Genomic DNA, 41,743 nt, shown 5'->3' on the forward strand with positions numbered 1-41,743 from the left:
TTTTTTCTAACTTATTTTTAATTCTTTGTTCTTTCCTTCCCATAAGCCCTCCTGTGAGACAAAGTTTTTCTTTTATTTTACTTCATCACACGGGAAATGCGTAGATTTCTACACAATTTAATGAGAATTTTTTTACCTTTCAGTTCTGACACTTGAGTTTTCGTAAATTGCAGTCAAAAAACAAGTATGTCTGTACAAAGTACCAATCTTCCGTTTTTTTGAAGAACTGAGAATGGAAGTTCTGTAAATAGAGGCACTTTAATAAGCCCCGCCGGAACCGGATTTTGAGAGACATATTCTTTTATCTATTTAAACGACTAGCTTAAGGCAGAGTTGACGGTACCCAGGACGTTTCCTCCTGAAATACAGAGCCTGACGCCCTCTTTTGCATACGACAGTATGCCTGCGATGCCTTGATGTTAGCAGACAGACTTGGACACGAAAAAGTATCCACAACACTTAACACATACTCCCATCTGTTTCCACATAAACAGCAGGAACTTGTGCATAGTCTGGAATCATTGCAGGCAATAGATATTTGCCAACACCTGAACCACCATCTGATAACCCTCTGCTTGAATCAGCTGGTATCACCTGTGAAGCCACACAGAACCATGTTTAAGATGTAACAGCACTAACTCATTTCGGTCCTTCGTTAGTACCACAAAATACTGCACCAGGAAAAATCATCCATGTGTCACAAAGAAAGATCATATAAAAGAAATCCAGCAGTCATCAGGATTTCTCGCTATTAAAGTTAATGACAATCACACGAAAACTATAGAAAAAAAGTAGTTGCTATTAGTATCAGAGTAAGTCATGTACCACCGGCTAAGCCGGAGGCTTGATTAAGCCCTAGAATGGCATGGTGCTGGCGGCGCCACTCGCGCTCTGAATTAGACTGCCAATTGTGCATACCTTTCCTAACGCCACCCCTGGTGGTTTTTTTATTTGCTTCCTTTTACTGGCTCACCCGTAAACGGGTCTATATATTCTTTCATACTTATCTGCACTGCTAGCATATGTATATGATCTGGACATGCATTTGCTTCTATTATTTCAACTCCACTTCTTTCACAAATTACCCTTAATATCTTACCAATTTCAACTTTATATTTTCCATATATTATTTGTCTTCTATACTTTGGAGCAAATACAATATGATATTGACATCTCCATTTAGTATGTGTTAAGTTATCTATATCGTTCACTACAACGACACCTCCTATGTTATTATTTGCGATTGTCAGTCGCTAACATTTTAGCATAGGAGGTTTTTTCTTTATAGTCTTTCTATTTCCTGGGCAGAGCTAAAGCCATATTCTCCACTAGCAGAGCTTAGTGGTTTTATAGACAAAAAAAATCTCGTAAAGTCTTGATAAATCAAGCTTTACGAGATTTTATTATTTATTCAAACTCTACAATCACATCTGTATCTTGTATCTTTTATCCTTCTATTTTTCTATATATAGTGTAGTTTTTCTAACTATTCTTCATATTATTTTTCTTTTTAAACTTTTTTGCAACCATTATGCACCCAACATCTATTTTTTATTTTATATGTTCTATTACTCCCTAATTATAATTATTCACTATAATACAATTGTTTTGAACTTTTAGGTTTTTCCGGATTACTCATCTTAATTTTTCCACTCTCAACTAAAGGCATTATATATTTCTGTATTGCATAGGTTGTAGAAGATAACTCTAAATATTCACATATTTCTTTTCTTGTTCTTGGTGTTTTACAAAATATTAATAGATTTTTTTCATCATCCTTAATTGAACTTTGATCTTTTACTTCTTTATTACTTTTATAAAAAATCACTGTAAAACTCCCTCTTTCATCCAAAAATTCAGGTTCTATAAGATTATACTTTGCCATTTCCCTACGAATTGTTGGAATTCCTGAATATCTATTTTCAGTAACCTTTAGTAATTCTAATTCTAATGCCAACACTGGATTTCTAGTATCCGGCTGCATTTTTCCTAACTGATCCACTCTAATTCTACCATAAATACCACCTGGATTTTTTATTTCCATTCGATCTTCATACATAATTATCTGTATAGGCATCCCCTCAGTATGAACACTATAATCTCTATGAACTAAAGCATTTATTATAGCTTCTCTAACTGCAGTAATAGGATATTCTGTTTTATCCTCTCTTCTGCCATCGTATGGATTTACTATCGTCATCGTCTTCATATTCTTTTTTACAAACTGAATTGCTTGTTCCAACATTTCTGGAATATTTCCTTCAATACGCTGGTTATCCAAAAATCGTTCTCCTGCTTCACCTAATTCTCCAATTTCAGTACCAGGTACTGAAATTGCAATAATGCATAACTGTGGAAAATATGCTTGTGGATATGGGCAAAAAACCATGGCAGTACTTAAAGTTATTTCTGAATTTCTAGTAATACTCATTAATTCATAAATACTATTATCATTCATATTAGCTAAATTAGGCTTGCCATTTTTTAATAATTTAACATATTCATTAAGATTTTCCTGATTTAATGCTGATAATGTTGCTCTTGGCACCTCACGAATATCATCTTGATATTTTCTTCTATATGCCTCATAACTATATATTTCATATTCAGTCATAGGTTCATCACTATCACCAACTCTTATATATGAACCTTTAAGCCTTCCTCTTCCTTTATAAAATACTGGTCTGTCAACTAAATCAGCTCCAGGAATTTCTGCAGCAACAAAATACTTTCCATCCTTCTCAGCTACAGTTAATAAAGGTCTAACTATAGGTTCCATCTGTAAACATTGTTCATTCACTTTTTTTTGTAAATCTTGAGGATCATATACTCCATCCTCTCTATAATCTTGTTTTTCATCTATTCCAAAGATAATGATTCCACCTTCATCTTGATTAGAAAAACTAGATAAAGAATCATATAATCTTTGAGGACACCCATTCCTTGCACTTTTTATTTCAAGTGTATTTGATTCTGATTTTACTTTTTGAATCCATTCTAATTTTTCAATGAGTTCTTCTACTGTCATATGAATCCCTCCATTTCTGTATTTTATTTTAACATCATTTTAGATTCTATGCAATAATCTCAAATTTTATTCAAAAAACTCAAAAAAACTTAAATATTATTTTTAATTTTCACTTTATTTCTCTAATAATTAATAAATATAAATAAAATTTAAAAAAGAAACTAAAATTTTTATTTTAGATTTTAGTTTCTTTTTTAAATTTTTAAACAAATTAATAAGAGCAGCTTCACTAACTAGAATAGATATTTTAGATCTTCCAATTGATATCTTTATTTCTGATAGCTAATTTTTCTATAAATTGCAATAACAAAGATAATCCACTATAAATTTTTTATTAATTCAATTTCATTATACAATTACTCTTTGTAAATTTTTAAGAGATTTATAATATCTTCTTTCTACATCAGCATCAGGTATTCCATGACCACCCTTGCTTACTCTTATTTTAATTCTTTCTTTAGCAATTTCAGGACTTTCTACTCCTATATAGTTCATTACAACATAAAAGCCTTTTTTCTTTGCATTATTTATATTTTTAACTATACTATTACCACTTAAAGTAGTTTCTTGGTTAAATGATATATTGTTATTAATGTATTGTCTAATTAACTTAACAGCCTCTCTTGCACATTTCATTTGAAGATTACTGTCACGCCAAGATCCTATACGTGCTACCATTTCATCAGTATTAATTCTTTTTTCATCTTTGTTCTCATCATAATAAATAGACTTATATATTGATGTTTTGCCTGCTCCATTAACGCCAGCAAAAATAGTATATGTTGGCATATTACTCACCTATAACCTTTGCTTGTTTTTCTTGTAATAGAAAATTAGAAAGTGTCATATAAAAATCTTGTTCATCTTTTGTTTTAGCATTTCTAAATAAATCCTTTAATTGACTGTAAGAATATTGTTTAAACATATCATATAAATCATTGCTTTTTTCACCCATAATTTCTTACCTCCAAAATTTACTTATTATAATTATAAACTTAATATTATACTAATACAATCTCATAATTTATAACTTTTTTATATTAATGCCAAATTAATGCCACAAGTGCAAAAAAATCTCGTAAAGTCTTGATAAATCAAGCTTTACGAGATTTTATTATTTATTCAAACTCCCTAACCATTAACTTTTTTGTTAATGTTCTAGACGTATTTTCTACTATTTTATACCATTTCTTTTGCATATTCTTTATAATATTTTGTGTTTCAGACCAAACAGGTATCATACAGGTATCACGTGGTATCATTTATTTTCCAGCATCCATAAGTGTCCTTCTTGTTTTGGAAATTAGCCTTTTAGCCGTCTCTCTATATCCGAAGCACTATACAGCACATCTGTTACAACAACCTTGTCGTCTTGTATGACAAAAAACACCGAATAATTATCAACCAACATTCGCCTAATTTCTTTTGAATGTTCTGGTTCCGAATCCATAATGCGAAAACGATCTGGAAATGTATCAAGCATTAATATCGCATCCGCAATCCGATTATACTGTCCCATTGCATTTTCTGGTGAAAGTAATACATAAGCAATATAATTGTAAAGTTGTTCCATGTCTGACAGTGCCTCATCTGTAATCTGAACGTTATATTGCCTCATATTAATGACTCTCCCTGAACTTTGCAAATGCAGTTGCTGCATCCTGAACGTTTCCTGCTTCTATATCATCATAACCTCTTTGTAATTTTTCATGAAGTTCTTCTGCTGTCATGAAATCTGCGTTGATTGTATTCGGTGCTTTTGGCAAAGTCACCGCAAAAGGAATTCCACCTGTAAGAGAAATCTGATTCAAATACATATCTATTGCTGTAGACATAGGAATACCAAGTCTTGATAAAACTTCCTCTGCTCGTTCTTTCACAGCCGGATTTACTCTTAAATTTAATGTCGCTGTCTTTTCCATAATACAACACCTCCTGTTAGTTATATTGTAACGCTTATGTCGTTACATTACAAGTAGTTTTGTAAAAGTTGTAATACAATATTTTACCAATTTCATTTTCTTATCATAAAATCAACTATAAAGCAGAAAATCCGCTATACCATTTTGATATAACGGATATTTCCTATACTTTTATCATTCACGTTTTAACAATTTGCTCATCTCTTCAACCATATCATTAATCACACTGGCCTGAGTAGCCACCTGGGTTGTATCATTTGTGTTACTTTCTGCCATAGAATTGATAGAAGCAAACTGTGCATTTTCATTTCGAATACTTTGTGCAATTTCCTGATTAATGGATACGGTCTTTTTAATAACCTCTGACTGCTTGTTATGAGCCTCTCCCATTGTATTGATTGCATCAACAGAAACATGAAGCAATTCTGTCATTCCCTGCATACTCTGGAATACATTTTCAAAATACTCATTCTGCGTATCCAGTTTCGACGAATTTTCTTCTATTTGTTTTGTGATTTCCCTCACATTACTTTGTACCCGTTCAATAACCGTTTCTACTTCCTGCAAAGTGTCCTGTGTATTATTGGCAAGATTACCAACCTCTGTCGCAACCACTGCAAAGCCTTTTCCTGCTTCCCCTGCTCTTGCAGCCTCGATAGAAGCATTCAAAGCCAGCAGATTGGTGGAGGTAGAAATCTCACTGACCAGATTTAAGGTAGCACCAATTTCCAGTACTGCTTCGGACAATTTCTTAGCCATATCTGTTGTTGCTGTCATAGATTGGGATACTTGTCCGTTGATGGTATGCAAATTGTTGAGCAATTTTTCATTTTCCACAGATTTTTGAAGTAACTCTTTTGATGTGGTTTCTACTTTTTCTACATTATTGGCAACCACACCTTCCCATTCACTCAATTCGCTAAGATTATCCATACTCTCGTCAGTTCTTGTACTAAGTATATTGCTGCTTTCTGTCAATTGCTCACTGGTTGCGGCAAGTTCTTCGGCTGACGCACTTTCGTTTTCAGAAATCTTTGAGAGAGAACTTCCTGCTTCCTGTAACTGCTGGGATAATTGCTGTACAGAATTCAGAACACTCATCACATGTTCATTATTCTTTTCCAATTCGTCCTTTTTGGCATTAACGAGGAAATGTGCTACAAAGTAAACAAAAATGCTTAACCCTGCCAATGATAAGACAAGTCCGATCAAACACATAAGAACATCTGTGATAAACAGCTCATCTTTTACCGGTAAAAGAGCAGTTCCTCTCACTCCCCAAGCAACAAATAGTGAACCCATACAAGCCAATCCACTAATTAGCAATAACTTAATATCCAAATAAAATGCCATAAGAATTAAAAAGAAGAACAAAAATCCCCAAAAAGTTCTTGACGGAATCATATACAATATGTAATTCCATTGTATAACAAGCACACAGGCTGAAAATATTTTTCCAATTTTCAATCTTCCTTCTTTTATATATCCATCTTTATCGAACGATGTTTTCACAATAAACATTGCAGAAATAAAAAATAGAATATCCATAGTTGCAAATAAAATTGTAGCAACCCATGGAACATTGGGATAAAATCCTAATAACTTTTCTGTATTGAAAGTAGCTGTGGCACACATACATGCACTCACCAAAATAATAAGTCCCCATTTAAATACATTAGATAAATACACCTCAACCGCAGTTTTTTTCTTTTCCATAGCCTTTTGCCCCCTTAAACTTTATTATTGTATTTATTTCGTAGCCGTTCATATTTCTGAACAGATACAAATTTTTACCATTTGTAAATATTCTTCTTATCTTTTGCGTGAACCTCACTTATACACAAAAAATACCTTTCAATACATAGAAAAAACTATGCATTAAAAGGCAACCTTAATACAACTACTAAAACCATATTCACTTAAAAAAGGCATACTTCTGTTCTGTTCTGTTCTGTTCTGTTCTGTTCTGTTCTGTAGAATTATATTACTCAACATCATACACATCAAGCCCCTTTAACAATTTTACCCCTAAAATATATATTACTATTATATCGTATTTGTTTATTTTTTTCAATCGGCTATATATAGTTTTTTCTATTTTCGTCAAAACTTACAAATTGCAGAACCATTGTTTACCATATTGTCTTGTATTTTAAAAGATTTACATCTACTTTCATATATTATATCAATCCCCTTTTCTTCCATCACATTCTCTACTCCTTCACTCATAACCTACCTCCAATTTCTGAATACGGATAAAAGAAAAAAAGAATTTATTTTCTCTCTTATCCGTCCACTCTCTATCTTCTCAAATGTTCCGAAAAATTCTGCGCCCTCTCGCCCACAGACTCCAGAAACCGCTCCAGCAGATTGATCCCACTTATGGTAAACTGTTTCATAAAATCATACGCTTTCTGCAGTTTCTCCCGAAGTGTCTGGTTCTCTGCCTTTAACTGTTCATTTTCCTGTTTCAGCTGCACTACATCCTCGAACAGTTCATACTGTCTGTCCGAAACTGCCACCCTGCTGTATCTGTCATAGGATTGCCTTGCATACTCCACAAGACTCTCCATTTCTTTCTGCAACTCATGAAGTTCCGTTGTAGCCCGATCCAGTTTGGCTTCTACAAGTTCCAGCTTTCTCTTTGCCATTTCCAGTGCCTGTTCTGCTTTCCGTTGCAGTTCCTCTGTTTCCGCCTTCTTCTCTCTCCCTTCCCGGATATTTTTCCGCTGGAATGCCAGGGTTTGCTCATTTACCTTCATTTCCGTCTGCTGACCGGCTATTCTGTCCCCCTGTTGTGAAATCTGTTGTTCCAGTTCTTCCACTTCCGCTTTCCGCATCTTCTTTTCAAAATCATAAACGGACAGGTGTTTTTCATGGGTTCCTTTCTGTTTCCATCCCATATCACGCTTCTTCATGATCTCTGCCAGACACTGTTTCTCGCTTTCCACCCACCGTTTCCACTCTGTATCATGTCTGCCGGTTCCCACAAATCCCTGTGCTTTCAATGCTCCTTTTAGGGATACCTTTGTTTCCAGTCCCCTTTTATTTCCTGTGGAAAACGGCACAAAATCAATATGCAGATGCGGCGTTTCCTCATCCAGGTGCAGCACCGCTGTTGGTGTCAATATAAATTCCCCAAAAAAGGGAAAGAAAATTCCCCACCTTTAGGTATAATTTAAATAGGATTATTTTTTAATCCATTTAATTTTTCTTGTCTTTGTTTCATTCTATAACTTTCACCATCAATCACGACAAAATTGCAGTGATGAATAAATCTATCAAGTATTGCTGTCGCTAAAACGGGATCAAAAAATATTTTTCCCCATTCATCAAATTTCTTATTTGAAGTTACAATAATTGAACCATTTTCGTATCTTTTTGATATAATTTCATAAAAATCATCAATATTATTTTGTGAAAGTTTTTTTAATCCTAGTTCATCTAAAATTAGTAAATCCGGATTAACATATTTGTTGATTTTCTTCATGTATGAATTGTCTGCTCTAGACATATATAATTCTTCTAACATTTGATTTACAGTGGTAAATAATACACTATATCCTTGTGAAATTGCATTAATACCAATGGCTATTGATAAATGAGTTTTACCGGTACCCGAAGGTCCGATAAAAGCAATATTTTCTTTGTTTCTAATAAATTCACATGTAGCTAAATTATAAATTTCTTTTTTATTTAAATTAGGTTGATAATTAAAATTATATTCCTCAATTGTTTTATGATTAGGAAATTTAGCATTATGCATCTTTTTAGCTCTAGCATTCGCTATGCGGTTACTTGTTTCATCATTGAGTAATAACTCAAAGAATTCTACGTAACTTAAATTTTCTTTGATTGCCTCATCATTTCTAATATCAAATGTTTTAGAAATTCCAGATAATTTTAGTGCTTTTAATTTTGTAGCAATTAAATCATTCATTAGTTTTATTTCCTCCTTCTAAAAATTTATTATATTTACTTAAATCCCGCTTAAAAGAGTTTTCTTCATTACTAACATAGCTAGAAGAAGGAATTATTGAAGTATCAATATTTTTTTGTAATATATTCTTTACAGTCTTATAAGTTATTGAATTAAATAGAATAGCCCTTGAACAAGCAGCATTTATTAACTCATCTGAATACTTTTTTTGTAATGACAATAAACCTGAAATAGCTCTATAGTCATATTTTCGATTAGAAACATCTGCATTTATGTACAATTCAAAAAATCTTAATGCATCTGGACCTATTTCTTTCATTTTATCTCTTTGCCTTGACAATATCTCAGATATTGTTATATTCTTGCTATGAGGATAGTGATTAATATCCGTTAAGAATTTGCCCTTTTCACAATTTGCTACGCTATGAAGGGCTATTTCTTTATCATCAGAATAAATCCTAAGTAAACCATTCATTTCAATTGCTCTTACATCTTTACCAACATATCCATACGGAACTGAATAGTAATTAGCTTTATAGCAAATATGGCAGTTAGTAGAAACGTGGCAAATTTGACTACTTGATAATATATAATCTTCCTTCGGCAAAGCGGTTAAGCAAGCTTGCTCTATTTCGGTAAACACTTTAAATGGTACCTCTTTTGTAGTTCCATGAACTCTTTTATTAGCTACATCTTTTAACCAGACTATTAGAAAGTGTTTTGCTTCTTCAACATCTTTAAAATTTCTTCCTTTAAAACAGCTATTTTTGACATATTTTACATTTGATTCGACTTTACCTTTGTCAGTTGGAGTATATACTCTGCACGGCTGTGCTAAGAATCCATAGTAGGCGGCAAAGGCTGCATAGTCTTTTTGAATTGTTGGCTCATAGAAATCTGCTTCTAATATAGCAGCTTTAAGATTATCAATTTTAACTGTTTCAGGGACTCCACAGAAATATTTGAAGGCATTTTTATGACAGTTAATAAATGTTTGTACTTTTTGATCGAAAACAATTTGTACATACATATATCTCGAATAACTTAGTGTCATTACAAATATCCAAGCCTTTTTTCTTTTACCATTTATATTTAGAAATCCAATATAACCAAAATCAACTTGAGCTTCTTCGCCAGGTTGAGTATTAAGAACCATATAAACTTTAGAATTATTTTCTTTTATACTATGAATATATTTCTTTACAGTATCGTAACTACCTTTGTAGTCATAATCTCTTATAAGATCATGATATATTCTTTTGGCTTGAATTCCTTTATTAGCTTCTATTTTTATATATTCTTTATACGGATCAAGTATAGTAGGTCTTATTTTCTTTTTAGGTAGTCCTTCATCCGATTCTTTGAGCTTTGCTCTAACGGTCTTTCTGTCAATTTGGAGCATTCTTGAAATTTGTGACTTATTATATCCCTTTTCGTAAAGTGTTCTAATTGTTGTTTTCATCTCTTCACTTATCATCCTTTCCCCTCCTATAATGTTTATTAATAACATTATAAAAGGAACATATAATAAGTGGGGAATTTTTCTTCCCTTAAGTGGGTAATTTTATTTTACCACTAACAGATCACTCAGGACGAATACCTGGAATGGAAACTGAACTGGCCAGACACCTGTACCGAACAGGGTACCTCCTGCAAACCATGTGAACCCAAATATAAATGGAAAAAAAATGACTCCGAAACGGAATCATGAAATAATAGAAAATACATGTTTAGAACTTAATTACTCAGTGAATACCTCCATATAGGTATCAAAAAGGTATCACAGAGAAAAGAAAAGCCCCACAAACAGCGTATTTACGCCATTTGTGGGGTTTTGTACATTACTCAAACTCTATAGTAGCTGGTGGTTTTCCTGTGCAATCATACATTACACGGTTAACTCCATTTACTTCATTTACTATTCTTGTTGTTACTTTTCCAAGTACTTCCCATGGAAGTTCAGCAGATTCTGCTGTCATGAAATCGCTTGTTGTTACTGCACGAAGAGCTATTGCATAATCATAAGTTCTTTCATCTCCCATAACTCCAACTGACCTCATATTTGTAAGAGCTGCAAAGTATTGACCTAAGTTTTTATCTACTCCTGCCTTTGCAATTTCTTCTCTATAAATTGCGTCTGCATCTTGAACTATTCTTACTTTCTCAGCTGTTACTTCACCTATTATTCTAATTCCAAGTCCTGGTCCTGGGAATGGCTGTCTGTATACTAAATATTCAGGTATTCCAAGTTCAAGACCTGCTTTTCTAACTTCATCTTTAAATAAAAGTCTAAGTGGTTCTATTATTTCTTTAAAATCAACACAATCAGGAAGACCACCTACATTGTGGTGTGATTTAATAACTGCTGATTTTCCAAGACCACTTTCTATAACATCTGGATATATAGTTCCTTGTACTAGGAAATCTACAGCACCTATTTTCTTAGCTTCTTCTTCAAATACTCTTATGAATTCTTCACCAATTATTTTTCTCTTTCTTTCAGGTTCTTCTACACCTTTAAGCTTTTCATAGAATCTTTCTTGAGCATTTACTCTTATGAAGTTTAATTTATATGGTCCCTTTGGGCCAAATACAGCTTCTACTTCATCACCTTCATTTTTACGAAGCAAACCATGATCTACAAATACACAAGTAAGTTGTTCACCTACTGCTTTTGATAAAAGTACTGCTGCAACTGATGAATCAACACCACCTGATAATGCACATAATACTTTACCATTTCCTACTTTTTCACGTATTTGCTTAATTGTGCTTTCTACAAATGAATCCATTTTCCAATCTCCAGCACAATTACATACATTATAAACAAAGTTTGATAACATTTCTTTACCTTGTTCTGTATGCATAACTTCTGGATGGAATTGAACTGCATATAAGTTTCTAGATTCATTTTCCATAGCAGCAACAGGGCAAACTGGTGTATGAGCTGTCACCTTAAATCCTTCTGGAGCTTTTTCTATGTAATCAGTATGACTCATCCAACAAATTGTAGATTTCTTTACACCCTTAAATAATTTTGTATTAGTATCTACATTAACTTCTGTTTTTCCATATTCACTTACAGGAGCTGTATTAACTTTTCCTCCAAGTAAATGTGCCATAAGTTGTGAACCATAACATATTCCAAGTACAGGAATACCTAAATCAAATATTTCCTTGTCACAAAGTGGTGAATCAGCTGCATAAACACTATTTGGACCACCAGTGAATATTAACCCCTTTGGATTTCTTTCTTTAATTTTTTCTAAACTATAAGTATATGGTACTATTTCACAATAAACACCACATTCTCTAACTCTTCTTGCTATTAATTGATTGTATTGTCCTCCAAAGTCAACAACTAGAATTAGTTCCTTATTCATTCTTTCCTCCAATAATTAAAATAATATTTTTAAAAATGCATAATAACTTATTTATAAAAATTATAGCTTTGCTACATATTTTTTATTAGCATTTTAAAATTGTAGCAAAGCTTATAAAATTAAATATCTACTATTGGTTTACACTATAGTTTGGTGCTTCTTTTGTAATATTAATATCATGTGGATGACTTTCTCTAAGTCCAGCAGATGTTTGAACTACAAATCTAGCTGTATTATATAAAGTTTCTAAATCCTTAGAGCCTAAATATCCCATACCAGATCTAATACCACCAACTAATTGGAATATAGTATCAGAAACAAATCCTTTATAAGCAATTCTTCCTTCAACACCTTCTGGAACAAGCTTTTTATTTCCTTCTTGGAAATATCTATCCTTAGATCCACATGCCATTGCTGCAAGTGATCCCATGCCTCTGTATACTTTATAGCTTCTACCTTGATATATTTCTCTTTCTCCTGGTGCTTCATCACAACCTGCAAGAAGTGATCCCATCATACATACTTTAGCTCCTGCAGCTAATGCTTTAACCATATCCCCAGAATATTTAATACCACCATCAGCAATTACTGGTATCCCATATTTTCTAGCAGCTTCAACACAATCCATAACAGCTGTTAATTGAGGTACTCCTACACCAGCAACAACTCTTGTTGTACAAATTGAACCAGGTCCTATACCAACCTTAACACAATCAGCACCAGCCTTAATTAAATCTTCTGTAGCTTCAGCTGTGGCAACATTACCAGCTATAACTTGAAGATCAGGATAAGCTTTTTTAACTTGAGTTACAGCATCTAAAACGCCCTTTGAATGACCATGAGCAGTATCAAGAACAATTACATCAACTTTAGCTTTAACTAAAGCTTCTACTCTCATCATCATATCTTTTGTTACTCCAACAGCTGCACCACAAAGTAATCTTCCTTTAGAATCCTTTGCAGCATTTGGATATGCTTTAGTCTTTTCGATATCTTTAATAGTAATTAATCCTTTAAGATTTCCTTCATTATCTACTAAAGGTAACTTTTCAATCTTATGTTTCTTTAAAATTTCTTTTGCTTCTTCAATTGTAGTATTTTCTGGAGCAGTAACTAAATTTTCTTTAGTCATAACATCTCCAATTTTTTTAGAAAAATCTGTTTCAAAAGTCGTATCTCTGTTTGTAAGAATTCCAACTAGTTTTCCGTTAACTGTTATAGGAACTCCTGATATTCTATATTGAGCCATTAAATCTTCAGCATCTTGAAGTGTTTGTTCTGGTGTTAAGAATATAGGATCTGTAATTACTCCATTTTCTTGTCTTTTTACCTTATCAACTTCTTTTGCCTGCTCTTCTATTGTCATATTTTTATGTATAACGCCTATGCCACCTTCTCTAGCCATTGCAATTGCCATCTTAGATTCAGTAACTGTATCCATTCCTGCACTTATCATTGGTATGTTTAAAGCAATTGTCTTTGTAAGATTAGTTTTTAAGGAAACCTCTCTTGGTAGTATTTCTGATTTGTTAGGCATTAACAAAACATCATCGAAAGTATAACCTTGTTTTAAAATTGTTGCCATAAAAAATATCCTCCCTTTTGAAACTTATTTATTTTTTGTTTACTTTTTTAATAAAGCATACCAAAAAAATCCTATTTTTGCATATAAAAAAAACGACATAGTCGATTAATGTATAGTATGCCATTGATTAATTAATAAAAAAATAAAATTTTAGCATGCTAAATCAAAATACAGATTATCTGTATTTTGAGTTTTCAAATTAAATTTATTATAATGTATCAATTTGTCAAAGTCAATAGAATACAAATGTAAAATTGAATTTTGACATATAAAAATCAATTAAAAAACAATAAATATCAGAAAAACATTGTAATTTATCATTATTTTTTATGGCATGCAAACTTTATCATTTTCAACTTTAAAATCTTGTTTACCTTCTACAATTTTTTGAAGTTCTCCATATGTTAATGTATCATCTACATTATCAATATAATTATCATCATTATCCTTATCAAGTTTTAAATAGTTACTATCAATAATTTTGTTTTTAAATGTCTTATAAGTATCATCCTCTTTTATTTGTTCTGCTTTATTGAAGTTATATGTTTGAGCAGCCATAACAACTTCCCTAGCCCCTACTAAAGCTTTTGTTTTTTTAGCCTCTTCAATATAACCTGCTATCTTAGGAATAGATACTGCAGATAAAATAGCTACTATTGCCATTACAGCTATAAGTTCAACTAATGTAAATCCTCTTTTTACGACTTTATTATTATTTAGTGGAAATATTTCTTTTTTCATATCAATTACTCCTTAATAATTATATTTTCCTTACGGATATTATAATTATTACCACTTATTCAATTTTTATAATATTGTCCACTAATTTTTTTATAAAAAGCTATAGCAAAAAGGCTATGCACTTTTTATGCATAGCCTATATAATTATTTTTCTTATTTAATTTTAGTACATTCCTTCCATTCCTGGAGCACCTGCTGGCATTTGAGGTTCCTTTGATGGAATTTCTGCTACTGCTGCTTCTGTTGTTAAGAATGTAGCTGCAACTGATGCTGCATTTTGAAGTGCTGATCTTGTAACCTTAGTTGGATCAACAATTCCACCCTTAACCATATCTATATATTGATCGTGAAGGGCATCATATCCCATTCCAGCTTCACTATTCTTTATCTTATCTATTATTACTGATCCTTCAAGACCTGCATTAAATGCAATTTGTCTCATTGGTTCTTCTAATGCTCTTACTATAATGTTTATACCAACTTGAGTATCAGGTACATCAGATTTTAATTTAGCTACTTCATTTATTATATTAACATATGCAGTACCACCACCTGCTACTATACCTTCTTCAACTGCTGCTTTAGTTGCATTTAAAGCATCTTCTATTCTTAATTTTCTTTCTTTAAGTTCTGTTTCTGTAGCTGCTCCTACTTTAACAACAGCAACTCCACCTGCAAGTTTTGCAAGTCTTTCTTGTAATTTTTCTCTATCAAATTCTGAAGTAGTTTCTTCTATTTGATTCTTAATTTGGCTAACTCTTTCTTTTATTTCTACAGAGTTTCCTTTACCATTAACTATAGTAGTATGTTCTTTAGTTACTTTTACACTATCTGCCTGTCCTAACATATCTAAAGTTACATCTTTAAGTTCTCTTCCAAGTTCTTCTGAAATAACTTCACCACCAGTTAAAATAGCTATATCTTGAAGCATTTCTTTTCTTCTATCACCAAAACCTGGAGCTTTTACAGCAACACATGTAAATGTTCCTCTTAATTTATTAACTACTAATGTTTGAAGAGCTTCACCTTCAACATCTTCAGCTATTATTAGAAGCTTCTTGCCACCTTGAACTATTTGTTCTAATAATGGTAATATTTCTTGAATATTTGAAATCTTCTTGTCAACTATTAATATATATGGGTTATCAAGATTTGCTTCCATCTTTTCAAGATCTGTTGACATGTAAGCTGATACATATCCTCTATCAAATTCCATACCTTCAACTACATCAAGTTCAGTTCCCATTGATTTAGATTCTTCTATAGTAATAACACCTTCGTTACCTACTTTTTCCATAGCATCTGATATTAATTTACCTATATTTTCATCTGCAGCTGAAACTGATGCAACTCTTGCTATATCTTCTTTTCCATCAACTTTTTTAGAAATCTTTTTAATTTCTTCTACTGCCTTTTCTACAGCCATGTTAATACCATTTCTAAGAAGCATTGGATTAGCTCCTGCAGTTACATTTTTAAGTCCTTCTCTTATAATTGCTTGTGCTAAAAGTGTTGCTGTAGTAGTACCATCACCTGCTACATCATTTGTCTTTGTTGCAACTTCTTTTACAAGTTGTGCTCCCATGTTTTCGTATGGATCTTCAAGTTCAATTTCTCTTGCTATAGAAACACCATCATTTGTTATAAGTGGAGCTCCAAACTTCTTATCTAAAACAACGTTTCTTCCTTTAGGACCTAAAGTTACCTTTACAGTATCTGCTAATTTATCAACACCAACTTGCATTGCTCTTCTTGCATCTTCACTAAATTTAATCATTTTTGCCATAATATAATTACCTCCTAATTATTCAACTATTGCTAATATATCTTCTTGTTTAAGTATAGTATATTCTTCTCCAGCTACCTTAACTTCATTTCCTGCATATTTAGAATATAAAACTTTATCGCCAACTTTAACTTCCATTTCAACTCTTTTACCATCAACTATTGCACCAGGACCTACTGCAACTACTTCAGCTTCTTGTGGTCTTTCTTTTGCAGCTCCAGTTAAAACTATACCGCTTTTAGTTTTTTCCTCTGCCTCTAACTTTTTAATTACTACTCTTTCTCCAAGTGGTTTAATATTCATTAAAATTCCCTCCTTAAATTTTATATATATTATTAATTTATTATTTTTCATTTGTTAGCACTCACTCCATTAGAGTGCTAATACAATTATTATAATATATCTTCATGATATTTTATTCAAATAATACAATATATATTATACCCTCAATTTAGCCGATTATATGCTATTTCCTAAAAATATTGCAATATTACTCACTTTTTCTAAATAATTCTTTATTATAAATAATTAATTGTTACTTCAATAGTATATTTAATCAAAATACCAACCCACTTAATCTTAAGAATTAATTTTATAAAAAAAGTGCTACCAATTACATAAATAATTGATAACACTAAAATTTATATATAAGGCTTGTTTACTTTTCTAAGTTTATACCAGTAAATTCTTCAATTTTTTCATCAGCTAAAACTGATTTTCTTGATGCCTGCATATTTTCTTTCATGAATTTTCCCTTTGCTTTCATTGTAGGTGTTATTTTAGATGCACCATTTATGCAACCACCTTCACACATCATACCTTCAATAAAGTTTCCTGGCATTTTTCCTACTTTGGCCATAGTCATTGTTCTTTTAATTTCATCAGGTCCAGATGCCTTAACAGGTTTAAATTCTATATCTATGTTCTTATCCTTAACATAGTTTTGTATAGCTGCAGTAAGACCACCTAAGGCTCCAAAACCTCTACCAAATGTTGATGCTTCATCTACTACTTCATCTTCACATTCTGCCGGATTTATGTCAAAAGCTTCAAATAACGCAGCTAATTCTTCAAATGTTATTACATAATCAGTTGAATCTTTTAAATTTTTCTTAGCAGCTTCACTCTTTTTAGCTGTACAAGGTCCTATAAACACAACCTTAGCATCCTTGTCTTTCATCTTTATATATCTTCCTGCTGCAACCATAGGTGATACAGTTCCTGATATTCTATCTACCTGATCTGGGAATACCTTTTCTATATATGAATGGAATCCAGGGCAACATGAATTTGTCATGTACTTATCTCCTCTTTCCATTCTTTCTACAAATTCATTACTTTCATGAACAGTTACTGCATCTGCTCCACATGCAGCTTCAACCATATCTACAAAGCCTAATTTTTTAATTGCATTTTTTATTTGTCCATATTTTACCTTCATTCCAAATTGACCAGCTATTGCAGGTGCAACTGTTGCATATATCTTTTCCTTATTTGATAATGCCTTTGCAACAGGAACAATTAAACTCTTATCTGAAATAGCACCGAATGGACATGCAGCCATACATGCACCACAATTAATACATTTACTTTCATCTATTTTAGATCTTCTAGTTTCTTTATCTATTTCTAATGCTCCAGTTGGACAGACAACCTTACATGGTCTCATAACTTCTGCTATAGCATTGTATGGACAAGCTTTTTTACACATACCACATTCTTTACATATTTCATAATTTATAAACGCTCTTCCATTAATATAGCTTATAGCACCAAAGTTACAAGCTTCTTGACATTTATGGGCCACACAATTTCTACAAGAATCTGTAACAGAATACTTATTTATTGGACATTTATCACAAGCTGATTCTATTACATACATTATCTGTTCATTTTCTTTTATATCTATTAAATTCTTATTTTCACTATCTCCATTTGCTAAAAATCCTGCTGCAAGTTTTGCTCTTTCTAAAACTATTGCTCTTTCCTTATATACGCAACATCTATAGTGGGCTACATCGCCTTTTATTACTTCGTAAGGAATCTTTTCTATATTTTCTTCTGTAACTAAATCCTTCATTGCTAATTTTGCAACTTCTGTCAAAACTTCATGTTTTAATTTACTCAAACGATTTTCAAACTCAAACATTATTTTCCTCCATATTATTTTTTCACCACACATTATATAGATTGTTATAAAAATAACAATCTATACATATTATAACATACTTTAAAAGTAAAATAATGCATATATGGAGTTTTTAATTTATTTTTAGCTTTTTCTTCCAAACAATATACTTTTTATACTGTATACTTTACTTTATTAATAAATTAATAATTATATTTAAATAAAAATGTTAATCTATATTTATCCTATTTTCCCTTGCATTATAAAATAGGTATTGCTGAGCAAATCCAGATAATTCTTTAAATTTATTTCTAGCAAAAATTCTTATTTTATTTAGGGATACATCTTCTATACCATAAAAATGTATCATAGCTCTTTTTACCCATACATCAACAGGAAACGCAGATGTTTTTTTCATAGAAAAAAGCATTATGCAATCAGCAACTTTACTACCTACTCCCTTAAATTTTTGAAGTTCTGTGTGGCATAAATCATCATTTAATTCTTTAATGTAATCAAGATTATATGATTCATCTTCATTATTTAATAGATTATTTATAGTATCTACTATATATTTACTCCTAAAAGATGCTCCTGTTTCTCTTATTTCATCCTCCGTAGCACCTGAAATCTCTTGTATAGTTGGAAATGCATAATATGTTTCTCCATTATATGTTATTTTTTTGCCATATTTTTTTGAGATTCTCTCAATTGTCCTTGAAATAACAGGAATACTATTTCTTGCAGAAATAATAAAACTAATAAGCATTTCAAACGGTTCTTGATTTAATATTCTAATACCGTATCCATACTTTACACTCTCTTTTAATATAGGATCTTTACTTAGTTCCTTTTTTATACTTGTATAATCTCTATGTAAATCAAAATATTCCAGCCATATATTATAAAAATCATCTTTTGTTGAATTTAATATTGTTACAGTATCATCTTTTTGAATAACTTCAATAACTCTTTCATAAGCAACACCTACATAATCTAATTCCTTTATCTTTTTCCACCTAAAACATTGACCACATTCTGCAATTTGCTTTATGTTGAAATTTTCTACATTTTTTAAAACTATACTATTGTCATTACAAATTATCTTTTTAAAATCCACTTTATCACCTCATTATTTCTTATTATACACTAAAAAAGTACTATTAATTCCAAATATAAAGCAACCTATTTTATGTACTATTTGTAAAATTTCAAAGAAAATTATAAATTCTAAAAATTATATGACGAAAATTATTTATGATATGAAATATAATAGGGAGATGATTAAAAATGATTAATACTAAAAATAAACTCATAAATAAGATTTACAATCTTGATGAATTAGGTAAATACAATTGTACGGTATTATGCTTTTTAACATTTGAAGAAATTATTTTAACAATTGTTTATTTAATAAATGCAATACAAGGAACCTTTAATGTAATTTTAGATTCTGCATTAACACTGCTGTTTCTTGCCACAATTATACTAGGTTGGACAAAATTTATTAAAAAGCCTAATAATAATTTTAACAAGCACCTTGTTTCTTATGGCTTTGCATTGTTTTATACAATTATTTTAATTGGTTCAAATAATACTTCTTCTGTAACTTATGTTATACCAATGGTAATAGCTATTACTGTATATAGGGATATTAAATATTCTGCAGAAATATGTATATGTATTGTAATTGAAAATATAATTTTTTCTTTTTTATATTACAATGGAACTCTTAATGCTCAATCTAATTTAGAACAAATATTATTGCAATTGTTAATTATTACATTAACATGTATATGTGGTGTGTATGTTTCATTTATAAATCTTCATATTAGTAATGAAAAACTAAAAAACATAAATAACCAAAAAAATACTTTAACTGATATGATAAAAAAAATAACAACAAAATCTCATAATATATCTGATAAAGTTACTGAAATAGAAGGAAAAATGAACATACTAGAAACTTCATCAATAGATACAAAAAATTCAATGGCAGAAGTAAAAACAGGTTCTACAAATACTGCAGATGCAGTGCAAAATCAATTAATAAAAACAGATGAAATTCAAGAACACATAAAAACTGTAAAATCTGCTTCTGAAACAATCGATTCAAATGTAATGGAGTCACAAAACTTAATTGGAGATGGTCAAAATTCAATTGATAATTTAATTAATTACGGAAAGATATCTAGCCAATCAAGCACTAAAGTAAAAGTTGAACTGGAAAAATTAAATGAATATACATCTAAAATGAATTCCATTGTTGAAGTTATAGACAATGTTGCAGATGAAACTAGCCTTTTATCATTAAATGCATCAATTGAAGCAGCAAGAGCTGGTGAAGCTGGTAAAGGTTTTGCTGTAGTTGCTAGTGAAATTTCAGACCTAGCAAGTCAAACCCAAAGCGCAACTGGAAACATAGGATCACTTATTGAAAATATTACAAAAGAACTTTCAATAGTTGTAGAATTAATTAATACATTAATTGAAAATAATGAGACACAAAATAATTACGCCATAAATACTGCTGAAAACTTTAATAAAATTTCAAAAAATTCTTCAAACATAAAAATACTTTGCAGCGAACTAAACAACAATATAAATATACTTGATGCTGCTAATATTTCAATAACTGACGATATACAAACTATAAGTGCAATTACAGAAGAGGTTTCTGCTCATTCTGAAAATACCTTTGAAATAAGTAACAAAAATGTTGAAATAGTAAAGGCTGTAAAATCACTTGTAAATTTACTAAATGAAGAATCTAACGAATTGAAAAAATTAGGGAACAAATAGTAAAAAGCGTAACTAAGTATATAATTACATACTTAGTTACGTTTTTTTATTTTACACTGCCTTCTGTAATAGATCTTATTATTTGTTTTTGGGCTATCATATAGAATATAATAACTGGAATAATTGTTATAACAAGCCCAGCCAATGCTAAATTCCACTGCTTAGTAAATTGTCCAAAGAAATAAAATGTTTTTAGTGGTATAGTCTGAGTACCACTTTTATTAATAACAAGTGATGGAAGTAAATAGTCATTCCATATCCAAACAAGATTTAAAATAACTACAGTAATAGTTGTAGGTTTCAAAAGTGGAAAAATTATATACCAAAATGTTTGAAATTTGCTACATCCATCAATCATAGCAGAATCATCTAAATCTCTTGGAATGCTCTTTACAAATCCATGATATAAAAATATTGAAAGTGATGATCCAAAGCCAAAATACATAAATATAAGACCTGGCACATTAAGCATATTAAGTTTACCCATAATATTTACAAGTGGAAGCATTACAGCTTGAAATGGTACTAGCATTGATACAACAAACATCATAAAAATTATATTACTCTTTTTGCCTCTGGTTCTTTGTAAATTCCATGCTGCCATGGAGGTAAATATTACTATAATGGCAATACTTACTACTGAAACAAGTACAGACATTCCAAAGGCTCTTAAAAAATCTAGTTTTTCAAAGGCATCTACGTAATTGTCAAATACCCACTCTATGGGCATTTAAAATGACTGCTTTAGCTTGAGCTTGACCCATTAAGTTCTTTTGAAATGCAGTATTATATATATTCATAGCCATCATTTGAGTAGCATTTCCAGGACCACCAGAAGTTAATGAAAGATTTTGATCATAAAGCTTAAATGAATTAGATAATGTTAAAAATACACTTACAGTAAATGCAGGTCTTACAAGTGGGAAAATAATGTGCCTAAGCCTATGCCATTCCAATCTGTAAATGAATAGTATATCCCCATAATAAGTGGAATCAAAACAACTAATATAAATGCCACAAGTACAGGCGCTAAAAACAGCCAAAAAGATATTTTCTTCTTCACAAAAGCTCTCCCCTTTACATCTTTAAGTTTATTTCTTTGTTTATTGATTTCTAGCATTGCTCCAAGTTTCTTTTTGAGTTTTTACAAATTGTTCCCATGTATAGTCACCACTAAAGTATTTTTGCATGTCAGCTCCTATATTGTTTTCTCCCCATCCTGTAGGATATCCCATAAATACCCAAGGCATTGTTTTTCCTTCATTACAATATTTAATAACAGATTTTGATAAAGGATCCTTAGGCTGCAATTCATCAGAATCATAACCTTTAATTGCTGGAATAAAATTAAAATCATTTATAATTCTTTTTTTACCTTCATCAGAAGTATAAAGCCAATTTAAAAAGTCTTTAGCTGCTTCCTTTTCCTCATCAGTTTTAGTAGAATTTACAGCCCAATAATATGGAACTCCCACAGGAATTTTCCCTTCTGAAACACCTTCAAGAGGCATTGGTAATATTCCTACGTTATCTGCTATTTTTTCATCAATTCCTTTTAATGTCCCATAAATCCAATTTCCCTGTTGAATAATTGCTGCTTTTCCTAGTGCAAATTGCTTTTCAACTTGTGTAGAATAGTCAACTCCATTAACTGATGAATCTTTTCCATCTGGTTTATATGCATATTTTAATTCTAAATCCACTAATTTTTTTAATTGGTCTGCATATTTAAATTCTATACTTTTTGATTCATATGCTTCCTTAGAACTTTTAAATTCATTAGAAAAAGCTACATTAGTTAAATGAAGTCCCTGTACCCACTTTTCGTTTCCAGGAAGTACAAATACACTATCTATTCCAAGTTCAGCCTTTTTAGAATCTAATGTTTCAAATGCCTTTTGCAACTCATCAAAAGTAGCTATTTTCTCTGCATCAATTCCTGCCTTGCTTAACAATTCCTTATTATATACAAGGCCATACCCTTCTTGTGCTAATGGCATTCCATAAACTTTGCCATTTAATGTTACTGCATCTAATGTTCCATCATATGCTTTTTGAACCCAACTTTCAGCACTTAGATCTTCCAATTTATCCTTCCAATCATTTGCATCTTGAGTGCCTCCAATATTATATATAACTGGTTCTTCTCCAGAACTAAATTTTGTCTTAAGTGCTGCATTATAATCACTTCCGCCACCAACAGTTTCAACATTTATCTCTACATTAGGATTTTCTTTTTCATATTCTTTTGCCGCATCCTCTAATGCCTCCTTTGCTTCTACTTTGTATTGAAAAATATCCACGCTAACCTTTTTGCTATTGCTACTTGAATTACATCCTTCAATACTAAATACTGACAAAACTGTTGCTGTTAATGTTAATAAAGCTACCAATTTCCTTACCTTTTTCATAAAGTCTCCCCCACTTTTTATAGATTTTGTAAAAAACAAATTGAAATATAAATAATTTAACTTCCATATTATATATTATGTATTATGTTCTAAAAAAATTACCATATTATGTATTTTTTTTATTGAAATAAGGTAAAAAAAACTAGCTTGGCTAAAAGCCAAACTAGTTTTTTTAATGAAATTACATTATTTATTTTGTAAATATTCGTGTATTCCCTTTGCAGCTTTCTTTCCAGCTCCCATAGCAAGTATAACTGTAGCAGCACCTGTTACTGCATCTCCACCTGCAAATACTCCTTCTCTAGTAGTAGCACCAGTTTCTTCTGAAGCAACAATACACTTTCTATTATTAATTTCAAGTCCCTTAGTTGTAGATGAAATTAATGGATTTGGTGATGTACCAAGTGACATTATTACTGTATCTACATCAATTTCAAATTCTGAACCTTTAATTTCTACTGGTTTTCTTCTTCCAGATGCATCTGGTTCTCCAAGTTCCATTTTAATACATTTTATAGATTTAACCCATCCATTTTCGTCTTCAACAATTTCTACTGGATTAGTTAATAAATCAAATATTATTCCTTCTTCTTTAGCATGATGTACTTCTTCAGCTCTTGCTGGAAGTTCTTCTTCACCTCTTCTATATACTATGTGAACCTCTGCTCCTAGTCTTAAAGCTGTTCTTGCTGCATCCATTGCAACATTTCCTCCACCAACTACGGCAACCTTTTTACCAGCTCTAATTGGAGTAGCATAATCATCCTTAAATGCTTTCATTAAGTTGTTTCTTGTTAAGAATTCATTAGCAGAACATACTCCATTAGCATCTTCACCTTTAATTCCCATAAATCTTGGAAGACCAGCACCTGATCCTATAAATGCTGCTTGGAATCCTTCTTTGTCAAATAACTCATCAATTGTAACAGTTTTACCTATAATAACATTTGTTTCAATTTTTACACCAAGTTTTTTAAGGTTTTCTATTTCACCCTTAACAACTGTAGATTTAGGTAATCTAAATTCTGGTATACCATAAACTAAAACTCCGCCTGCTTCATGTAATGCTTCAAATATAGTTACATCATAGCCTAGCTTTGCTAAATCACCAGCACAAGTTATACCTGCAGGACCACATCCTATTACTGCAACTTTTTTACCATTTTTAGGAGCAGTTTGTGAAAGATCTACATTATGTTCTCTTGCCCAATCAGCAACAAATCTTTCAAGTTTACCTATTGATATAGCTTCACCCTTAATTCCAAGTACACATTGGCTTTCACATTGCTTTTCTTGTGGACATACTCTACCACAAACAGCAGGAAGTGCAGAAGCTTCAGCAATAATTTTAGCAGCTTCAGCAAAATTACCAAGCTTAACTTGTTCTATAAATCTTGGAATTGGAACACTAACTGGGCATTTTCCAACACATCTTGGATTTTTACAATTTAAACATCTTGAAGCTTCAGCCATTGCTTCTTCTTCATTATATCCTAAACATACTTCTTCAAAATTAGTTGCTCTAACTTTTGGATCTTGTTCTCTAACTGGTATCTTTTTCATTCTATCTACTACTTCCATTACTTGTCACCTCCACAATGACCACATCCACCGTGATGCGTATCTCCTTCTTCTTCTTTAAGTTTAGCTCTTCCTTCTTCAGTTTTATACATAGCTTGTCTTCTCATTGCTTGGTCAAAATTAATTAAATGGCCATCAAATTCTGGTCCATCAACACATGCGAATTTAACTTCATCTCCAACAGTAACTCTGCATGCACCACACATTCCAGTACCATCAACCATAATAGGATTCATACTTACAATAGTTTTAATATTTAATTCTTTAGTAAGTAAGCAAACAAATTTCATCATTATCATTGGTCCTATTGCTACTACTAAATCATACTTTTTGCCTTCATTTTGAACTAAATCTTTTAATTTATCTGTAACCATTCCCTTAAAGCCTGATGAACCATCATCAGTTGCTAAATAATAGTTACCTGCTACTTCTTTCATTTCATCTTCAAGAATTACTATATTAGTATTTCTAGCACCAACTATTACATCTGCCTTAACACCTTTTGAAGCAAGCCATTTTACTTGAGGATAAACTGGTGCAGTACCAACTCCTCCTGCAATAAATAATATGTTCTTTTTCTTTAATTCATCTATGTCTTCATGAATTAATTCAGAAGGTTGTCCAAGTGGTCCAACAAAATCTCTAAAAGAATCTCCTTCTTCGTATTTTGCCATTTCAATAGTTGAAGCTCCAATAGTTTGGAAAACTATTGTAACTATTCCAGCTTCTCTGTCATAATCACAGACAGTTAAAGGAATTCTTTCTCCTTTTTCATCTGTTTTAACAATAACAAATTGTCCTGGTTCAGCTGATTTTGCAACTCTAGGTGCATATACATCCATTAAGTATATATTCTCGTTAAGTTGCCTTTTTTTCATTATTTTGTACATGGTTTTCTAACCCCCATCTTACTGCTATAAAGCATTTTTTTATATACACTTATTAATTATACAATATTATCAAAAAAATTAACATATTATTTTACTTTTTAATTGTGGTAATTATACCAAACAAACATTTATTACCCAATATTTGATAGGCCTCTTAAGAAATCACCAATAACCCCTGGGAGTACTGTTGTAACAGTTCTAATTACAAATATAAAGAAAATTATAAAAAAGGCATAAAAACAAAGTGCTTAGAAAAATATTTTCTAAGCACTTTGCCATTTACATAGCAGTAAAGAATTACTTATTGTAATCGTAGAATCCCTTTCCTGACTTTCTTCCAAGCCATCCAGCTCTAACATACTTTCTAAGTAATGTACAACATCTATACTTACTATCACCAGTTTCATTGTATAATACATCCATTATAGCAACTACTATATCAAGACCAACTAAATCACCTAATGCTAAAGGTCCCATTGGATGGTTAGCACCAAGCATCATAGCAGCATCAATATCTTCAGCAGTAGCAACGCCTTCTTGAAGAATGAAAGCAGCTTCATTAATCATTGGGATTAATATTCTATTTACAACAAATCCTGGAGCTTCCTTAACTTCTACTGGAGTCTTTCCTATTTTTTCAGCAACAGCTTTAACTGCATCAAAAGTTTCTTGAGATGTAGCAGCACCTCTTATAACTTCAACAAGCTTCATAACTGGAGCTGGATTAAAGAAATGCATTCCTATAACCTTATCTGGTCTCTTTGTAGCTGAAGCTACTTCAGTTATTGAAAGAGAAGATGTATTTGAAGCTAAGATTGTTTCTGGCTTACAAATTTCATCAAGTTCAGCAAATATTGATTGCTTTATTTTCATATTTTCAACAGCTGCTTCAACAACTAAGTCACAATCAGCTGCAAGTTTCATATCAGTAGTTCCTGATATTCTTGAAAGTATAGCATCCTTATCTTCTTCGCTCATTTTTCCTTTAGCAACTCTCTTTTCTAATCCTTTTTGGATTCCTGCTATTCCTCTTTGAACGAATTCTTCTTTAATATCTCTAACTATAACTTCGCATCCTTTTTGAGCGAAAGCTTGAACGATACCAGAACCCATAGTTCCTGCACCAAGTACAAATACTTTTTTCATTATTGTTCCCTCCAAATAATATTATTCAGCTTCTTTAATTGCCTTTGCTTGTGCAATTAATTCAGGTAAAACTTTCTTAACATCTCCAACTATTCCATAGTCAGCAACTTGGAATATTGGTGCACTTTCATCTTTGTTAATTGCAATAATCATATCAGAATCTTGCATACCAGCAACGTGTTGAATAGCTCCTGAAATACCACAAGCTATATAAATTGATGGTTTAACAGTTTTACCAGTTTGACCAACTTGATATGCATTTTCTATCCATCCTTTTTCTACAGCAGCTCTAGATCCAGCAACAACTCCACCTAAAACATCTGCAAGTTCCTTAAGTAATTGGAAGTTTTCTTTAGATCCAACTCCTCTACCACCAGAAACTATTACTTTTGCTTCTGAAATATCAATTATATCTTTTGCAGTTTTAACTGTTTCTATAACCTTTGTTCTAACATCGCTATCAGCTAATTCTACTTTAACTTCTTCTATTTGACACTTGCTTGGATCAGTAGTAACTTTTTCGAATACTCCTGGTCTTACTGTAGCCATTTGAGGTCTGTGATCTGGGCAAGCTATTGTTGCCATTAAGTTACCACCAAATGCTGGTCTTGTAGCAAGTAATCCACCATTTTCAACTTCAACATCAATTGATGTACAGTCAGCTGTAAGTCCTGTAGATAATCTAGCAGCTATTCTTGGACCTAAATCTCTTCCAATAAATGTAGCTCCTACAAATAAGATTCCTGGTTTTCTTTCATTTGCTAAATCACAAATTACTTTTGTGTAAGCATCAGTTGTATAATGCTCTAAATTTTTATCTTCAGCAACTAATACTTTATCAGCACCATGTTCAGCTAATGTATTTGCTAATGCTTTTACATTGTTACCTAAAAGTACAGCTGTAAGCTCAACTCCTAATTTATCTGCAACTCTTCTACCTTCTCCAAGTAGTTCTAAAGATACTTTTTGTAATTCGCCTTCTCTTTGTTCAGCGAAGACCCAAACGCCTTTATAATCTGCTATGTTCATAATAAACTTTCCTCCTATATATTAGATGTAGTGTTTTTCTTTTAATTTTCCTAAAACGTAAGCTACTGCTTCCTTAGGTGCTTCTTTAACTAATTCGCCAGCTCCCTTAACTTCTTTAGTCATTGACTTCTTAACTTTTGTAGGTGAACCTTTTAATCCTAATTCGCTTGCATCTACATCTATATCAGCTGCAGTCATAACTTTTATTTCATCATCAGATGTTTCAAAGATTCTTGAAACATTCATGTATCTAGCTTCGTTTAATTCTTCAATTGCAGTTAATAGACAAGGAGTCTTAACTTCAACAATTTGATGTCCATCTTCTAATGCTCTGTTAACTACTAATGTATCACCTTTAACTTCAACATTTTGAACATATGTTACTTGAGGAATTCCTAAATGTTCAGCTATTTCTGGTCCAACTTGTGCAGTATCACCATCAATTGCTTGTCTTCCAGCAAATATTAAATCATAATCGAATTTCTTTATAAGACCAGCTAAAGCTTTTGAAGTTGCTAAAGTATCAGCTCCTCCAAGTACTCTATCAGTTAAAAGTACAGCTTCATCTGCACCCATACATAATGCTTCTCTAAGTGCTGCTTTAGCATTAGGAATACCCATGCTAAGAACTGTAACCTTTCCTCCAACTTGTTCCTTTAATTGAAGAGCTCCTTCTAATGCATGCTTATCTTCTGGGTTTATTATAGCTGGAACTCCATCTCTAATTAATGTTCCAGTTTTAGGATCTATCTTAACAGCTGTAGTATCTGGAACTTGCTTTAAACAAACTACTATATTCATTATTTAGTGCCTCCTATCTTAAAATGTTTCCTGAGATAACCATCTTTTGAACTTCTGAAGTTCCTTCGTAGATTTCTGTTATCTTAGCATCTCTCATCATTCTTTCAACTGGATATTCCTTAGTAAATCCGTATCCACCAAAGATTTGAACTGCCTTAGTTGTTACTTCCATAGCAACTTCTGCTGCAAAAAGTTTTGCTCTAGCAGCTTCTACTGTATAAGGTTTACCCATTTGCTTATTCATAGCAGCTTTATATACTAAATGCTTAGCAGCTTCTATCTTAACATCCATTTCTGCAATATACCATTGTAATCCTTGGAATGCAGCAAGTGGTTTCTTAAATTGTTTTCTTTCTTTCATATATGCAACAGCTTCTTCGAAAGCTCCTTCTGCAATACCTAAAGCTTGAGCAGCAATACCAATTCTTCCACCATCAAGAGTGTGCATTGCTATCTTGAATCCTTTTCCTTCTTTTCCGATTAAGTTTTCCTTTGGAACTATACAATCTTCCATAATAAGTTCTGTTGTTGAAGATGCTCTAATACCCATCTTATTTTCAACATTACCTATTGAGAATCCTGGAAAGTCTTTTTCTACGATAAATGCAGAAATTCCTCTAGTTCCTTGGCTCTTATCAGTCATAGCAAATATTATGAAAGTTTCAGCAACTCCACCATTTGTTATGAATATTTTTGAACCATTTAATACATAATGATCACCATCAAGTACTGCAGTTGTTTGTTGTCCAGCTGCATCTGTTCCTGCATTAGGTTCAGTTAAACCAAAAGCACCAATTTTTTTACCTGAACATAAATCTGGTAAATATTTAGCCTTTTGTTCTGGAGTACCATTTTCATCAATTACTGATGCACATAAAGATGTGTGAGCAGAAAGAATAACACCTGTAGTACCACATACTTTAGATAATTCTTCAACAGCTATGATGTATGATAATACATCTCCACCTGCTCCTCCTACTTCTTTAGAAAATGGAATACCCATCATTCCAAGTTTACCCATTTTTTTAACATTTTCCATTGGGAATTGTTCTGTCTCGTCGATTTCTGCAGCAATTGGTTTAACTTCATTTACTGCGAATTCTCTAACCATTTGTTGCATAAGTTGTTGTTCTTTAGTTAATTCGAAATTCATTTAATTAACCCTCCTTAAATATTCTTATAAAAACAATTTTATTTGTTTTGGAAGTTCTTTTCTTTTCTTCTTTCTAAGAATGCTGTCATTCCTTCAGTTTGGTCACTGCTAGCGAAACACTTACCAAAGTTTTCAGCTTCAATTTCTACTGCCTTATCTATTGATACTTGCATACCTCTATTTATAGCATCTTTACTCATTCTAACTGCTATAGGAGCATTAGCTATAATTTTTGATGCCATAGCCTTTGCTTCATCCATTAAACTTTCTAAAGGTACAACTTTATTAACTAATCCAATTCTATAAGCTTCATCAGCTTTAATGTTTCTTGCTGTATATATCATTTCTTTAGCCTTACCAAGACCAACTATTCTAGCTAATCTTTGAGTGCCACCAAATCCTGGAGTAATACCTAAACCAACTTCTGGTTGACCAAATACAGCTTTATCAGAAGCAATTCTTATATCACATGCCATTGATATTTCACAACCACCACCTAGCGCAAATCCTTGAATTGCAGCTATTACAGGCTTGTTTAAGTTTTCAAGTCTTAAAAATACTTTGTTACCTAATGAACCAAATTCTTTTCCTTCATTTTCATTTAAATCTTTCATTTCTGAAATATCAGCACCAGCTACAAAAGATTTTTCTCCAGCACCTGTTAATATAACTGCATAAATATTAGAATCATTTTCTAAATCAGCAATTACAGTATCAAGGTCCTTTAAAGTTTCTGAATTTAGAGCGTTTAATGCCTTTGGTCTATTGATTGTTACAATAGCTAAATGTTCTTCTTTTTCAAGAATTACGTTCTTTAATTCCATTCCTTTTATCCTCCTTAATTTTTGAACTTGCTTTATTTACAAAATTTCTTTTTAAAGAAATATTGTTACTAAATTATTAATTATTTTTTGCACATTTTTTTATTTTGTTAATATTATAACAATGTGTATTAAAAAAATATTTAGAGATTAAAACTACTCCAATTACGATTATATATGTTTATTCCTTTTTTTGCAACATATAAAAGTCTAAAAATGCTTTATTATTTAAAGATTATACAAGTGCAAAAATTTCAATTATTTATTTTGATTTCTTGTATGAAGCAAATATATAAGTGTCATTAAACTTTCACTTAAATGAACATTTTCAACAATTACGTCACTTGGAACATTTAAATCTACAGGTGCAAAATTCCATATACCTTTAACACCTTCATTTACTAGCATATCACATACCTTTTGAGCATTAAGTCTTGGTACACATATAATACCAATATCAATATTGTTATTTTTTATATGGCTAGTTAACTTATCCATTTGTTGAATTTTTACGCCTCTTATTTCTTTTCCATTAAGCTTTGGATTTGCATCAAATATCCCAGTTAAATTGAATCCAATATTATCAAATCTAGTATAATTAGCTATAGCTTGTCCGATATTACCGGCTCCTACAATAACAGTATTTTGAACAGTGTCTAGTCCCAATATTGTGTTTATTTGACTATAAAGTTCTTTTACATTATATCCATATCCTTGCTGTCCAAAATCCCCAAAGCAATTTAAATCCTGCCTAATTTGAGATGCTGTAAATCCTATCTTCTCCCCAAGTTCTTTAGATGAAATTCTATCAACTTCATTATTCATGAGTTCTTCAAGATATCTATGATACTTAGGCAATCTTTTAATAACAGCCATAGAAATATTTTTCTTCTTGTCCATCAATGATCCTCTTTTCTTTTTTAATATCTTATTTTATATTAACATAAAATTTATACTATTACCTAATATTTTTTATCAACAATTTTATTAAAAAAGCAATACAAAATGTAAATAAAAACATCTATCATCTTATATTGCTTTTAATTTAATTTACTTTATATTAAAAAATGCTTTTTTGCCTCTATATTCTGCAACGCCTTCAAGTTCCCCTTCTATTCTAAGCAATTGATTATATTTTGCTACTCTTTCAGATCTTGCTGGAGCACCAGTTTTAATTTGCCCTGCATTTACAGCAACAACTAAATCTGCAATAGTAGTATCTTCAGTTTCACCTGATCTATGAGAAACTACTGCAGTATACCCTGCTCTATTTGCCATTTCAATAGCATTTAATGTTTCTGTTAATGTACCAATTTGATTTAATTTAATAAGTATGGAATTTGCAACTCCCTTTTCTATTCCATTACTTAATCTTTCAGTGTTTGTTACAAATAAATCATCACCTACAAGCTGTACTTTATTACCCAATCTTTCAGTCATAAGTTTCCAACCTTCCCAGTCCTCCTCAGCCATTCCATCTTCAATAGATATTATAGGATATTTTTCAACCCATTTTTCAAAGAAAGATACCATTTCTTCAGCATTTAATGTTTTACATTCATGCTCTAAAACATATTTACCATCTTTATAATATTCAGATGATGCAGCATCAATAGCTATAAACATATCTGCTCCTGGTTTATATCCAGCCTTTTCTATTGCTTCTATTATTACTTCAATAGCTTCTTCGTTTGATTTTAAATTTGGTGCAAAGCCACCTTCATCACCTATAGCTGTTGAATATCCTTTTGAAAGCAATATCTTTTTTAATGTATGATATACATTAGAACACATTTCAATGGCTAAGCAAAAACTTTCAGCACCAACAGGCATAATCATAAATTCCTGCAAATCTACTGAATTATCTGCATGAGAACCTCCATTTATTATATTCATCATAGGCACAGGTAAAACTTTAGCATTAACTCCTCCTATATATTGATACAATGGAATTTCTAAACTTTGTGCTGCAGCCTTTGCTACAGCAAGAGATACTCCTAAAATAGCATTTGCTCCAAGTTTTCCTTTATTAGGTGTTCCATCTAATTGAATTAATAATTTATCTATATACGTCTGATCAAATACATTACATCCTATTAATTCATCTGCTATTAATTCATTTATATTTTTTACTGCTTTAAATACACTCTTACCTTGATATAAATTCTTGTCATTGTCCCTAAGTTCAACAGCTTCATACATTCCTGTAGAAGCACCTGATGGAACAGCTGCTCTTCCTACAGTTCCATCTTCAAGATAAACTTCAACTTCAACTGTTGGAAAACATCTAGAATCCAGTATTTGCCTTCCTACTACATCTATTATTTCAACATACTTCTTCATATAAAAATCCTCCTTAAACTACATTATCTATGATAGTATTAGCTTTTGAATGTTTTTTATTCTTGTTTTTAATTAATAATTAACCAAAGTTAAAGCCAAGACAAATGATATATCCTTAAGCAGATTTTTATTATTTACATTATCTACTTAAGGAAACATATCAAAAGTCCTGGCTTATTTTATTGAAATATCGTATTCTTTTATTTTTTCTATGCAATATTTATTAAATTTCTCCTGCCATTCAATTGCCTTTTTTTCATCTAGTCTAGATACATTATCTAAAAATTCATCAAGCACATTAAGTTTAAACAACCCTTTCATTAAATGTCTTGGATATGAAACTTTCTTACTGAAACATTTTTTAGGATCAATAACCATAATCTTCTTTTTTTTACACACATATAAATCTTTACAACGTGAATCAATTTTCGTAAACTTTAATTTTTTAAATTCCTTCAATACATAAAATATGTTTTCAGAAATTTTATTATCTAAGCCATATTCTTTTATGTATTTATCTAACTTAATTCCGTTTACCATATCTCTAGTTATATATAATTTACCACACCTATACATTTTAGGAAATGATTTAGATTTACCTGTTCTTGATAAAATATATGATTCATCTCTACATACTTTGGACTCTACAAATATTTTTACAACTTTATTTTCAGGAAGCTTATACACAATTCCGTTATTTCCCTGTCCAAGAAATTCTGCCTTCTCAAACAATTTTTCAGTATAAAAATCAAATTCTGCTGAATAGCAATGATATTTCTTCATTAAGAACATCCTCATATTATTTCTAATAAATAATATGATTAATATGCTAAATTTATACTAATTTTTATAAAACTCTTCTTGCCCTTCCTACTAAGTTCCAAGGAACATTTGTAATTCTAATATTAGCATTTTTATTTGGTGCTTCTATCCATTGTCCATTTCCAATGTACATACCAACATGTTGAAGGTTTGAATAAAATAATAAGTCTCCTGGTTTTAAATTATTTAATGATACTTCATAACCATTTTTTATTTGATCCCAAGTTGTTCTGCCCAAAGAAATACCTGCATTTCCAAATCCCCATTGCATAAGACCTGAACAATCAAAAGCTCTATAACCTTTATTAACATAACTTTCTACTCGTGAATACGCTCCATTAGCAGCTTGAGTAGGGAAAGTTGCCTTCAAAGTCCTAAGAGAAGCTGTTGTAAGAAGTTGTCCATATCCGCCCCAGCAATATGGTACACCAAGTTGAGATTTCATATTACTTAGTACTGCTGAATATTTATCAGATTGTGATAATGAACTTCCACCACCAATTTGTATATAATCTTTACTTACATATGCATTTTGACCATTATAATTTATTTTATAAAAGCCTCCGCTTTCTCCTGTTATTGTTACAGAAGAACCTCTGCTTAATGTTCCAATTATAGAATTAGATGTTGATGCTCCTGATCTTATATTTAATACACTAGCTGTTACAATACCTGTTTTATTAGTTATACTATTTCCAGAAGATGACGAACTAGATCCTTTTGAAATATAATCCTTTGATACATAAGCAGTCTGACCGTTAAAATTTATAGCATAAAAGTTCCCATTTTCTCCTGTTATTGTTACTTTTTGACCATTTAATAAGTATCCCAAAACTGATGAACTTGTACTTGCAGCTGATCTTACACGTAAATTAGTTGAAACATTTACAACTGTTCCTAATATACTTGAATTGCTTCCGGATTGATTTCCAGAAGTAGAACCTTTACTTACATAATCTTTACTTACATATCCCTTTGTACCATTGTAACTAATAGCATAAAATGCTCCATTTTCTCCTGTTATTGTTACACCTTGTCCATTTTTTAAGTGACCAATAATTCCATATGATGTTCCAGGACCACTTCTTACATTTAATGAAGTTGAAACATTTACAACCACCCCTGAAGAACTAGTTAAATTTTCTGCAGAACTGTTATTTTGTGAAATTATTTTAACATAATCCTTATGTACATATCCTGTTATGCTTCTATAAGTTATTTTATAAAAATCGCCACTTTGAGAAATAACCGATACTTCTGTATTATTTAAAAGATATCCTAGTATACTAGAACTTGTACTAGCTTGCGATCTTATTCTTAAATTTGTAGTTACATTTACTATTTTTCCTTTTTGAGTTGACTTAGCAGCTGCTTCTTCAACTTCAGTTTTATCTTCTGTAACTTTTAATGAATCATCATTCTTTTTACTACTAACTTCATCTTGTTTATCACTATCTGCAGTTTTTGTTTCTGCTGATTCTTTAAAAACTTCATCTGCTAATGCACTTTTATCATTAAGTGTAACACCTCCAACTACTAATGTAGATGCTACTACTATTTTCATTATTTTCTTTCTATTCATGAAAAATCACCCTTGCCTTCGTTTGTCTTTATTATACTTTTTTTTCATGTGTAATGCATTGTTTTTATTAATCATTAACTCAATTTTATCATTTAGTGTATTTTATTAACACATAGTACATTTTTTTAGATAAAACTCACAAATATGATATATTTTTGAAATTATATCACAAAAAAATTCTAGACATCTTTAACTAAAAATGTCTAGAGTAAAACCATTAATACTATACTACTTTTTTTCTATTTTTCTACCTTAAATATAACATTTGCAAGTTTTTTATATACAAAATATGCAACTGCAGATACAATTACAGCTTTTATTGTATTAACAGGCAAAAGTCCTACCAAAACATAATCCATAAATTCACTACCTGAAAGATTCATATGAAATGCAGGAAGAAGGAAATAATAATTTGTTGCTATTGCTCCAACTTCCATAACTACTGTTCCTACAATCATTCCTATTAATGCACCCATAGGTAATCTTTTATATTTGTATATTAAAGAAGCTGGAATAACAAAGAATAAACCTATAATGTAATTTGCTATTTCGCCTACAAATCCAGTGTGGGTTCCCATTATTAATAACTTTAATGCTATTTTTAGTGTTTGAATTACTATTGCAGCTAATGGGCCAAAAGCAAGTCCACCTATTAACGCTGGAAGTTCTCCAAAATCAATCTTTAGCCATGTAGTAGTTGGAAATGGTATTTCAAGACACATAAGTACAGCAGCAATTGCTCCAAGTAATGCAATTTTTATCATTTTTCCTAAATGTTCATTAGTGTTTTTCAAAATTAATCCTCCTTATATAAAAAAGACCTGCAAAAATCTTGCAGGTCTTGAATAAATTCAATTTAATAATTAAATTTATATTTCTTCTTCCATCCAGACTATACTGTCGGCTTCGGAATTGCACCGAATCATGCTAAATAAACTTAGCTCGCAGGCTATACTGCCGGTGGAGAATTACACTCCGCCCTGAAGATTTTCATATATTTTCTTTTTATACTATACAATATTAAAAGTATAATTTCAATAATTATATTAATCATTAACTACTTCTTTTTTTTCTTCTTTTTCTCCAAACAACTTACCAAAACATGATACAGCAACCATTATTCCAAGAGCCATTAAAAGTATTGCAAATATCAACTGTAATCCATCAGTTAAGAAAGCAAAGTTATTACCAGCAATTAACTTTTGTACTAAAGATATTGTTGATTGAATTAATGAAGTAAATGTTACTACAAGCATAATTACCATAGGTGCCCAAAGCATAAAGCCCTTTCTGCCTGTTACTCTTAAAAATACTGCAAGTGTAATTAATACTAATGCTGATAAAAGTTGATTAGCAGAACCAAATAATGGCCATACACTATTATATCCACCAAGAGAAAGAACTAATCCTAAAGCTAGTGTAATAAAAGTTGATACATATTTGTTAGTTAAAAAAGCTACTACAGGTGACATATTTTCTTTATCAGTACTACCATCTATAAATAATTCTTGGAAAAACATTTTTCCTATACGTGCAACTGAATCAAGTGTTGTAAGACCTAAAGCTGATACACACATTGTCATAAAGCAAGTTGCAACATAATTTGGTATTCCTATTGTTTCTAAGAATCCTGCAACAGATCCTGCAAATACTGAAAATGGTGTTCCCTCTGGTAATTTACCTCCTGTTGCTGCTGCTCCTACTACTACTAAAGCTACAACTCCAAGCAATGTTTCTACATTCATAGCACCATAACTTATTGTAAGCATATCTTTTTCATTTTTTACTTGTTTTGATGATGTTCCAGATGATACTAAACTATGGAATCCTGAAACAGCACCACATGCTATTGTTATAAATAATGTTGGGAATAAGTTTTTACCTCCCACATTAAATCCAGTAAATGCTGGCAAATTCATTGGAGGATGTGCTACAAATATTCCAAGAATTGCACCTATTATCATTCCAATTAACATAAATGAACTTAAATAATCTCTAGGTTGCATCATTATCCACATTGGTGCTATTGCTGCAACAAAAATATAAACAAATATTACACCAAGCCATACATTCTTACTAAAATATAGTGGACAAGCCATTCCTATTGCAAGCATTGCAATTAGTAATATAATACCAATTATAAATTGTTCTTTACCACTTGGCTTTCTATGTTTTATATATATACCAAATGCTATTGATACAAAAATAAATAACATTGAAATTGATGCAGCAGCAGCATTAGGTGTAACTTTTGCACCATCTTTACCAAAACCATTAAATGTACCTGCAACTATATCTGCGAAGGCTGCAATAACAAGTAATGAAAAAATCCATGCAAAAAGTGAGAAAAGCTTTTTACCTGTTTTGCCAATATATTTTTCAATTAAATATCCCATTGATTTTCCATCATTTTTAACTGATGCATACATAGCTCCAAAATCATGTACAGCTCCAAAGAATATACCACCTATTAAAAGCCATAATAAAACTGGTAACCATCCAAAACATGCTGCAATAATTGGTCCTGTTACAGGGCCTGCACCTGCTATTGATGAAAATTGATGTGAAAATACAACACCTTTAGAAGTAGGTATATAATCTTCATCATCTTCTAATCTATAAGCTGGTGTTTTAGCTTCTGGATCTATTCCCCATTTGTTTGCTAACCACCTTCCATAAAGTAAATAGCCACATCCAAGGGCAACAATTGCAATTAATATAAGTACTATACCGTTCATAAAAAACGCCCCCATTTAAATTATTACATTAACATACTCAAACTTACTTTTATTAATATATATACAAACACATTTGCATATTTATTAAATTAAGTACTCTTAAGTATATTAATATTATGTTAATAATATTAGCACTTTATAATCATTTTTTCAATTATGCAGCTATTTTTTATAATTTTATTAATAAATTTGCGTTTTTTTATAAATACCAAATTTTTATATTCGTTTTCAAAAATCATTTTATATTTATGCACATAGTTATTGCAAAATGACAAAAAAGCTTGTTACAAATTATAAATTTAATTTATATTTCGTAACAAGCAATATATTTTCTTATTCTTTTATATCCTTCATGCTTAATGCAATTCTCTTTCTTTTTTCATCTACTTCAAGAATTTTTACCTTTATTACATCTCCAACCTTTACAATGTCTAATGGATGCTTAACAAACCTGTCTGCCATTTGGCTTTTATGAACCAGCCCATCTTGGTGAACTCCAATATCGACAAATGCACCAAAATCAGAAACATTTCTTACGGTTCCCATAAGAATCATTCCAGGTGTTAAATCTTTAAGATCAATTATACCTGTTTTTAAAATTGGCTTTGGCATCTCATCTCTTGGATCTCTTCCTGGTTTTTGAAGTTCCTTTATTATATCTTTTAATGTTAATTCTCCAATTTCTATTTCCTTTTCTATGTTTTTGATACCTTTTTCCTTAACTCTATCTTCTATATCAAATAATTTATTATTTTTCAAATCATCTTCTGAATAACCTAAAATTTCAATGAGTTTCTTGGCTTCTTCATATGATTCAGGATGAACAGCAGTATTATCTAAAGGTTCATTACTTTCAGAAACTCTTAAAAATCCCGCACATTGTTCATAAGCTTTTTGCCCAAGCCTCTTTACCTTTAATAGTTCCTTTCTTGATTTAAAGCCACTATTTTCATCTCTATATTCTACTATATTTTTCGCAATAACTGAATTTATTCCAGATACATATGTTAAAAGGCTAGGTGTTGCTGTATTTAAATCTACTCCAACTTTATTTACAGAATCTTCAACTACCCCTTGAAGTGATTCCTCTAATCTCTTTTGAGTAACATCATGTTGATATTGTCCAACTCCAATAGCTTTTGGATCTATTTTTACAAGTTCAGCCATAGGATCTTGAAGTCTTCTTCCTATAGAAATGGCACCTCTTACCGTAACATCTAAATCTGGATATTCTTCTGTTCCAAGCTTAGATGCTGAGTATACAGAAGCTCCTGCTTCAGATACTATTACATAAGAAACTTCCTTTCCTGTTTCTTTTTTTATTTCTGAAATCATTTCAGCTATAACCTCTTCAGATTCTCTTGATGCTGTACCATTTCCAAGAGATATCACATCAACATCATATTTATTTATAAGCGCCTTTAATGTTTTCTTAGTGCCTTCTATATCTCTTTTAGGTACAGTAGGGTACACTGCTGTATTTTCTAAGAACTTACCATTACTATCAAGAATTGCTATTTTACATCCTGTTCTAAAACCAGGATCATACCCCATTACTGTTTTTCCTTTTATAGGAGCTTGCATTAAAAGCGCTTTTAAATTTTCCTTAAATACATTTATTGCTCCTTCCTCTGCTCTGTCTGTAAGTTCACTTCTTATTTCTCTTTCTATTGAAGGATAAATAAGTCTTTTGTATGCATCTCTAATTGCTATTTTAATATATTCATCAGTATTTTCATTATTTTTCAAAACATGATTTTCTAAATATTTAATTATCTTTTCATCATTTGCTTTAATCTTTACTGATAATATTTTTTCCTTTTCACCTCTATTAATTGCAAGAATCCTATGAGATGGAATCTTTTTAACCTCTTCACTATATTCATAATACATTTCATATGGTGTTGTCTCATCACTTGAACCTTTAGATTCAATAACTCCTTCTCTCATTACAAGTTCTCTTATATATTTTCTAAACTTTGCTTCTTCAGATACAGCTTCAGCTATAATATCAAGTGCCCCATTTATAGCATCATCTACTGTTTCAACTTTTTTCTCTTCATTTATATATTTAGAAGCCTCTTCTCTTACATCACCACTAAACTTACCATTCATAATAATATCTTTTAATGGTTCTAGACCTTTTTCCTTTGCTATAGTAGCCCTTGTTCTTTTCTTTGCCTTATATGGTCTATATATATCTTCAACTTCAGTTAATGTTTCAGCTTTTGAGAGTGCATTAACTATTTCTTCTGTAAGCTTACCTTGTTCTTCAATAAGCCTTTTAACATCAGCCTTTCTTTCATCTAAATTTCTCAAATATGTTAATCTTTCAGAAAACTTCCTAAGAATTTCATCTGAAAGTCCTTCTGTTCTCTCTTTTCTATAACGTGCTATAAATGGAACTGTATTTCCTTCATCAAGCATTTCTATTACACTATCTACCACACCTAATTTTATTCCAAGTTCCTTTGATAATCTTTCTTGTATACCCATGATACCTCCATTTTTATGTATAAAATTAACATTATAATTATATACTTATAACAAAAAAAATAAAAGCTATTTTATTTTTCTTAAAATAGCTTTCACCTTGTAAAATTATTTAGTCTTTATTCTTTTAAAAACAATTAATTAACTAAGCTGCCTTTTAATCATTATTAATCCATTCATTAAAAACTTCTGGTTTAAAACCTACTACTGCTTTTTTACCATTTCTAACTATAGGAGTTTTTATAAGTGTTTGATCCTTAAATAATATTTCTATTTTTACATCTGCACTTCGTACATTTGCAATTCCTGATGTTTTATAATTTTTAGCTTTTTCATTAACCAAATCATTAATAGAAACAGATGACTTTACAGAAGTTAATTCTCCCTTGCTAATTCCTTTTTCTTTCATATCTATAAATTGATACTTTATTCTTCTTTCCTTAAAGAATCTCTCAACTTTTTTAGTATCAAAGCACTTTTTTGCACCAAAAACCTGTATATTCATAGTTCCTGCTACTTAAAACGTAATCAAATATAAACATTTTAAGAATTTTACTGTTTCAATGTATCTGCTTTTGTTATAAAAACTACTTGCATTTGATATGATACTCCACAGTC

General features: G+C 31.1%; 37 protein-coding genes, 2 pseudogenes and 1 riboswitch. Of the genes and pseudogenes, 1 reads left to right on the forward strand and 38 read right to left on the reverse strand.

Features of this window, described 5'->3' with window-relative positions; translation table 11 throughout:
* Window positions 1–459: 459 nt before the first annotated feature.
* From ACTNAO_RS08685 to ACTNAO_RS08780, 20 genes and pseudogenes are all read right to left on the reverse strand, one after another.
* Window positions 460–594, reverse strand: coding sequence for a hypothetical protein (locus tag ACTNAO_RS08685; RefSeq protein ID WP_441028181.1), 135 nt, complete (start codon window positions 592–594; stop codon window positions 460–462).
* A gap of 377 nt (window positions 595–971) precedes the next feature.
* Window positions 972–1,211 (reverse strand): annotated as a pseudogene (tnpA, locus tag ACTNAO_RS08690) (IS200/IS605 family transposase); the annotation flags it as partial.
* A 374-nt stretch (window positions 1,212–1,585) separates the two neighbouring features.
* Window positions 1,586–3,028 (reverse strand): ATP-binding protein, encoded by a 1,443-nt coding sequence (locus tag ACTNAO_RS08695; protein ID WP_441028183.1) that lies wholly within the window; start codon window positions 3,026–3,028, stop codon window positions 1,586–1,588.
* 354 nt (window positions 3,029–3,382) lie between these two features.
* Window positions 3,383–3,817: pseudogene (locus ACTNAO_RS08700) on the reverse strand (zeta toxin family protein); the annotation flags it as partial.
* Between the two features lies 1 nt (window position 3,818).
* Window positions 3,819–3,983 carry a hypothetical protein gene (locus ACTNAO_RS08705; RefSeq protein ID WP_441028185.1) on the reverse strand — a complete coding sequence of 55 codons (165 nt, stop codon included), beginning with the start codon at window positions 3,981–3,983 and terminating at the stop codon, window positions 3,819–3,821.
* 163 nt (window positions 3,984–4,146) lie between these two features.
* The gene (locus tag ACTNAO_RS08710; RefSeq protein ID WP_441028186.1) at window positions 4,147–4,290 is read right to left on the reverse strand and encodes a hypothetical protein; all 144 of its coding nucleotides are present in this window, start codon (window positions 4,288–4,290) and stop codon (window positions 4,147–4,149) included.
* Between the two features lie 41 nt (window positions 4,291–4,331).
* A complete protein-coding gene (locus ACTNAO_RS08715; protein WP_441028188.1) occupies window positions 4,332–4,646 on the reverse strand; it encodes a type II toxin-antitoxin system RelE/ParE family toxin in 315 nt (104 codons plus the stop codon).
* A 1-nt stretch (window position 4,647) separates the two neighbouring features.
* Window positions 4,648–4,950, reverse strand: a complete 303-nt coding sequence (locus ACTNAO_RS08720; RefSeq protein ID WP_441028190.1) for a type II toxin-antitoxin system RelB/DinJ family antitoxin — start codon at window positions 4,948–4,950, stop codon at window positions 4,648–4,650.
* 174 nt (window positions 4,951–5,124) lie between these two features.
* Window positions 5,125–6,666, reverse strand: a complete 1,542-nt coding sequence (locus tag ACTNAO_RS08725) for a methyl-accepting chemotaxis protein (protein ID WP_441028192.1) — start codon at window positions 6,664–6,666, stop codon at window positions 5,125–5,127.
* Window positions 6,667–7,053: 387 nt separating this feature from the next.
* Entirely contained in the window at window positions 7,054–7,179 is a 126-nt protein-coding gene (locus tag ACTNAO_RS08730) for a hypothetical protein (protein WP_441028194.1), read from the reverse strand.
* A gap of 71 nt (window positions 7,180–7,250) precedes the next feature.
* A complete protein-coding gene (locus ACTNAO_RS08735) occupies window positions 7,251–8,078 on the reverse strand; it encodes a hypothetical protein (protein WP_441028196.1) in 828 nt (275 codons plus the stop codon).
* A 50-nt stretch (window positions 8,079–8,128) separates the two neighbouring features.
* Window positions 8,129–8,890, reverse strand: a complete 762-nt coding sequence (istB, locus tag ACTNAO_RS08740) for an IS21-like element helper ATPase IstB (RefSeq protein ID WP_441028198.1) — start codon at window positions 8,888–8,890, stop codon at window positions 8,129–8,131.
* On the reverse strand, window positions 8,883–10,352 hold the full coding sequence (istA, locus tag ACTNAO_RS08745; RefSeq protein WP_441028252.1) for an IS21 family transposase: 1,470 nt from the start codon (window positions 10,350–10,352) through the stop codon (window positions 8,883–8,885). The genes istB and istA overlap by 8 nt, the downstream gene beginning before the upstream one ends.
* Before the next feature lie 379 nt (window positions 10,353–10,731).
* The gene (guaA, locus tag ACTNAO_RS08750; RefSeq protein ID WP_441028200.1) at window positions 10,732–12,273 is read right to left on the reverse strand and encodes a glutamine-hydrolyzing GMP synthase; all 1,542 of its coding nucleotides are present in this window, start codon (window positions 12,271–12,273) and stop codon (window positions 10,732–10,734) included.
* A 130-nt stretch (window positions 12,274–12,403) separates the two neighbouring features.
* Entirely contained in the window at window positions 12,404–13,858 is a 1,455-nt protein-coding gene (gene guaB, locus ACTNAO_RS08755; protein ID WP_441028202.1) for an IMP dehydrogenase, read from the reverse strand.
* 327 nt (window positions 13,859–14,185) lie between these two features.
* Window positions 14,186–14,599, reverse strand: a complete 414-nt coding sequence (locus tag ACTNAO_RS08760) for a type II secretion system protein (RefSeq protein WP_441028204.1) — start codon at window positions 14,597–14,599, stop codon at window positions 14,186–14,188.
* A 163-nt stretch (window positions 14,600–14,762) separates the two neighbouring features.
* Window positions 14,763–16,385: a chaperonin GroEL gene (gene groL, locus ACTNAO_RS08765; protein ID WP_441028205.1), complete on the reverse strand. Its 1,623-nt coding sequence runs from the start codon at window positions 16,383–16,385 to the stop codon at window positions 14,763–14,765.
* An 18-nt stretch (window positions 16,386–16,403) separates the two neighbouring features.
* The gene (groES, locus tag ACTNAO_RS08770) at window positions 16,404–16,688 is read right to left on the reverse strand and encodes a co-chaperone GroES (RefSeq protein WP_441028207.1); all 285 of its coding nucleotides are present in this window, start codon (window positions 16,686–16,688) and stop codon (window positions 16,404–16,406) included.
* A gap of 355 nt (window positions 16,689–17,043) precedes the next feature.
* Window positions 17,044–18,534 (reverse strand): 4Fe-4S dicluster domain-containing protein, encoded by a 1,491-nt coding sequence (locus ACTNAO_RS08775; protein WP_441028209.1) that lies wholly within the window; start codon window positions 18,532–18,534, stop codon window positions 17,044–17,046.
* 208 nt (window positions 18,535–18,742) lie between these two features.
* Window positions 18,743–19,633 (reverse strand): DNA-3-methyladenine glycosylase family protein, encoded by an 891-nt coding sequence (locus tag ACTNAO_RS08780; RefSeq protein ID WP_441028211.1) that lies wholly within the window; start codon window positions 19,631–19,633, stop codon window positions 18,743–18,745.
* Between the two features lie 170 nt (window positions 19,634–19,803).
* On the opposite strand from ACTNAO_RS08780, the gene ACTNAO_RS08785 reads away from it, so the two are divergent.
* Window positions 19,804–21,315 carry a methyl-accepting chemotaxis protein gene (locus tag ACTNAO_RS08785; RefSeq protein ID WP_441028216.1) on the forward strand — a complete coding sequence of 504 codons (1,512 nt, stop codon included), beginning with the start codon at window positions 19,804–19,806 and terminating at the stop codon, window positions 21,313–21,315.
* 46 nt (window positions 21,316–21,361) lie between these two features.
* Here ACTNAO_RS08785 and ACTNAO_RS08790 read toward each other — a convergent pair whose 3' ends face one another.
* The 18 genes from ACTNAO_RS08790 to ACTNAO_RS08875 form a co-directional block, all read right to left on the reverse strand.
* Entirely contained in the window at window positions 21,362–22,045 is a 684-nt protein-coding gene (locus ACTNAO_RS08790; RefSeq protein WP_441028218.1) for a carbohydrate ABC transporter permease, read from the reverse strand.
* Window positions 22,023–22,358, reverse strand: a complete 336-nt coding sequence (locus ACTNAO_RS08795) for a carbohydrate ABC transporter permease (protein ID WP_441028220.1) — start codon at window positions 22,356–22,358, stop codon at window positions 22,023–22,025. Before ACTNAO_RS08795 ends, ACTNAO_RS08790 begins: the two co-directional genes overlap by 23 nt.
* A 60-nt stretch (window positions 22,359–22,418) precedes the next feature.
* Window positions 22,419–23,726 carry an ABC transporter substrate-binding protein gene (locus ACTNAO_RS08800; RefSeq protein ID WP_441028222.1) on the reverse strand — a complete coding sequence of 436 codons (1,308 nt, stop codon included), beginning with the start codon at window positions 23,724–23,726 and terminating at the stop codon, window positions 22,419–22,421.
* Window positions 23,727–23,912: 186 nt separating this feature from the next.
* Window positions 23,913–25,307, reverse strand: a complete 1,395-nt coding sequence (gene gltA, locus ACTNAO_RS08805) for an NADPH-dependent glutamate synthase (RefSeq protein WP_441028224.1) — start codon at window positions 25,305–25,307, stop codon at window positions 23,913–23,915.
* A complete protein-coding gene (locus tag ACTNAO_RS08810; RefSeq protein WP_441028226.1) occupies window positions 25,307–26,197 on the reverse strand; it encodes a sulfide/dihydroorotate dehydrogenase-like FAD/NAD-binding protein in 891 nt (296 codons plus the stop codon). The genes gltA and ACTNAO_RS08810 overlap by 1 nt, the downstream gene beginning before the upstream one ends.
* Before the next feature lie 297 nt (window positions 26,198–26,494).
* Window positions 26,495–27,343 (reverse strand): 3-hydroxybutyryl-CoA dehydrogenase, encoded by an 849-nt coding sequence (locus ACTNAO_RS08815; protein ID WP_441028228.1) that lies wholly within the window; start codon window positions 27,341–27,343, stop codon window positions 26,495–26,497.
* A 21-nt stretch (window positions 27,344–27,364) separates the two neighbouring features.
* Complete coding sequence (locus ACTNAO_RS08820) at window positions 27,365–28,372, reverse strand: electron transfer flavoprotein subunit alpha/FixB family protein (protein WP_441028229.1); 1,008 nt, start codon at window positions 28,370–28,372, stop codon at window positions 27,365–27,367.
* A 21-nt stretch (window positions 28,373–28,393) separates the two neighbouring features.
* The gene (locus ACTNAO_RS08825) at window positions 28,394–29,173 is read right to left on the reverse strand and encodes an electron transfer flavoprotein subunit beta/FixA family protein (protein WP_441028230.1); all 780 of its coding nucleotides are present in this window, start codon (window positions 29,171–29,173) and stop codon (window positions 28,394–28,396) included.
* Between the two features lie 13 nt (window positions 29,174–29,186).
* Window positions 29,187–30,326 (reverse strand): acyl-CoA dehydrogenase, encoded by a 1,140-nt coding sequence (locus tag ACTNAO_RS08830; protein ID WP_441028232.1) that lies wholly within the window; start codon window positions 30,324–30,326, stop codon window positions 29,187–29,189.
* A 38-nt stretch (window positions 30,327–30,364) separates the two neighbouring features.
* Window positions 30,365–31,150: a short-chain-enoyl-CoA hydratase gene (locus tag ACTNAO_RS08835; protein ID WP_441028234.1), complete on the reverse strand. Its 786-nt coding sequence runs from the start codon at window positions 31,148–31,150 to the stop codon at window positions 30,365–30,367.
* Window positions 31,151–31,405: 255 nt separating this feature from the next.
* Window positions 31,406–32,047, reverse strand: a complete 642-nt coding sequence (locus ACTNAO_RS08840; RefSeq protein WP_441028236.1) for a redox-sensing transcriptional repressor Rex — start codon at window positions 32,045–32,047, stop codon at window positions 31,406–31,408.
* A 150-nt stretch (window positions 32,048–32,197) separates the two neighbouring features.
* Window positions 32,198–33,490, reverse strand: coding sequence for a phosphopyruvate hydratase (gene eno, locus ACTNAO_RS08845; RefSeq protein WP_441028238.1), 1,293 nt, complete (start codon window positions 33,488–33,490; stop codon window positions 32,198–32,200).
* A 174-nt stretch (window positions 33,491–33,664) separates the two neighbouring features.
* Window positions 33,665–34,273, reverse strand: a complete 609-nt coding sequence (locus ACTNAO_RS08850; RefSeq protein WP_441028240.1) for a protein kinase — start codon at window positions 34,271–34,273, stop codon at window positions 33,665–33,667.
* A 64-nt stretch (window positions 34,274–34,337) separates the two neighbouring features.
* Window positions 34,338–35,894 carry an SH3 domain-containing protein gene (locus ACTNAO_RS08855; RefSeq protein ID WP_441028242.1) on the reverse strand — a complete coding sequence of 519 codons (1,557 nt, stop codon included), beginning with the start codon at window positions 35,892–35,894 and terminating at the stop codon, window positions 34,338–34,340.
* Window positions 35,895–36,133: 239 nt separating this feature from the next.
* Window positions 36,134–36,688 (reverse strand): ECF transporter S component, encoded by a 555-nt coding sequence (locus ACTNAO_RS08860; RefSeq protein ID WP_441028244.1) that lies wholly within the window; start codon window positions 36,686–36,688, stop codon window positions 36,134–36,136.
* Between the two features lie 77 nt (window positions 36,689–36,765).
* Window positions 36,766–36,886: riboswitch (FMN riboswitch) on the reverse strand.
* Window positions 36,887–36,940: 54 nt separating this feature from the next.
* Window positions 36,941–38,632 (reverse strand): carbon starvation CstA family protein, encoded by a 1,692-nt coding sequence (locus ACTNAO_RS08865; RefSeq protein ID WP_441028246.1) that lies wholly within the window; start codon window positions 38,630–38,632, stop codon window positions 36,941–36,943.
* A gap of 333 nt (window positions 38,633–38,965) precedes the next feature.
* Window positions 38,966–41,128 (reverse strand): Tex family protein, encoded by a 2,163-nt coding sequence (locus ACTNAO_RS08870; RefSeq protein ID WP_441028248.1) that lies wholly within the window; start codon window positions 41,126–41,128, stop codon window positions 38,966–38,968.
* A 154-nt stretch (window positions 41,129–41,282) separates the two neighbouring features.
* Window positions 41,283–41,630, reverse strand: a complete 348-nt coding sequence (locus tag ACTNAO_RS08875) for an arsenate reductase family protein (RefSeq protein WP_441028250.1) — start codon at window positions 41,628–41,630, stop codon at window positions 41,283–41,285.
* Between the last annotated feature and the right edge of the window lie 113 nt (window positions 41,631–41,743).

It is taken from the genome of Clostridium sp. HCP1S3_C6 (assembly GCF_052066735.1).
GTDB lineage: Bacteria > Bacillota > Clostridia > Clostridiales > Clostridiaceae > Clostridium.

Bases quoted from the DNA above. Each gene is read 5' to 3' on its own strand.
- ACTNAO_RS08695 (WP_441028183.1), bottom strand. From the start codon at position 3,028: ATGACAGTAGAAGAACTCATTGAAAAATTAGAATGGATTCAAAAAGTA.
- ACTNAO_RS08705 (WP_441028185.1), bottom strand. From the start codon at position 3,983: ATGGGTGAAAAAAGCAATGATTTATATGATATGTTTAAACAATATTCT.
- ACTNAO_RS08710 (WP_441028186.1), bottom strand. From the start codon at position 4,290: ATGATACCACGTGATACCTGTATGATACCTGTTTGGTCTGAAACACAA.
- ACTNAO_RS08715 (WP_441028188.1), bottom strand. From the start codon at position 4,646: ATGAGGCAATATAACGTTCAGATTACAGATGAGGCACTGTCAGACATG.
- ACTNAO_RS08720 (WP_441028190.1), bottom strand. From the start codon at position 4,950: ATGGAAAAGACAGCGACATTAAATTTAAGAGTAAATCCGGCTGTGAAA.
- ACTNAO_RS08725 (WP_441028192.1), bottom strand. From the start codon at position 6,666: ATGGAAAAGAAAAAAACTGCGGTTGAGGTGTATTTATCTAATGTATTT.
- ACTNAO_RS08730 (WP_441028194.1), bottom strand. From the start codon at position 7,179: ATGAGTGAAGGAGTAGAGAATGTGATGGAAGAAAAGGGGATTGATATA.
- istB (WP_441028198.1), bottom strand. From the start codon at position 8,890: ATGAATGATTTAATTGCTACAAAATTAAAAGCACTAAAATTATCTGGA.
- istA (WP_441028252.1), bottom strand. From the start codon at position 10,352: ATGAAAACAACAATTAGAACACTTTACGAAAAGGGATATAATAAGTCA.
- guaA (WP_441028200.1), bottom strand. From the start codon at position 12,273: ATGAATAAGGAACTAATTCTAGTTGTTGACTTTGGAGGACAATACAAT.
- guaB (WP_441028202.1), bottom strand. From the start codon at position 13,858: ATGGCAACAATTTTAAAACAAGGTTATACTTTCGATGATGTTTTGTTA.
- ACTNAO_RS08760 (WP_441028204.1), bottom strand. From the start codon at position 14,599: ATGAAAAAAGAAATATTTCCACTAAATAATAATAAAGTCGTAAAAAGA.
- groL (WP_441028205.1), bottom strand. From the start codon at position 16,385: ATGGCAAAAATGATTAAATTTAGTGAAGATGCAAGAAGAGCAATGCAA.
- groES (WP_441028207.1), bottom strand. From the start codon at position 16,688: ATGAATATTAAACCACTTGGAGAAAGAGTAGTAATTAAAAAGTTAGAG.
- ACTNAO_RS08775 (WP_441028209.1), bottom strand. From the start codon at position 18,534: ATGTTTGAGTTTGAAAATCGTTTGAGTAAATTAAAACATGAAGTTTTG.
- ACTNAO_RS08785 (WP_441028216.1), top strand. From the start codon at position 19,804: ATGATTAATACTAAAAATAAACTCATAAATAAGATTTACAATCTTGAT.
- ACTNAO_RS08790 (WP_441028218.1), bottom strand. From the start codon at position 22,045: ATGCCCATAGAGTGGGTATTTGACAATTACGTAGATGCCTTTGAAAAA.
- ACTNAO_RS08800 (WP_441028222.1), bottom strand. From the start codon at position 23,726: ATGAAAAAGGTAAGGAAATTGGTAGCTTTATTAACATTAACAGCAACA.
- gltA (WP_441028224.1), bottom strand. From the start codon at position 25,307: ATGGAAGTAGTAGATAGAATGAAAAAGATACCAGTTAGAGAACAAGAT.
- ACTNAO_RS08810 (WP_441028226.1), bottom strand. From the start codon at position 26,197: ATGTACAAAATAATGAAAAAAAGGCAACTTAACGAGAATATATACTTA.
- ACTNAO_RS08815 (WP_441028228.1), bottom strand. From the start codon at position 27,343: ATGAAAAAAGTATTTGTACTTGGTGCAGGAACTATGGGTTCTGGTATC.
- ACTNAO_RS08820 (WP_441028229.1), bottom strand. From the start codon at position 28,372: ATGAACATAGCAGATTATAAAGGCGTTTGGGTCTTCGCTGAACAAAGA.
- ACTNAO_RS08825 (WP_441028230.1), bottom strand. From the start codon at position 29,173: ATGAATATAGTAGTTTGTTTAAAGCAAGTTCCAGATACTACAGCTGTT.
- ACTNAO_RS08830 (WP_441028232.1), bottom strand. From the start codon at position 30,326: ATGAATTTCGAATTAACTAAAGAACAACAACTTATGCAACAAATGGTT.
- ACTNAO_RS08835 (WP_441028234.1), bottom strand. From the start codon at position 31,150: ATGGAATTAAAGAACGTAATTCTTGAAAAAGAAGAACATTTAGCTATT.
- ACTNAO_RS08840 (WP_441028236.1), bottom strand. From the start codon at position 32,047: ATGGACAAGAAGAAAAATATTTCTATGGCTGTTATTAAAAGATTGCCT.
- eno (WP_441028238.1), bottom strand. From the start codon at position 33,490: ATGAAGAAGTATGTTGAAATAATAGATGTAGTAGGAAGGCAAATACTG.
- ACTNAO_RS08850 (WP_441028240.1), bottom strand. From the start codon at position 34,273: ATGAAGAAATATCATTGCTATTCAGCAGAATTTGATTTTTATACTGAA.
- ACTNAO_RS08855 (WP_441028242.1), bottom strand. From the start codon at position 35,894: ATGAATAGAAAGAAAATAATGAAAATAGTAGTAGCATCTACATTAGTA.
- ACTNAO_RS08865 (WP_441028246.1), bottom strand. From the start codon at position 38,632: ATGAACGGTATAGTACTTATATTAATTGCAATTGTTGCCCTTGGATGT.
- ACTNAO_RS08870 (WP_441028248.1), bottom strand. From the start codon at position 41,128: ATGGGTATACAAGAAAGATTATCAAAGGAACTTGGAATAAAATTAGGT.
- ACTNAO_RS08875 (WP_441028250.1), bottom strand. From the start codon at position 41,630: ATGAATATACAGGTTTTTGGTGCAAAAAAGTGCTTTGATACTAAAAAA.